The 57,061-nt window shown below is 60.4% G+C and carries 48 protein-coding genes and 1 tRNA gene; 30 read left to right on the forward strand and 19 right to left on the reverse strand.

Going from position 1 to position 57,061, the window contains the following annotated elements; genetic code table 11:
* The first annotated feature begins 472 nt into the window (after positions 1-472).
* Positions 473-862, forward strand: coding sequence for a metal-dependent transcriptional regulator (locus ABG996_RS07545; protein WP_099431920.1), 390 nt, complete (start codon positions 473-475; stop codon positions 860-862).
* A 283-nt stretch (positions 863-1,145) separates the two neighbouring features.
* Here the strand turns inward: ABG996_RS07545 and ABG996_RS07550 are convergent, their stop codons facing one another.
* The 5 genes from ABG996_RS07550 to ABG996_RS07570 all read right to left on the reverse strand — a co-directional run bounded on the left by ABG996_RS07550 (position 1,146) and on the right by ABG996_RS07570 (position 6,777).
* Positions 1,146-3,098 (reverse strand): heavy metal translocating P-type ATPase, encoded by a 1,953-nt coding sequence (locus ABG996_RS07550; protein WP_347483978.1) that lies wholly within the window; start codon positions 3,096-3,098, stop codon positions 1,146-1,148.
* Between the two features lie 100 nt (positions 3,099-3,198).
* Positions 3,199-3,417, reverse strand: a complete 219-nt coding sequence (locus ABG996_RS07555; protein ID WP_347479811.1) for a cation transporter — start codon at positions 3,415-3,417, stop codon at positions 3,199-3,201.
* Between the two features lie 63 nt (positions 3,418-3,480).
* Entirely contained in the window at positions 3,481-3,846 is a 366-nt protein-coding gene (locus ABG996_RS07560) for an ArsR/SmtB family transcription factor (protein ID WP_347479810.1), read from the reverse strand.
* 419 nt (positions 3,847-4,265) lie between these two features.
* Entirely contained in the window at positions 4,266-5,456 is a 1,191-nt protein-coding gene (locus tag ABG996_RS07565; RefSeq protein ID WP_347479809.1) for a hypothetical protein, read from the reverse strand.
* A 352-nt stretch (positions 5,457-5,808) separates the two neighbouring features.
* Positions 5,809-6,777 carry a 3'-5' exonuclease gene (locus tag ABG996_RS07570; protein ID WP_195919958.1) on the reverse strand — a complete coding sequence of 323 codons (969 nt, stop codon included), beginning with the start codon at positions 6,775-6,777 and terminating at the stop codon, positions 5,809-5,811.
* Between the two features lie 172 nt (positions 6,778-6,949).
* On the opposite strand from ABG996_RS07570, the gene ABG996_RS07575 reads away from it, so the two are divergent.
* On the forward strand, positions 6,950-8,038 hold the full coding sequence (locus ABG996_RS07575) for a putative manganese transporter (RefSeq protein WP_347479808.1): 1,089 nt from the start codon (positions 6,950-6,952) through the stop codon (positions 8,036-8,038).
* A gap of 133 nt (positions 8,039-8,171) precedes the next feature.
* Here the strand turns inward: ABG996_RS07575 and ABG996_RS07580 are convergent, their stop codons facing one another.
* Positions 8,172-8,654, reverse strand: coding sequence for a YaiI/YqxD family protein (locus ABG996_RS07580; protein ID WP_006235439.1), 483 nt, complete (start codon positions 8,652-8,654; stop codon positions 8,172-8,174).
* Entirely contained in the window at positions 8,655-9,257 is a 603-nt protein-coding gene (locus ABG996_RS07585; protein WP_117797862.1) for an HdeD family acid-resistance protein, read from the reverse strand.
* 235 nt (positions 9,258-9,492) lie between these two features.
* Between ABG996_RS07585 and ABG996_RS07590 the strand changes: the two genes are divergently transcribed.
* The 3 genes from ABG996_RS07590 to ABG996_RS07600 all read left to right on the forward strand — a co-directional run bounded on the left by ABG996_RS07590 (position 9,493) and on the right by ABG996_RS07600 (position 11,442).
* A complete protein-coding gene (locus ABG996_RS07590) occupies positions 9,493-10,164 on the forward strand; it encodes a nitroreductase family protein (protein WP_347479807.1) in 672 nt (223 codons plus the stop codon).
* 82 nt (positions 10,165-10,246) lie between these two features.
* Positions 10,247-10,789 (forward strand): histidine phosphatase family protein, encoded by a 543-nt coding sequence (locus ABG996_RS07595; RefSeq protein WP_035137274.1) that lies wholly within the window; start codon positions 10,247-10,249, stop codon positions 10,787-10,789.
* 17 nt (positions 10,790-10,806) lie between these two features.
* Positions 10,807-11,442, forward strand: a complete 636-nt coding sequence (locus ABG996_RS07600; RefSeq protein WP_138374914.1) for a histidine phosphatase family protein — start codon at positions 10,807-10,809, stop codon at positions 11,440-11,442.
* Positions 11,443-11,571: 129 nt separating this feature from the next.
* On the opposite strand, the gene ABG996_RS07605 is transcribed toward ABG996_RS07600, so the two are convergent.
* The 5 genes from ABG996_RS07605 to ABG996_RS07625 form a co-directional block, all read right to left on the reverse strand.
* Positions 11,572-12,252 (reverse strand): DUF1015 family protein, encoded by a 681-nt coding sequence (locus ABG996_RS07605; RefSeq protein ID WP_195235056.1) that lies wholly within the window; start codon positions 12,250-12,252, stop codon positions 11,572-11,574.
* A 39-nt stretch (positions 12,253-12,291) separates the two neighbouring features.
* On the reverse strand, positions 12,292-13,512 hold the full coding sequence (locus ABG996_RS07610; protein WP_347487198.1) for a M20 family metallopeptidase: 1,221 nt from the start codon (positions 13,510-13,512) through the stop codon (positions 12,292-12,294).
* A gap of 177 nt (positions 13,513-13,689) precedes the next feature.
* Positions 13,690-14,853 (reverse strand): phosphoglycerate dehydrogenase, encoded by a 1,164-nt coding sequence (locus tag ABG996_RS07615; protein ID WP_006235446.1) that lies wholly within the window; start codon positions 14,851-14,853, stop codon positions 13,690-13,692.
* Positions 14,854-14,922: 69 nt separating this feature from the next.
* Positions 14,923-16,047 (reverse strand): 3-phosphoserine/phosphohydroxythreonine transaminase, encoded by a 1,125-nt coding sequence (serC, locus tag ABG996_RS07620; protein ID WP_347479827.1) that lies wholly within the window; start codon positions 16,045-16,047, stop codon positions 14,923-14,925.
* Positions 16,048-16,211: 164 nt separating this feature from the next.
* On the reverse strand, positions 16,212-16,376 hold the full coding sequence (locus ABG996_RS07625; RefSeq protein WP_347479828.1) for a hypothetical protein: 165 nt from the start codon (positions 16,374-16,376) through the stop codon (positions 16,212-16,214).
* Positions 16,377-16,716: 340 nt separating this feature from the next.
* Here ABG996_RS07625 and ABG996_RS07630 point away from each other — a divergent pair, with 340 nt between their 5' ends.
* The 11 genes from ABG996_RS07630 (at position 16,717) to ABG996_RS07680 (ending at position 32,965) form a co-directional block, all read left to right on the forward strand.
* Entirely contained in the window at positions 16,717-17,367 is a 651-nt protein-coding gene (locus tag ABG996_RS07630) for a DUF1819 family protein (protein WP_347479829.1), read from the forward strand.
* A gap of 1 nt (position 17,368) precedes the next feature.
* Positions 17,369-18,061: a DUF1788 domain-containing protein gene (locus ABG996_RS07635; RefSeq protein ID WP_347479830.1), complete on the forward strand. Its 693-nt coding sequence runs from the start codon at positions 17,369-17,371 to the stop codon at positions 18,059-18,061.
* 78 nt (positions 18,062-18,139) lie between these two features.
* Entirely contained in the window at positions 18,140-20,014 is a 1,875-nt protein-coding gene (gene brxC, locus ABG996_RS07640; protein ID WP_347479831.1) for a BREX system P-loop protein BrxC, read from the forward strand.
* Entirely contained in the window at positions 19,987-21,801 is a 1,815-nt protein-coding gene (locus ABG996_RS07645) for a hypothetical protein (protein WP_347479832.1), read from the forward strand. Before brxC ends, ABG996_RS07645 begins: the two co-directional genes overlap by 28 nt.
* Before the next feature lie 66 nt (positions 21,802-21,867).
* Complete coding sequence (gene pglX / locus ABG996_RS07650; protein ID WP_347483982.1) at positions 21,868-24,363, forward strand: BREX-1 system adenine-specific DNA-methyltransferase PglX; 2,496 nt, start codon at positions 21,868-21,870, stop codon at positions 24,361-24,363.
* Positions 24,364-24,371: 8 nt separating this feature from the next.
* Positions 24,372-25,067 carry a hypothetical protein gene (locus tag ABG996_RS07655; protein WP_347479682.1) on the forward strand — a complete coding sequence of 232 codons (696 nt, stop codon included), beginning with the start codon at positions 24,372-24,374 and terminating at the stop codon, positions 25,065-25,067.
* A gap of 137 nt (positions 25,068-25,204) precedes the next feature.
* The gene (locus ABG996_RS07660; RefSeq protein WP_347479683.1) at positions 25,205-26,173 is read left to right on the forward strand and encodes a BREX-1 system adenine-specific DNA-methyltransferase PglX; all 969 of its coding nucleotides are present in this window, start codon (positions 25,205-25,207) and stop codon (positions 26,171-26,173) included.
* Between the two features lie 23 nt (positions 26,174-26,196).
* Entirely contained in the window at positions 26,197-28,905 is a 2,709-nt protein-coding gene (gene pglZ / locus ABG996_RS07665) for a BREX-1 system phosphatase PglZ type A (protein ID WP_347479684.1), read from the forward strand.
* Between the two features lie 11 nt (positions 28,906-28,916).
* On the forward strand, positions 28,917-31,286 hold the full coding sequence (gene brxL / locus ABG996_RS07670; protein ID WP_347479685.1) for a protease Lon-related BREX system protein BrxL: 2,370 nt from the start codon (positions 28,917-28,919) through the stop codon (positions 31,284-31,286).
* Positions 31,287-31,363: 77 nt separating this feature from the next.
* The gene (locus tag ABG996_RS07675; protein WP_347479686.1) at positions 31,364-32,713 is read left to right on the forward strand and encodes a hypothetical protein; all 1,350 of its coding nucleotides are present in this window, start codon (positions 31,364-31,366) and stop codon (positions 32,711-32,713) included.
* Between the two features lie 27 nt (positions 32,714-32,740).
* Positions 32,741-32,965 carry a hypothetical protein gene (locus tag ABG996_RS07680; protein ID WP_347479687.1) on the forward strand — a complete coding sequence of 75 codons (225 nt, stop codon included), beginning with the start codon at positions 32,741-32,743 and terminating at the stop codon, positions 32,963-32,965.
* Positions 32,966-33,079: 114 nt separating this feature from the next.
* Here the strand turns inward: ABG996_RS07680 and ABG996_RS07685 are convergent, their stop codons facing one another.
* A complete protein-coding gene (locus tag ABG996_RS07685; RefSeq protein ID WP_347479688.1) occupies positions 33,080-34,681 on the reverse strand; it encodes a potassium/proton antiporter in 1,602 nt (533 codons plus the stop codon).
* Here ABG996_RS07685 and ABG996_RS07690 point away from each other — a divergent pair.
* Both ABG996_RS07690 and ABG996_RS07695 read left to right on the forward strand, forming a co-directional pair.
* Positions 34,680-34,865 (forward strand): hypothetical protein, encoded by a 186-nt coding sequence (locus ABG996_RS07690; protein ID WP_347479689.1) that lies wholly within the window; start codon positions 34,680-34,682, stop codon positions 34,863-34,865. The genes ABG996_RS07685 and ABG996_RS07690 overlap by 2 nt on opposite strands.
* A gap of 69 nt (positions 34,866-34,934) precedes the next feature.
* Positions 34,935-35,774 (forward strand): metallophosphoesterase family protein, encoded by an 840-nt coding sequence (locus ABG996_RS07695; RefSeq protein ID WP_347479690.1) that lies wholly within the window; start codon positions 34,935-34,937, stop codon positions 35,772-35,774.
* Positions 35,775-36,161: 387 nt separating this feature from the next.
* On the opposite strand, the gene ABG996_RS07700 is transcribed toward ABG996_RS07695, so the two are convergent.
* The gene (locus tag ABG996_RS07700) at positions 36,162-37,742 is read right to left on the reverse strand and encodes a lipopolysaccharide biosynthesis protein (RefSeq protein WP_347479691.1); all 1,581 of its coding nucleotides are present in this window, start codon (positions 37,740-37,742) and stop codon (positions 36,162-36,164) included.
* Between the two features lie 379 nt (positions 37,743-38,121).
* Between ABG996_RS07700 and pckA the strand changes: the two genes are divergently transcribed.
* The 5 genes from pckA to ABG996_RS07725 all read left to right on the forward strand — a co-directional run bounded on the left by pckA (position 38,122) and on the right by ABG996_RS07725 (position 42,736).
* Positions 38,122-39,792: a phosphoenolpyruvate carboxykinase (ATP) gene (gene pckA, locus ABG996_RS07705; protein WP_347479692.1), complete on the forward strand. Its 1,671-nt coding sequence runs from the start codon at positions 38,122-38,124 to the stop codon at positions 39,790-39,792.
* A 227-nt stretch (positions 39,793-40,019) separates the two neighbouring features.
* Complete coding sequence (locus ABG996_RS07710) at positions 40,020-40,739, forward strand: B3/B4 domain-containing protein (RefSeq protein ID WP_347479693.1); 720 nt, start codon at positions 40,020-40,022, stop codon at positions 40,737-40,739.
* 173 nt (positions 40,740-40,912) lie between these two features.
* Positions 40,913-41,362, forward strand: a complete 450-nt coding sequence (locus ABG996_RS07715) for a MarR family winged helix-turn-helix transcriptional regulator (protein ID WP_035137250.1) — start codon at positions 40,913-40,915, stop codon at positions 41,360-41,362.
* A gap of 119 nt (positions 41,363-41,481) precedes the next feature.
* Positions 41,482-42,336: a DegV family protein gene (locus tag ABG996_RS07720; RefSeq protein WP_347479694.1), complete on the forward strand. Its 855-nt coding sequence runs from the start codon at positions 41,482-41,484 to the stop codon at positions 42,334-42,336.
* 79 nt (positions 42,337-42,415) lie between these two features.
* The gene (locus tag ABG996_RS07725) at positions 42,416-42,736 is read left to right on the forward strand and encodes an MGMT family protein (protein WP_217107928.1); all 321 of its coding nucleotides are present in this window, start codon (positions 42,416-42,418) and stop codon (positions 42,734-42,736) included.
* Between the two features lie 393 nt (positions 42,737-43,129).
* On the opposite strand, the gene trpS is transcribed toward ABG996_RS07725, so the two are convergent.
* Together trpS and ABG996_RS07735 are read right to left on the reverse strand one after the other, a co-directional pair.
* Entirely contained in the window at positions 43,130-44,179 is a 1,050-nt protein-coding gene (trpS, locus tag ABG996_RS07730; protein WP_347479695.1) for a tryptophan--tRNA ligase, read from the reverse strand.
* Positions 44,180-44,338: 159 nt separating this feature from the next.
* On the reverse strand, positions 44,339-45,538 hold the full coding sequence (locus ABG996_RS07735) for an MraY family glycosyltransferase (RefSeq protein ID WP_271748482.1): 1,200 nt from the start codon (positions 45,536-45,538) through the stop codon (positions 44,339-44,341).
* A gap of 525 nt (positions 45,539-46,063) precedes the next feature.
* Between ABG996_RS07735 and ABG996_RS07740 the strand changes: the two genes are divergently transcribed.
* From ABG996_RS07740 to proB, 5 genes are all read left to right on the forward strand, one after another.
* Positions 46,064-47,002: a radical SAM protein gene (locus ABG996_RS07740; RefSeq protein ID WP_006235472.1), complete on the forward strand. Its 939-nt coding sequence runs from the start codon at positions 46,064-46,066 to the stop codon at positions 47,000-47,002.
* Between the two features lie 150 nt (positions 47,003-47,152).
* Positions 47,153-47,225 (forward strand) — tRNA-Ala (locus ABG996_RS07745).
* A 64-nt stretch (positions 47,226-47,289) separates the two neighbouring features.
* Positions 47,290-47,748, forward strand: coding sequence for a hypothetical protein (locus ABG996_RS07750; RefSeq protein ID WP_195645291.1), 459 nt, complete (start codon positions 47,290-47,292; stop codon positions 47,746-47,748).
* Between the two features lie 84 nt (positions 47,749-47,832).
* Positions 47,833-49,338: a nicotinate phosphoribosyltransferase gene (locus tag ABG996_RS07755; RefSeq protein ID WP_148332245.1), complete on the forward strand. Its 1,506-nt coding sequence runs from the start codon at positions 47,833-47,835 to the stop codon at positions 49,336-49,338.
* Positions 49,339-49,417: 79 nt separating this feature from the next.
* Positions 49,418-50,545, forward strand: coding sequence for a glutamate 5-kinase (proB, locus tag ABG996_RS07760; protein WP_035137237.1), 1,128 nt, complete (start codon positions 49,418-49,420; stop codon positions 50,543-50,545).
* Positions 50,546-50,644: 99 nt separating this feature from the next.
* On the opposite strand, the gene ABG996_RS07765 is transcribed toward proB, so the two are convergent.
* Complete coding sequence (locus ABG996_RS07765) at positions 50,645-52,063, reverse strand: alpha/beta fold hydrolase (RefSeq protein WP_347479696.1); 1,419 nt, start codon at positions 52,061-52,063, stop codon at positions 50,645-50,647.
* A 112-nt stretch (positions 52,064-52,175) separates the two neighbouring features.
* Between ABG996_RS07765 and ABG996_RS07770 the strand changes: the two genes are divergently transcribed.
* Positions 52,176-53,462, forward strand: coding sequence for a glutamate-5-semialdehyde dehydrogenase (locus tag ABG996_RS07770; protein ID WP_196025425.1), 1,287 nt, complete (start codon positions 52,176-52,178; stop codon positions 53,460-53,462).
* 70 nt (positions 53,463-53,532) lie between these two features.
* Here the strand turns inward: ABG996_RS07770 and ABG996_RS07775 are convergent, their stop codons facing one another.
* The gene (locus ABG996_RS07775; protein WP_055286533.1) at positions 53,533-54,132 is read right to left on the reverse strand and encodes an HD domain-containing protein; all 600 of its coding nucleotides are present in this window, start codon (positions 54,130-54,132) and stop codon (positions 53,533-53,535) included.
* A 108-nt stretch (positions 54,133-54,240) separates the two neighbouring features.
* Positions 54,241-54,726 carry a CarD family transcriptional regulator gene (locus ABG996_RS07780; protein WP_022094807.1) on the reverse strand — a complete coding sequence of 162 codons (486 nt, stop codon included), beginning with the start codon at positions 54,724-54,726 and terminating at the stop codon, positions 54,241-54,243.
* Positions 54,727-55,068: 342 nt separating this feature from the next.
* On the opposite strand from ABG996_RS07780, the gene argS reads away from it, so the two are divergent.
* The gene (gene argS, locus ABG996_RS07785; RefSeq protein WP_347479697.1) at positions 55,069-56,922 is read left to right on the forward strand and encodes an arginine--tRNA ligase; all 1,854 of its coding nucleotides are present in this window, start codon (positions 55,069-55,071) and stop codon (positions 56,920-56,922) included.
* Positions 56,923-57,061: the final 139 nt, after the last annotated feature.

Genomic DNA, 57,061 nt, shown 5'->3' on the forward strand with positions numbered 1-57,061 from the left:
CGTACACGCACCTGGCCCTGGGGTCCACGGAACGGACCCACTCCGCGACGGCGCCGGCGTCGTAGCCGAAGGTCGCGGCACGTACCTCCCCGGTCATGACGTCGAGGGAGACGGCCTTTATCGAGCGGGCGTGGACGTCGAGGCCGATGAAGGTGGTAGTATCGAGCATGGGAGCCCCTTCCATGAATGCGGCGTGGCCGCCACGGCTGAATTAGACACTCACCATTGTCGGCCTAATCCGCGGTCTTTCATGCAGCAGGGGCTCTCAATGTTTTTATGTCCTGCTCATATCGTCTCTGCCGGCAGCTGGGGACACTCCTTGCGGGGCGTCCCCATTTTGTTTTCGTCCCGCACGTTTTGTGTAACACGGCTAACTTTTAGGCAAAGTAGTAAGACATGGGCAACTTCTGCGGTAAAGTTAGTCGTTGAAAGTATCCAAAGGCTAACTAGCAATCATCGCGAAAGGCAGCCCATGGCCCTACGTGAATCCGGAGAAGACTATCTCGAATCGATCTACGTTCTGTCGGAACGTCAGGGCATCGTGCGCTCGATCGACGTTGCGGAGTACCTCGGCGTAACCAAGGCGAGCGTTTCCAAGGCCATGGCGACGCTGGAAAGCAACGGCTATGTCGAAATGGGCAAACGAGATGTTCATCTGACAGAGCGCGGTCTGGAGGTCGCGCGCCAAATGTGGGAGCGCCACTGCTTTTTCGTGGGGCTTTTGGAGGATGCAGGCGTATCGGCCGAGGTGGCGTCGCAAGAGGGCTGCCACATGGAGCACTGCCTGAGCGAGGAAAGCTTTGAGAAGCTAAGATCGATGCTGGGGCGGGACGGTGCTTCGGCGCCAACAATGACCGACTAGCACTCCCGCAGCGGCGCACCTCCCGCGCCGGAACGGTGCGGGACAGCGACCGAGACGAGTGGTCCCACCAACTAAGTCCAACTCAGACAAGGAACCCCACCAGCAAGCGATGCCTAAGAACCGTCAGCTGTGTCAACGCGGGTCGGGGCCGGGCTTGGTTTTGAAAACACTCCGCAGCGCGAGGCCCGCCTTTCCGTTGCTCCGCAGGAGCAGGAAAGACGGGCCTCATGCGCGAGGACGTTTTCAAAACCAAGCCCGGCCCCGACCGGACAGCCCACGAACGCTACAGGTTCTTGACACCCATCGCGCGCATGGCGTTCAGGATGGCGATGATCGCCACGCCTACGTCGCCGAACACGGCAAGCCACATGTTGGCGATGCCCAGTGCCGCAAGCACCAGAATCAGCAACTTAATGCCCAGCGCAAAGATGATGTTCTGCCAAACAATCGACATGGTCTTGCGCGCCACGCGGATCGCGCGGGAGATGTTGGACGGCTTGTCATCCATGAGCACGACGTCCGCCGCCTCAATTGCGGCGTCCGAGCCCATAGCGCCCATGGCGATGCCCACATCGGCGCGCGTGAGTACGGGTGCGTCGTTGATACCGTCGCCGACAAAGGCGAGCTTGCCCTTGCCGCTTTCGGCTGCGAGCAACGCCTCAACACGCTCGACCTTATCGCCCGGCAGCAGCTGCGCGTGGAACTCGTCGAGACTGAGTTGCTTGGCCACAGACGCCGCAACCTCCTCGCGGTCGCCCGTGAGCATGACGGTGCGCTTGACGCCGGCGGCGTGCAGGTCGCGAATCGTTTGCTCGGCATCGGCCTTGACGGTGTCGGCAATTACAATGTGGCCGGCATAGATGCCATCGACCAGCACGTGGAGGATCGTACCGACGACCTCGCAATTGGGCGCTTCGACGCCGGTCGCTGCGAGCATCTTGGCGTTGCCGACGACGACGTGCCTGCCGTCGATGTTCGCCGTCACGCCATGGCCCGCGTCGTTGGTGGAGTCGCTTACGCGCTTGGGGTCGAGTTCGCCCTGGAAGGCGGCGCGCACCGACTGCGCGATGGGATGGTCGGAGAATGACTCGGCGAGGGCTGCGACTTCAAGCAGCGATTGCTCGGTATAGCCTGCCTCGGGGTGCACCGCAACCACCGAGAACGTGCCGTTGGTGAGGGTGCCCGTTTTGTCGAAGACGACGGTGTCCACGTAGGCGAGCGTTTCGAGGTAGTTAGAACCCTTGATGAGAACGCCCAGCTTGGATGCGCCGCCGATGCCGCCAAAGAAGCTGAGCGGCACGCTGATCACGAGCGCGCACGGGCAGCTGACGACCAGGAAGGTCAGGCCGCGCAGGATCCAGTCGGACCAGGCGCCGGTGACCAAGCCGCCGCCGAGCGCGAGTACCGCGGCAGCGCCGGTGACGGCGGGCGTGTAGACGCGGGCGAAGCGCGTGATGAAGTTCTCGGTGCGCGCCTTCTTTTCGCTGGCGTTTTCTACGAGCTCCAGGACGCGCGCGACGGTGGACTCGCCAAATGGCTTGGTGGTGCGCACGTGGATGAGACCCGTCATGTTGATGCAGCCGCTGATGATATCGTCTCCGGTTTTGGCCGGGCGGGGGACTGATTCGCCCGTGAGCGCGGCGGTATCGAGCTGTGTCTCGCCTTCGACGATGACGCCGTCGATAGGCACGCGCTCGCCGGGCTTGACGACGATGACGGTGCCCACGGCGATGTCATCGGGGAAGACCTGCTCGAGTGTGCCGTCGGGTTGCTCGACGTTGGCGTAGTCGGGCGCGATGTCCATCATGGCGCTGATCGACTTGCGGCTCTTGCCCACGGCGTATGCCTGGAACAGCTCGCCGACCTGGTAGAACAGCATGACGGCGGCGCCTTCGGCCATGTGCGGGTCGGTGTCGGGGAAGAGCACCATGGCAAACGCGCCGATGGTCGCGACGGCCATGAGGAAGCTCTCGTCGAACGCCTTGCCGCGGCGGATGTTGTTGTATGCCTTTTGGAGCACGTCGTAGCCGGCAATCAAAAAAGGCACGAGGAACAGTGCGAAGCTGGCGTAGATGTCGCCCGGGGTGCCGAATGCGGCAGTGAGGGTGCCGAGCTCATCGAGGGCGTACACCACGGCAAAAATGCCCAGCGCTACCAGGATGCGGTTGCGCTTATGCTCGAGTGGCTCTTTTTTCTTGCGCTTCTTCTTTTTCTTCTTGGGGTCGGCGGTGGCCATGACTCGTATCCTCCCATTTGAATGTATGAACACTCGCTCATATAATTTCGCGAGCAAAGGGCGCGGCAAGCGCGGCCTTGCGGGTTGGCGTAAACCTGGGCTAGAGAATTATCTCGCAGTCCGGCTCGGCGTCGGCCGTAAGCTCTACAACGCGGTTGAGCACCTCGTCGAACTCGGCGTCATCGGCCTCGAGCGTCAACTTCTGGGTCATAAAGTTGACGGACACGGATTTGACGCCCTCGAGCTTGGCCAGCTCGTCCTGAAGCTCGCGCGCACAGTTGGCGCAGTCGATCTCGTCGAGTTTAAACTGCTTTTTCATGGTGGGTTCCTTTCTCTGTATTTGCGGCTTGGGTGCAGGCCGCGCTGGTACCGTGGTTGGTCGCTATTCGCAGATGTGGCTCATGCCCTGGTTGAGCATGGTGTAGACGTGGTCGTCGGCGAGCGAGTAGAGGATATTGCGCCCGTCGCGCCGGAATTTAACCAGGTGCGACTGCTTGAGTGTGCGCAGCTGGTGCGACACCGCGGACTGCGAGGTTTCGGTCGCTTCGGCGATGTCTGCCACGCAGAGCTCGCGGCCCATGAGGGCATAGAGGATCTTGATGCGCGTGGTGTCGCTGAAGACCTTGAACAGGTCGGCGAGGTCGTAGAGAAGCTCCTCGTCGGGAAGGTCCTCGGGCGAGCAGGTGGTCGGGATCGCGGGTTCGGTGGCCTCGATGTCGAGTTTCGTTTCATCAACGCGGACGCTCATTGCAATATCCTTTCATATGAACATGCGCTCATATAATTTACTTTCGATTATATGAGCGCATGTTCATATGTCAATGACGTTCAGGTAATTCGTTGTACAAAATGATGGGGAATAGTGGACGAGATCCCGGACTGAGCGTTTTTTGATAGTCGATGCCAAGGTGGGCACCCTCGTGCCGTGCAAAAAATGGAGTATTCTGCAATTATAGGGGGTCCGCTAATTTATTGCAGGTCATATAATGCAGTTCAAGAGTTATCTTAGGGTGTTAATCCGATGAGTTCTTCCTCAAATGTTGCCTAACGCTCTCACGCAAGAGCGTTTCGCTTCACATTTGGATCCACTCGAGGGTGATAGACACCCGACCCTGCTGAATACTCGCAATTTTGCACGTCGCTAGGGTACCCACCTTGTTAGCCGGCCTAGTCTCCGGCCCCGAAGACCCTGCCCTCGGGCGCGAGGCTGCTTGTTTGGGCAAATGATGGGCTGTCGGATTCGACAGTCTGCATGTCATCGATTGCCGGAACTTCATTAATTGTCGGGTCATCCAGCGTGATGCCTTCGAGCGTTGCTTTTTCAAGGTCGATTCGTTGACGCTCTTCGGAATCCTGGCGAAGCTGCTTCTGAATTCGCTTTTTCTCTTCTATAAACCTTCTGAGCACAAACTGTCTCAGGTCCTCTTGCATGATTTGAAAGTCTTTTGGCAGACGCGAGGGGCGTACGCCCTCTTTCCGCTGGATTGCTTCCATGACCCTAACAAAAGAGCTGGCATGCATAAAGGAATAACGGCTGACGGTGATGATTCCGTACCCCATGGACGCAAGTGCATTCTTGCGCTCCTCATCGATGGCGCGGTCTTCTTCCGCGTCATGATAAAAACCGTTGTATTCAATGTCTGTGCGAGATTTCTTTAGATACGCATCCATAAAGAACTTTTTGCGTCTCGTGAGATTCTTTGCGGCAGTGGTGACCTGCACCTCGTAATCGGTCTCAATTCCCTTAATACCAAGCCCTCCTTCGCTTTTGGGCAGCGTTAGCATCATGACAAATGCCGTTTCCATGGGAGACCGGCATCCGTCGCGCACACATTGGATCGCCTTTCGGGCAAGGGCCAGACCGTCGCATCTGGTAATGGAATTAAAGAACTGCTTTAACCTCTCGGTCGAGGTGAGCGCGAAACGCTCGGTATAGGAGGTGGAAGAGTCGGTTCCAAGGGAATAAGCGCCGCACAGTTCAAAGTAGTACTCCACTAGTTCGCGAAAAGAAAGATAGGTGGCGGCCTGAAGTGCGCAAAGCTCAACGCCAACAATGAAGATGCCATCTTTGAGCTCTATAAAGCGTGAGTTCGAGAATCGTTTTGAAGAAACGTGGCATTGACAGTTCATTGCATGGCGCGCATTCCTGCGATCAAACACCATCACCTCGAGGGAATCATTCGCGTCGAGGGAAACATCATGTTTGGTGAGCCATTCTGCGGCTGCGTCAAGGAGCGTTCCGGTGGGACATGATCCGTAAATCGCGGCAGGGTTACAGGACTCGATGCCTTTCGCAGACACCGAATGCGCGGCCTGGTAGACCGCTTTTGCAGTGGTATGTGACAATACGATACTCATGGTATATATCGTGTCAGCTAATGCCGTGTTGATGGCGCTGAGTGAAAAAGTCGTTTTAGAGGTCTAACCAAATGCTGTCCAAAAGCTTGACGCAATTATGGGTTGGTATGCCCTAAATAAAAGTTTTCGCAGCTTGGCTATAGCATAGAAATACTCAATTGCTGCACATTTGATATCGATGCATCGCCATCCGACAACGAATTACGTGTCGGGAATTGGCCGAAATCGTTCAAAATGAGGGTTCAGAATTTGTGATGGCAGATCTATCTGTGGAACGTAGGGCGGCCCCGCTGCGGGGTTTTCCGCTGCGAGGCCGCTCGTGATCTACCCCCGGGGTTTGTCGTAGACGTTTCTACTTGGCAAACAGGTTCTTGAGGTTGAACTCGGCTTGGACGGTGCGGAGCATGAGGTCGGTGTCGTCGAGGCCCAGATGCTGCTCGTTGGCGTCGGCGGCGAGGGTTCCACGGCGGCGCGCCCAGTTCTCGAGCGCGGCGGGGGCGGATTCGCGGGGGAGCGAGCGGACGTCGGCATCCAGGCTGCGGCAGATCTGGCGCGAGTCGATGACGATGATCTTGCCGGCGCGGCGTGCCTCGGCGTAACCGTCCAGGTGGATCTTGAACCAACTGTCCTCAAAGGCGGCGTTGTGCGCCATGTACGGGTACTTCTTCATAAGCTTGAGCAGCTGCTTCTGCAGTTCCTTGTTCTCACGGAACGGCTTTTTGCCGTCGATGTCGTCCCAGGTGATGTGGTGGATATTCGACAACGGCACATCCTCGCCGCGGTAGATGTCGGGCAGACCGCAGTAGTGCGCCTCGGCGTCGTGCGGGACGGCGTCGCTGGTGAGCTCCATGATTTCCCAACCCACATTGATGATATAACCGCGCTCGGGTGCACGGCCGGTGGTCTCGATGTCGATACCGAGCACGGTGCCCTGGATGGGCTTGCGGGCGTAGGCCACGCCGAGCGCGTCGCGGTCGCCGCGGATTTCGCGCATAACGGACGCGGCGGTGCGCTTTTGCATCTTGCCGATGGCGGCGCAGGTGTCGGCATCGGACAGGCCGCGCGAAAGCGTCGCGGGCGTCACGTTGCGCAGGCGTGCCTCGCCAATCTGGTCGCACAGGTCGCGGTTGCGGTCGGCCAGGTCGCGCACGGTGGCAAAGTCGAAGCCGGGGTCGTCCTCGGCGGTAAAGTACTCGGTCTCAAGCACTTTGAGGGCCTCTTCGCCCTTCTGGCGCTCGGACTCCATGGCGCCGTGATCGCCATAGATAAACATGGGAATAAACGGCTGGCGCTCGTATTCGAGTGCTTGTGAAACGTTCATATAACTGCTCCTTGGATGGGCCGCGTCGTGCGGCTCAGGGTCATTAAGATGTGGCGAGATGATAGTTTACCATGGGCAACTATTGGCATCGCGCCTAGGACAACTACAATACCCTAGTTGACCGCTAGGACTTTTACAATGCTGCCGAAAGACACGAAAGGTTCCATCCGTCATGGATTTGCTGATTGATATTCTGCTCGACGCCGGCAAGGACACGCTCTCGCTGGTACCGTTCTTATTGGTGACATATCTGGCCCTCGAGACCCTGGAGCACGTCGCGGGCGACAGCGTTAACGGCGCCATCAAGCGCGCCGGTGCCGCGGGCCCCGTGGTTGGCTCGTTGCTGGGCATGGTGCCGCAGTGCGGCTTTTCGGCAATGGCGGCCACGCTGTACGCCGGTCGTGTCGTGACCTTGGGCACGTTGGTGGCGGTGTTCCTTTCGACCTCCGATGAGATGCTGCCGCTGTTGCTCGCCGAGCAGGTGCCCGTGCAGACCATGGCGATGCTTTTGGCTTCGAAGGCACTGATCGCGCTGGTCACGGGCTTTATCGTGGACGCCGCCATTCGCGGCCTGCGTCGTAACGCTCGCGCGCATGCGGCGATTCGCCGTACCGTGCTGGGGACCGCTGCTAATTCGGCTCATGTGAACTGCGCGCACGACGACCACAGCGGCGGTGACATCATCGACGAGGTGGCCGAGGCGGGCGTGAGCGCCGACCACATCCACGAGCTGTGCGAGCGCGACCATTGCGGTTGCGATGAAGACGAGGACGAGCACGACCACGGACATGGCCACGATCACGGTCATGAGGGCGAACATGAACACCATGATGGTCACGGTCACTCCCATTCCCACGAGGGCGCGCCCGTCCTGTCGATCATCCGCAGCGCGATCTCGCACACCGTGCAGGTCTCGGTATTCATTTTTCTGGTGACGCTGATTCTGGTCGCCGTGCTCGAGACCTTCGGCGAGTCCGCAATTGAGCAGTTCCTGCGCGGCAACGAGACGCTTGCGGTCCTGGGCTCGGCACTCGTCGGCCTGATCCCCAACTGCTCGGCTAGTGTCGTTATCACGCAGCTGTACCTGGAGGGCGCGCTACAGCTGGCGCCGATGCTCGCCGGCACGCTCATTTCCGCCGGCGTGGGCTACCTGGTGCTGTTCCGCACCAACCGCAGCGCCCGCGAAAACGTCCTGTTCCTGATCATGATGTACGTCATCGGTGCGGGCTGGGGTCTTATCCTTTCTGCCTTTGGCCTCTAAGTAGATGCTTGGGGCATGCCGTAAAAACTGGGGCATGCCGTAAAATCTACCGCCATGACCTGGGCGTTGGATGCGTGTCAATCGCCAAAGCAAAAAAGCAGATTTCCGGACATGTCCCAAAAATCTACCTTGGTTAGCGCAGCAGCTCGGTGAGGTTGCGCTTAAAGCGAGCGCGGTCTTCGCTGGTAAATGCCGCCGGTCCGCGAGTGCGTCCGCCGGCGCGGCGCACCTTCTTTTCCTCGTGGCGAATAAACAGTTGCATGTCGATGGTCGCCTTGTCGTAGACGCGCCCGCGCACACCGATTGCGGCGGCATCGCGGCCGAGCACCATGCTCGCCAAGCCAATGTCCTGCGTCACGACTACGTCGCCCGCCTGCAGGCGTTCGACAATGGCAAAGTCGGCGCTGTCGGCGCCCACGCTCACATCGAGCGTCGTGACCCAAAAGCCGCGTCGCGCGTGCTCGGCATCGCGCGGGTCGTCGCGGCGAATGTGCCGTTCCAAGTTTTGCGTGCTGTTGCCGGCGATAACAACGGCGACGCCCGCCCGCCGCGCGCAGTCAATCGACTCGCGCGTGACCGGGCAGGCGTCGGCATCAATAAAGAGCGTTCGCGGCATCTAGTGCACCAGTTTGCCAAATTGAATAGCGCGAACAATCAGCGTTACGCCAAACACCAGCAGCGCGGCGCCGCTAAAGATGACGAGCATTTTGGCCGACCACAGCGGATAAATAAACACGAACATGCCGGCGATGATGGAGAGTGCGCCGCTCAGGATGGCGAGGGCACGGTTGGACGAAAGCTCGGACTCCAGAATGGACATGACACCTTCGACAATCCAGCCAAAGCCGGCCACGATAACCACCATCGTGGTGAGCGTCGCGGTCGAGAAGGCCTGGTTGCGCAGGATTATGACGCCGCCCAGAATAATGAGTAGGTTGGAGATGATGCTCGTCACGCGCCAGCCGGTGGGCAGCAGCGGCTCAAAAATGGCAGTGAACAGCCTGATGGCAGCAGTGATTACAAAGTAAAAACCCAGGACGGTCGTCAAAAAGACGAGGGACTTGGCGGGTGCAAAAAGCAGCGCGATACCAGCAATGAGTGCTAAGACGCCCGTGATGGCGTAGATCCAGCGTACGGCCTTGACGGCTTTGCCCGCCATGCTTTTCTCGTCAAATCCAAACTGGCTCGATTTTTGGTCATCGTTCTTAAAGATGCCCATAATGTCTCCTTTCCGTGCGGCGTAAGCCTTGATCGTTACAACCAGTATCGCTTAAAGGCGCTGGCGTATGGGTCGGGGAGGGCGAAACGTAACCCAAAGGTCCCGAATTGTTTCCGTTGTTCCCCACGTCGCGATTTTCTATTCAACAGGTGTAGAACATTGCAGCCCTGTTCGTTATTGCCTACGTTTTAGGTTAGATTTTCCTAAGGACAATTGGCTTGTATTGGGGGTCCCTATGAACGAAGCAGTTCCCGCGGCGCCGGTAAGCGCTGAGTCGATGGCAAAGCAAGGTTGCGAAAAGCTCGGCTTGGACGCGTTTGATGCGTTGGTTCGCCGCGCCCGCACGTGCCGTCGCTTTGACGAGTCCATGCGCGTGCCGCGTGAGCTTTTGCTTGAGCTGGCGGAGCTGGCGCACCTGACTCCCTGTGGTGCCAATGCTCAGCGTCTTCGTTTTCATGTGGTGAGCGGTGCCGAGGATTGCGCGCGCGTATTTGATGAGCTCGCGTGGGCCGGTGCGCTTAAGGATTGGCCGGGTCCTGCCGAGGGTGAGCGCCCGACCGGCTACATCGCGATTTTGGCTGAGCGCGCCGTTCCGGGCAAGCCAGCCGCTCCCATTACCGAGGTCGACACGGGCATTGCCGCGCAGACGATGATGCTCGCCGCCCGCAGCGCCACGCCCGAGGTGGCTGCCTGCATGTTCAAGGCCTTTACGCCCCACGCGATCGATGCCATGGGGCTCGATAGCGACAAGTATGAGCTCAAGCTGATCATGGCGTTTGGCGTTCCGGCCGAGACGCAGGTGATCGATGCGATCGATTCCAACCCCGACGGCTCAATTAATTACTGGCGCGACGAGGCGCAGGTGCACCACGTACCCAAGCGCCCGCTTGCCGACGTACTGGTGTAGCTGAGCGTCACCGCGGTGTGATCCGGCGGTAAACCACCACAAAGGTACCTGTCCCCTTTGCGGTGGTGCGAGGGGAGGACGTGTGGCAGATTTGTATTTGGTGCGGCATGGGCAGACTGAGCTCAATGTGCAGAACATTTTGCAGGGTGGGCACGATTCGCCGCTTACGGCGCGCGGGCGCGAGCAGGCGCTGGCGACGCGCGCGGCGTTTGAGGCGCGTGGCGTGACCTTTGACCGTGTGTATTCCTCCCCGTTGGGCCGGGCGCGGCGTACGGCTGAGCTAATTGCTGGTGAGGGCCGCTCGATAGAGCTGGTCGATGACCTGCGCGAGTGGCATTTGGGCTCGCTGGAGGGTACATCAAATCGCGAGATGCCGCCGCAGCCCTGGGGTGATTATCCGGTGGCCTTTGGTGGCGAGTCTGAAGGCGAGCTCCAGTCGCGCATGGTCGCGGCGCTGTCCCACATCATGGCCAGGCCGCAGCACGACTGTGTGCTGGCAGTCTCCCACGGCTCTTCCTGCCAGGAGTTTCTTGAGTATGTGACTGGCAGGGGAGAGCTACCCGACAACGGTGCCGTGCTTCATTTTGGCTATTGCGACGGTGCGTTTTCGCTCCTTGATTGGTAACGAACGAAAGGACCCCTATGAATAAAGACCTGTATCTGGTTCGTCATGGGCAGACAATATTCAACCTTAAGCGCATTATTCAGGGTTGGAGTGACTCGCCGCTCACGCAGCTGGGATGCGACCAGGCGGCGCGTGCCGGCATGTTCTTGCGTGCGCGCGGCATTGAACCCGATCATGCCTACACCTCCACACTTCATCGCACCGAGCAGACTATCGCCAACCTGTGGCCGGGCTTGGCGTACGAGCGCCTGGACGGTCTGCGTGAGTGGTTCTTTGGCGACTTTGAGGCCGAGCGCGTGATGCTTATGCCCGAGCGCCCGTGGCGAGATTTCTATCGTCAGTTTGGCGGCGAGGGCCAGATGCAGGTGCGCGAGCGCATGGCGGCGACGATAACCGATCTTATGCGACGTCCGGACCACGAGTGCGTGCTCGCGGTGAGCCACGGCTCGGCTATCAAGGAGTTTTTGGACCACGTGCGGGGCGCGGCGGCCGACGAGCGCGAACGCGTGCCGGGCAACTGCTCAGTGCTGCATTTTGCGTTTGACGATGCGGCCGATACGTTTGAACTGGTCGAAGTCTTTACGCAGGAAGACTACGCGCGCGAGCTGGGGCTTGAACCGCTCGTGGCTACTGCGGGTCCGCAGCGCGGATAACGCGAGCGCGGCGGCACGGGTCGTCGGCATAACTTCTCGACGCAAAAGGGGCGGAGATGCATGTACCTGCTGCATCTCCGCCCCCTGTTTGTTGGGCTGCCGATTTTTGTGCTGGACGGTCTGGTCTTGCTAGAACCGCGCGACCTGGTGCGTGAGCAGACCCGTCGGAACCTGCGCCGCGCCGCCGCTGACCTGCGCGGCGGGGAAGAGCGCAGCTACGGCAAAGTTGAACGGCTCTTTGCCCGTGTAGGTGCCGGCGGCACGTGCATCGTCGGCCAGGAGCTGTGATGCCTCGACTAGTGCGACAGCGTAGGCAGGGTCGTCGGCCAGTGCCGGCTCCGGCGCCTGGTCGAGCATGGCGCGGATGGCCCCGACGGCGTCCTCGCGCTTGACCTCCCACACGCGGTGCGTAATGCCGGCGGGGTCGGTGACGGCATAGAGTGAAGCGCCCTCTTTTGCGGCGCCGAGGATGATATCCATGACGGGAGAGGCTTCGTAGACAAGCGTTACGGGACGGGGCTGTACCTTGAGGTCGGCGATTGCGCGCGCAGCGGCGGTCGTATCGGCGGCAACCGCGTCGCCGCCCGCCAGCGCACCAACCGGGCAGATCGCCACAACGCCCGTCACGCGCCCCGGCTCCCCTGAGCATTCGTACACGTAATACGCTGCGCCCGGGTCCTTGAGCATCAGGCCATCGGCAAGGGCTCCGCGCAGAGCATCGTTGCCGCTCAGGATGCTGCCCATTGCAGGCAGCGCCTCGAGCACGCGGTCCTGAGCTGGGCGGATGCAGGGAAACGGAAGTGCTTTCATGGGCGGTCCTAACGCACGAGTCGGTTTGTTCGCGGCTTATTATGCCCCAACTTGGCTATCCGCGCCCCAGAGCATGTTGTCGGCGAGCGCGATGAGCACGCTCTGGCAGCGAACGATGTCGGCGTGGGGCACATATTCGTTGGGCTTGTGGGCGAGCGCGAGCGAGCCTGGGCCATAGCTCATGCAGTTACGGTTACCCGTCTTGCCGGCAATGACGGCAGTGTCGGTGTAGCCGGTAAAGAAGCCGACGGTCGTGTCCGCGTCCGTCACGTCATCGGCGGCACGCTTGAGCGCTGCTAGAAGGGGAGAGTTCGGGTCGCGCTCGATGGCGGGGCGGTCGCCCGTCACGGTGTAGCTGCCATGGCAACCGGGAACGGCGGCTTCGGCGACGGCGATGGCCTGCTCTACCATGCGCGTCGCGGCGGCCGTATCGGTCGGCGGGGTCAGACGCATATCGACCCAGACCTTGGCGTGGTCGGGCACGACATAGGGACGATAGCCACCCTCGATCTGTCCAAACGTGATGGTCGATGGCCCCAGCTCATCATGCACGGGCAGTGCCGCGAACGCACGGCGAAGCGAGCACACGGCCTCGGCCATGGCGGCGACGGCATCCGCGCCCTTCCAGGGCTGGCTCGCATGCGCCGTCACGCCAGCCATTTCAATCTCGAACCACGTACGCCCCTTGTGCGCCACCTGGATCTGTCCGTCGGTGGGCTCGGTGTCCAGCACCCATTCGCGCGAGCCGACCCAGCCAGCATCGATCGCGGCCTCTGAGCCGCGCATAAAATCTTCCTCGTCGACCGAGCAGATGAGCGAAAAGCCGCGGCGGGGCAGCGCGCCATCCGCCGCCACGCGCTCGAGCGTGTGAACAAGCGCGGCAATGGCGCAGGCCAGTCCGCCCTTCATGTCGCAGGCGCCACGGCCGTAGAGTTTATCGTCACGCACGATTGCTCCGAGCGGCGTAATGTCCGCGTCCCAGCCGTCGCCCAAGGTGACGGTATCTATGTGGCAGATATAGACCAGCCGTGGCTCGTCGCTCAAACCGGGCACGGTGACCATAAGGTTGCGACGCCCGGGGAGTACTTCGAGCTCTGCAATCTGCACGGCATCGAGTACCGGATGGCTCAGCTGCGCTAACCGTTCCTCAACCAACGCTTTGATATAGCGTTCAATCTCGCCCTCATACGCACCTGGGTCGGAACTGTCGATCCGCACGAGTCCTTGCGTAAGCCGCCAAGCAAAATCTGTATCAACCATAGGCACCTCACAGATAGTTAGGTCAACATACAGATTGTATGCCAAGAAGCGGCTCGGTGCATTTAATGGAGTGCTCACAGAAACGGGGGCGCCTCTCATGCGAAAGGCGCCCCCGCGGGCATTCAATGTCAGTGACGAGCAGGCCACATGGGGAACTGCCCGTCAGATCAGCCGGCGCTATTTGATCACGCGCACGCGATACATCGACGGAATCTGCTTGAGCGCCTCGATGGTGCTGCTGTCCAGGTGCTCGTCGGTGTCGAACATGGTGTAGGCGTTCTCGCCGGCAGACTCGTTGGTCATACGCTGCACGTTGGCGTTGTCCTTGGCGAGAATGGCCGTGATCTGGCCGATCATGTTGGGCACGTTGGCGTGCAGGCAGGCGATGCGGCTTGCGGCGCGCGCCTTGCCCATGCTGCAGGCGGGATAGTTGACGCTGTGTGCGATGTTGCCGTTCTCCAGGTAATCCTTGAGCTCGCTGATGGCCATGTCTGCGCAGTTGGCCTCGGCCTCGCCAGTGCCGGCGCCCGAGTGCGTGGTGATAAACGTGTTGGGCATCTTGACGGTCTTGGGCGTGGCAAAGTCGCAGCTAAACCAGCTGAGCTTGCCCTCGCGCAGGGCAGCGTCGACGGCGTCTTCGTCAATGATGGTTTCGCGTGCGTAGTTGATGAGCACGGCGTCGGGTGCCAGCAGGTTAATCTGCTCGGTGCTGATCATGCCGATGGTGTCGGCCTTGCTGGGCACGTGTACGGTGAGGTAGTCGCAGCCGCGGCACAGGTCCTCGAGCGTGCCCACGCGCTGCACCTCGCGGCTCAGCACCCACGCGTGCTCGACGGAAATGAACGGGTCGTAGCCGTAAACGTCCATGCCCAGGTCGACGCAGGCGTTGGCGACCTTGGAGCCCACGTTGCCCAGGCCGATGACGCCGATGCGCTTGCCCTTGAGCTCGCGGCCCACAAAGGCCTTCTTGGCTTTCTCGGCATCGACCTGGATCTCGGGGTCGTCGGCGTTGTCGCGCACCCAGTTCATCGATTGCACCACGCCGCGGCTCGAAAGCACCAGCATGCCCAGGACGAGCTCCTTGACGGCGTTGCTGTTGGCGCCGGGGGAGTTAAAGACGACGACGCCCTTTTTGGCGTACTCCTCGACGGGGATGTTGTTGACGCCGGCGCCGCAGCGGGCGATGGCACGGATGCCCTCGGGCAGCTCGTATCCGTGCAGGTCGGTCGAGCGCATCAGGATCGCGTCGGCCTCCTCGGCGGTGCTTACAAACTCGTAGCCCTCGCCAAATTCGACTTTGCCATCCTTGGTGATGTCGTCGATGGTCTTAATCTTGCGCATGAAAAACTCCTTAGCAGGTTTGGTTTAAACAGGTGGTTTGAAGTGGCTGGTCGGCCCGCGCGTTGCGGGCTAGTTAGATCGCGGGCTCAAACTACGCTGCGTTTCGAAGTCCTTCATGTACGAGGCCAGTGCCTGCACGTCTTCCATGGTTACGGCGTTGTAGACGCTGGCGCGCATGCCGCCTACCAGACGATGGCCCTTGACGTTTTGAATCTGGTGCTCGGCCGCGCCTGCGACAAAGGCCGCGTCGAGTTCGGCGTCGCCGGTGCGGAAGGTGACATTGGCGATGGAGCGGCTGTCGGCCTGCGTGGTGCCATGGAACAGCTCGCTGTGCTCGAGCAGGTCGTAGAGCAGGTTGGCCTTGGCCCAGTTGCGCTCGGCCATGGCGGCGAGTCCGCTGGTCTCTTCGACCCAATGGAACACCTTGCCGCACACGTAGATGCCAAAGGTGTTGGGCGTGTTGAGCATGGAGCCCTTGGCGGCCTGGGTCTTAAGGTCCATGTACTGCGGCGTCTGCGCAAAGGCGGGGCCGTCGGCGATCAGGTCGTCGCGCACGATGATCACGGTCACGCCCGCAGCGCCGGCGTTTTTCTGCGCGCCGGCGTAAATGAGCCCGTAGCGCTCGACGTCGAGCGGCTGCGACAGAAAGCAGCTCGAGACATCGGCGACCAGCGGCACATCGCCGCAGCTGGGCAGCTTGTGGTACATGGTGCCAAAGATGGTGTTGTTCTGGCAGATGTAGACGTAGTCGAGCCCATCGCCCTCGGCCTCGGCGGCAATGCGCGCGTTGATATTGGCCATGGTGGGAATGCGGTCGAAATTGGTGTCCTCCGAGCTCGCGAGCAGCACGGCCTCGCCGTACTTGGCAGCCTCTTTGTACGCCTTGTTGGCAAAGTTGCCGGTCACGACGTAGCCGGCGCGGCCGCGGCGCATGAGGTTCATGGGGATACCCGCAAACTGCAGCGTGGCGCCGCCCTGCAAAAACAGGACGCGGTAGTTGTCGGGGATGCTCAGCAGGCGGCGCAGGGTTGCCTCGGCGTCGTCGATGATCTGCTGGTACATGCTAGATCGATGGCTCATCTCGAGCACGGACATGCCGCAACCGCGGTAGTCCATCATCTCGTCGGCGATCTCGGCGAGCACGCTTGTAGGCAGTGCGGCCGGGCCAGCTGAGAAGTTGTGCACACGTGCCATCTTCTAGTTCCCCCTCGTAGTCGTTTGAACGTTCGGGATACTTTAGCACAGTGGAGCGCCAGGCGCGACCGCATCACGGTAAAACTCGACTGCGCCGCTATGATTTACAGGATGGTTACATGGGGGAGGGGTGACCTTATCTGATGGCTCGCATCCGATCTGCCTCAGCTTTTGCGATCTGCCTCAGCTTTTGTTTGTTTCCAGGGGCGCACACGACCGTTGGTGAGGTCGTCGTAACCATGAGCGATGGTACGTTGAATGTGATCTTCGCGTTCCTGAATGGTAGTTAGTGCGCGCGTCTGATCAGAAATAGGCTTTACGACAGGCATACGAAACTCCTTACATAGAGGCATATGTATAACTCTATGTTGAATATAGCGGAGGGTGGCGTTGGGCGTGTGCGTGCCTGCATTCGTAAGCGCGGTTGTCTGGCAAGTGTGATTTGGGGCGACCTCGTTAAAGTTTCTAAGCTGCGAAAATGACCGTTAACCGGATTAAATTTTGTTGCTCAACATTTGACACTCTGGGCGTGGTAACTTTTTTACCAACAGGTATGATTATTGTCATGTGCGCCGCGCCTGCCCGCCGGGTTGCGGCGCACTTGTGACAGCCTTTGACACCCTTGGAGCGTGTACTGTGGATGTAACTACAAAAAGCGTTCGGGGGGGGGTGCTCACCCGCGAGCAATTCCTCCCGCATGAGATGCGCATCGTCGCTGCCCTTCGTATGCAGGGCGCAAGCGACGAGCAGGTCATTGTACGCGTAAAGAGCGAGAACCTCTTTCAATATCCCACGGAGCGCATGGTCGCCAACCGCGCAACCGTGTGCCTTCGCCGCCTTGACGCCATGGTGCCCACGGACGCCGTATGCGCCGCGCGCGGCATCGACCCCAAAACCGCCGTCGAGGCTGCGTCATCCCTAACCGGGCTCATGGCATCCGGCGCTCCCACGCAGGCGGACCAGGCCATCTTCTACAGCATGATCTGCCGCTACGATATCGTGCGCGAGCTCGTGCTCGTCGAGGTAGGGGAGCGCCTACAAAACTTCGATTATGCCTTTACGGCGGTTGACCTCAACGCCTTTATGACACGCTTTACCACGGAGTATCCGGACGCGGCCCGCTGGACTGAGGCCACGGTCAAGCGCATTAAGGGCTCGCTCCGCCAGACACTCCGCCATGCCGGCCTTATCGGCGAGGGCCAGGGCCCGGAGTCCGAGCGCCTGTCACCACTCTTCCTCGATTCCGATGTCGAGCGAGCCTTGGTTCAGCTGGGCGAGCAGTCGCTTATCGCGGCCCTTACCGGCAGGGCAGTGATGTAGCGTGGCTCCCGTCAAAAGCGCCGTCGGCCCTGTTATCACCCCGGCGACCGATCTCACCACCAATATCGGCATCCATTCCCGCAAGAGCGTCGTGGCGGCGCATGCCCGCTCCGAGCGCGCCTGTCAGGAATTTGAGCGCCGTGCGCAGCTTCTGCGCGAGTGCCTGTGCAGCGAGGACTTTTTGGCCAACAAGGGCATAGGCAATGAGATCGGCTTCCACACTTTTTGCTATGACCCCGCGCTGGAGTTTGAGGCGCGTGCATTATTTGACACCCTTTCACGCGATGCCGAGGCCGACAAGCTTCCGTGCACGCTCAAGGTCGTGAACCTTTACGACGCCGTGCTGGCAATTCTCGAAAAGCGCCGTGTCCTCAAGGCTATCCCGCACCAAGAGGAGCGCCGCGGTACCCAGCGCGTGCTCGAGGACGTGGCCAAGTTCGCCTCGCCCGAGAAAGTCGCCGCGTACATCCTTGAGCAGACCGAGCCGCACGCGCCTGGAGACGTCGTTCTCCTCACCGGCGCGGGCGAGGTTTTCCCGTTCTTTCGCATACACACGCTTCTCCACTGCATGCTTGCGGATTTTGATGAGGTGCCTGTGGTCGCCGCCTATCCGGGCAGTTTCAACGGCTCTTCTTTCCAGCTCTTTAACCGTCTGCCGGCCGACAACTACTACCGCGCCATCGATATCTCGTAAGCACGGCTCCTCGCAGGCAAGTCCCTGCCGCCGGTAACAACCCTTTGCCATAACGTTCCCAAACCCAAAGGAGCACCCATGGACAACACGATCATTCGCGACCTCTTTGCTAAAGACATCAACCGCTCCATCAACGGCGTGGTCAAGGTCCAGGATTCAAAAGATGGGTCCATCCGCCAGGAGCTTGACGAGTACGTGGTGACGCGCGAGTTGCAGAGGCACTTTGCCACGTTCTTCAAGGCCTACGGCGATGCCATCGATGTGCCCACCGACAAGATCGGTGTGTGGATCAGTGGTTTCTTCGGTTCCGGTAAATCGCACTTCCTCAAGATGCTTAGCTACCTGCTCGAGAATCGCCAGATCGGCGGCAAGAGCGCCATCCGCTACTTTGACGGCAAGATCGTCGACCCCATGGTCGAGGCTGCCATGGAGCGCGCCTGCTCGGTGTCCACGCAGGCCATCCTCTTTAACATCGATAGCAAGGCGGGCCAGTGGAAGCAGGGCGATACGGCTCCCACGGCGCTGCTTCGCGGCTTTGAGCGCATGTTCTACGAGGCGCGCGGCTTCTACGGCGAGGACCTAAAGCTTGCAAAGCTCGAGGAACACATCGATTCCCTGGGCAAGACCCAGGAGTTCCGCGAGGCCTTTGAGCGCGTCAACGGCGAGTCCTGGCTCCAGACCCGCGACACCTACAGCTACTTTGAGGACGACGTCGTCGAGGTGCTGCAGAGCGTGCTCGGCATGAGCGAAAAGGCCGCATGGAACTGGCTTGAGGGTTCTGAGGACGAGGTTTTGGCCCCCGATGTCTTTGCCAAAAAGGTCAAGGACTACGTAGACGCTCAGGCAGCGGCCCACGGCGGCAACTACCGTTTGCTCTTTATGGTCGACGAGGTGGGTCAGTTTATTACAAACGACCGGGATCCAAGCCTTATGTTGAGTCTTCAGACCATCGTCGAGGAGCTGGGTGCCGCCTGCGGTGGCCGCGTGTGGGTGATGGTCACGAGCCAGGAGGCCATCGACAACCTGAGCCTGCCCGTGGGCAACGACTTTTCAAAGATCCAAGGCCGCTTCAATACCCGCCTTTCGCTCTCCAGCTCCAGCGTGGACGAGGTTATCCAGCGCCGTGTGCTCGAGAAGACCGCGCCGGCGGCCGATATGCTTGCACAGGTCTACGAGCAAGACGCCGCCGTCCTCAAAAACAACTTTACCTTCGAGGGTGGCTCGCGCTCCGACCTTGCCGGCTTCGCCAACTCCAAGGATTTTGTGGCCAGCTACCCGTTTGTGGGCTACCAGTTTAAGCTTCTGCCCGACGTGATGACCGAGGTACGCAAGCACGGTGTTAAGGCCAAGCACATGTCCACGGGCGAGCGCTCCATGCTGAGCGCGTTTCAGGAGAGCGCTCAGGCCATCCAGCATGACCAGACTGGTGCACTCGTGCCGTTCTGGCGCTTCTTCGACACAATCTCCAAGGATTTGGAGCACGGCATCATTCAGGTCGTCGTCTGTGCGGAGCGCGCGGCTGAAAACGCAGAGGGTCTTGAGAGCTACGATGTCCGGGTGCTTAAGCTCCTGTACTTGATCCGCTACATCGGCTACGTCAAGGCCACGGTCGAGAACATCTCCATCCTTATGATCGATAGCCTGGACGTGGACAAGCGCGCCCTTAAGGACCGCGTCAAGGAATCTCTCGCCCGCTTGGAGCGCGAGAGCTACGTGGCACGTCAGGGCGATACCTATAGCTTCCTCACCGACGAGGAGCAGGAGATAGCGCAGGAGATCGCACGCACCCCGATCGACAACGCGAAGGTGATTGAGTACATCAAGAAGCGCCTGTTCGAAAGCATCTACACGCGCGCAAACTCAACCGCGGGGCCAACGACTTTCCGTTTGACCGCTATGTGGACGGCTCAATCCACGGTACCAGCATGGGCGGCATGGAACTTTCCGTGGTGACCATGGCCAGCGATCTGGGTCGTTCGGACGATGCCGAGCTGGCATTGAAATCCGTGGATAAGGCCATCGTGGCCTTGAGCGACGAGGTGGATTATTGGGCCCCACTCGTCAACGCCGCTAAGATTCGCATGTACGCCCAGACGCGCAATCTGCAGGAGCTACCGCCGAGTACCCGCCAGATTGTCGAGGCCAAAATGCGCGAGAAGGACTTTAACGAGAAAGAGGCTGACGCCCTTTTGGCTGAGGCGGTGCTCCATGCACGATGCGCCGTCAACGGGCGCATGATTGAGATCCGTGCTGCCAAACCCGCTCAGGTCTTTGAGCAGGTGCTGGCGCAGCTGTGCGATGTGGTCTTTGAAAAGGCCGACTATATCGGCGCGCCGGCCACGAGCGATTCCGATATTCGCTCCACGCTGGCGGGCAACGTTCAAGTGGGGCTCGCTGGCATGGATGCAGGTAACACGCGTGCGCTCAAAGAGGTCGAGGACTACCTCAAAGTGCAGCACCAGCGCCACCTGGATACCGCTATGGGCGATATCCAGCGCCAGTACCAGCAAAGGCCCTTTGGCTGGCGCGAGGTCGACATCGCAAATGTGGTGGCGCAGCTTGTGGTGGAGCAGCGCGCGCAGGTGCTGTTTGGCGGTCAGACGGTTCAAGCTAACGACAGCCGCATGGTGGCGCTCCTGCGAAAGGATGCCGATAAGGCCCAGGTGCGCTTGCGCATGCGCATGAGCGACCGGTTGCTGCGCACCACGGGCGAACTCATGTGTGACCTGTTTGATCTCAAGACCGTGCCCTCCAACGAGGATAGGCTCGTGGTCGAGCTCAAGGAGCGCCTTGAGGACTTGCGCGAGTCGTGCCTCGCCATAGCACGCGACTACTATACGGGCATCAAACCGCTCTATCCGTATCCTGGCGAGGGCGAGTGCGAGAAGATGCGCTCTGAGGTCGTCGACGTTCTTAAGGACCAGAGCGAGTCCGAGGCGTTCTTGACCACGTTCACCAAGCATGAGGAGCGTTTGCTCGATGCCAAGGAAGACTTTGACAAGGTGGTTGAGTTCTTCGAGTCCAATCAACGAACAGCGTTTGACCACGCCAGGGATTTCTTGAACCGCACCGAGGGTATCGAGTATGCCTCCGATGACATTCCCGGTGCGGTGGAGAACGTGGCAACGGTTCGTGAGATCCTCAAAGATCCCAAGCCCTACGGCCGTATTAAAGACCTGCAGCCGCTTATGGATCCCGTCGAGGATGACATGAAAAAGCTGTTGGGCATCCGCCGCAATGAGTTTTTGTGTCGCATCGAGAGCGATCTGCAAGACCTGCGGGCGCAGGCCGAGAGTCAAAAGGGCTTTGTCAATCAGGCCAAGGATGCCATAGCAGACGCCGGCACTAAATACGAGTCGTTCAAAAACCGTGCTCACAGCGCTCAAAGTCTCAACGAACTGAGCGTTGTTGCAACTAACTGGGGCGACTGGCTCAGTGCGGCGGCCAACGCGATGTACGACGCTGTGGATGAGGCCCGCGTGCGTATGGACAACGAGCGCCGCACCACCGAGGTCATGAGTACGGGCGAGGTGGTCAAGAAGGTCTCCAACAAGGGTGCCGCACCGTCTGCTCCCGTGCCCGCGCCCAAGCCCCAGCGCAAGATCAAGACTGTGCGCCGCGCCGATCTGGCCAAGCCGAGTCGTCTCTTGTCCGCAGAGGACGTGGAGCGCTACGTGGACGAACTGCGCTCCCGCCTTATGCAGGCGCTCGCTGCAAACGACGAGATCCGTATCAACTAACCCGCGGAGCCACCGGTGCCAAAGCGCGCACCGGTGGCTTATGGCGTTTAGAAAGGCTCATCAACCATGAACGATTCTGCTCTTAAGAGCTTCTGCACCTGGGCCCGTACGGAGCTCATCAAAGGCGTGGAGGCGCAGATGGTGCGCTACGGCATCACCGAACCTGCACCCGCGCCCGTTGGGTCCGAGACCGTCAACGGCCTGCCCCTAAGTCCGGCTGAGATTGAGCAACGCGACGAACTGCTGCGCATGCAGGCGGAGGTGGGTCACGAGGCGCTGCGCGACCGTGCGGCCTACACCTGGTTCAACCGCATCGTGGCCATTCGCTTCATGGATGCATGCGGATGGCTTCCCAGCCGTATGCGCATGCTAAGTTGTGCGGACGGCAGCCATGGCAGCGAGGCCGTGGAGAACGCATTGGACGTGGAAATAACGACGGCCGATACCGATCGCATAGCCGAGCTCAAGATGGCGGGCTTGGATGAACCGTTGTGGCGCTACCTGTTTGTTGCTCAGTGCGAGGAGCTTGCCGATTGCCTGCCGGGCGTCTTTGAACGCGTGGGCGGAGCCATGGAGCTGCTGTTGCCCCAGGGCCTCATGATGGCTGACAGTGTGGTGGGCAAACTTAATGCCGTTCTCACTGACGAGGACTGGCGCGAGGGCGTGACCGTTCTGGGTTGGATGTATCAGTACTACAACGCTGACGTTAAAGACGAGTTCTTCAAGTCCAAGCGCAAGGCAGCGGCGGCGGACATCGCGCCCGCCACGCAGCTCTTCACCCCTGAGTGGATTGTGCGCTATATGGTCGAGAACTCGCTCGGCCGTCTGTGGATGCTCAACAATCCGGGGAGTTCGCTACGCGAGCGCATGGAGTATTACATCGAGCCCGATACTGAGCACGAGGACTTCATCCGCATTTCGAGTCCCGAGGAGATAACCCTCTGCGACCCCGCATGCGGCTCGGGCCATATCTTGGTCTATGCGTTTGAGCTGCTCTTCCATATGTACGAGGAGCGCGGCTATCGTGAGCGCGAGATTCCCGAGCTCATTCTTACTAAAAACCTTGCAGGTATGGAAATCGATTCCCGCGCGGCACAGATCGCGGAGCTGACGCTTGCCATGTGCGCCCGCGAGCACGACCGTCGCTTCTTTAGGCGTGGCGTTCGCGCCGACGTTACCGTGCTCTCGAGCATCCCGCTAGGGGAGGACGAGCTGCCGGGTAACAAGAAGCTCGCCGAGGAGCTGAGTCATTTGGGCGAGATCGGTTCGCTGCTCAATCCCTCAGAGGACGAGATCGACGAGCTCAAGGCTGCCGCCGCGAGTTGTTCCGATGACCTTTTTGCCGCTACGGCCAAAACTAAGCTCGAAAGCGCTGCCGCCATCTGCGAGAAGCTGTCCCGTCGTTTTACCTGCACCGTTGCGAATCCTCCGTATATGGGCAGCAGCAGCTTTAATCCATTCATGAGCAAGTGGGTCAAGAAGAACTACCCCGACGTGAAGAGCGACCTGTGCACGTGCTTCATCGAGCGCGGGTTCAGCCTTGCCAAGGACCGCGGTTACGCGGCCATGGTCACCATGCAGAGCTGGATGTTCCTGGGCAGCTTCGAGAAGATGCGCTCCTTGCTCATCGACGGCAAGACGATCGTCTCGATGGCGCACCTCGGCCCCCGCGCATTCGACGCCATCGGCGGCGAGGTCGTCAATGTGACCGCCGACGTCATCTACAACGGCCGCGCGGCATGCGGTGGCGCCTACGTTCGCCTCGTCGACATCAACGGCAGCGAGGCGAAGCGCCTCAAGCTGCTCGAGGCGATCGAAAACCTCGACTGCGGCTGGTTCTACCGCCGCGACGCCGACACCTTCAAGCAGATTCCCGGCACCCCCATAGCCTACTGGGCCAGCGACGGACTACTCTCTGCGATGGCTGATGGCGTTAAACTATCTTCGTTCGGAAGAACGTCTAAAGGAATTATCACTGGTAAAAATGATAAGTTCATTAGACTTTGGTGGGAGTGCGCCGTTGGGACTATCGGTTTTTCGTCATCATCTGTATCCGATTTATTTAGTGGCAGAAAATGGCACCCCTGCACAAAGGGAGGCTCTTATCGTAAATGGTTCGGTAATCTTGACTCTGTAATTGATTGGTCAAATAACGGTCACAGTGTGTTTGAGTCGGCCTCGCGTGAAGGAAACCATGCGCAAGATTATTCGGATGAACTGAAATTCAAGCCCGCCATTTCATGGTCGGCGATTACTTCGTCCATCCCTTCGTTTAGGTATGCGTCCAATTGTCTTTCAGAGCATGCCGGCATGTGCCTTTTTGTTCCTGAGGATAAAATCGGTTATATGTTGTCGCTGCTTAACTCCAGCGTTTCTAAAGAGTATTTTTCGTTAATCGCTCCAACTCTGAACGTTAACGCTGGTGATGTGGATAAATTTCCCGTCCTACTGAGTTGCTTCAATCTCGTAGACGGGTTATTTAAGGAAAGCAGAGGATTATCAAAAACCGACTGGGACTCGTTTGAAACCTCCTGGGATTTCAAACGTCATCCTCTCGTTTAGGAGTCCACATGTCGCAGAAGAAAAAGGCTAACAATAATAAATGTGCACATCCACCTCTTAAGAATGATGTGTCGTGGATAAAACAGGTTCATGAATCGTATAAGGACGATGTCTCTAAGAAAAAACTACGCATATATTTGCAAAGATTTGTATCCGAATCAGAAGCTATTGATGCTACGAGGCAGACCAATGGGTTTATTACTGATTTGAATATTTATACTACTGTTCAGGCAAATGCGTTTCTTGAACAGATGTGTTTCGACAGTGCCGTTAAAACAAGATGGGCATATACCCCTAATGACCTTGCAAAAGCGGCCCACGAAGCAGGTAACGATTCATCTGATTTTATTAAACGAGATTACGAGTTTGCCCTCATTTGCTTATCAACAGCGGCTTGTCTTAATAAAAGGATTGCTGGGCTATCAGAATTCAAGCCGGGCGCGAAGACCAAAACCGGCAGGAAAAGACAGAATAAAAGTTCATTTAGAAGACTTGACGCCGTTTTTAGGCATCTGAGGAATGCTCTCGCTCATGGTCAATATTTGCGAGTTGTTAAGCCCGATGGATCAGTGTGGTGGGCTTTACAGGACGCAAACGGTAAAGGAAACGTCACGGCAAGAATGCTGCTGAAAGAGGATACGCTTGATGCATGGGTGAATCTGCTCTCGCTAAGGGACAAGAGATATAGAGATAAAAGCCAGTAGTTAGAATAGGTGCGAAATTGCATCGCCTTAGTTCCTCAAGCTTCCTGTACAGCGGGGAGAGCGTTTTAGCGGTTTTTTGGATACTGCAATCCGTTTCTTCGCAGTGGTTTCCAACAGCAACGAAAGGATGGCCTACCATGGCCACTTTACTTCAAGAAAAATACGAGGCCCGCAAGGCCGAAGTCAACGAGCGGTTCGAGCAGCTCCGCGCTAACGAGGAGGAGCTCAACCGAATCTTTGCCAAGATCTACAACATGGAGGGTGAGGTGCCCATCGAGGTCGAGGATAAGTACGTTTCGGTGGCGCGCATCTTCGATACCGCCGACGAAATCCCCGAGAGCTATAAGGGCAACAAATACGTGCGCACTAAGCGCGACGAGATCACCTCGCTCATAAGCTATGCCGTGGGCTGCATGTTTGGCCGCTATTCGCTGGATGTGGACGGGCTGGTCCTGGCCGATCAGGGCGCCACAGTCGATGACTATCTGGCCAAGATGCCCAACTCTGATCATGTGACCTTTATGCCCGATAGCGATAACGTGCTGCCCATTACCGATGACGAGTACTTTGACGACGACATCGTGCGCTACTTTATCGACTTTGTGCGCACCGTGTATGGCGAGGAGACGCTTGAGCAGAACCTGGCCTTTATTGCCGAGGCACTCGGCGGCAAGGGTACCTCGCGCGAGGTAATCCGCACCTACTTTTTGAAGGACTTCTTTAAGGACCACTGCCAGACCTATAAGAAGCGCCCCATCTACTGGCTGTTCGACAGCGGCAAGAAGAACGGCTTCAAGTGCCTTGTTTACATGCATCGCTACCAGCCTGACCTGTTGGCTCGCATCCGCACCGACTATGTGCATGAGCAGCAGGAGCGCTACCGTGCCCAGATCGGGTATGCCAACGATGCCCTTGTCAGTGCCGAGCGCGGCGAGCGCGTGCGCTTGGATAAGCGCATCAAAAAGCTCAACGACCAGCTCAAAGAGACCATTGCCTACGAGGAGAAACTGCACCACTTGGCAGACCAGATGATTAAGATCGACCCGGATGACGGCGTCAAGGTCAACTACGCCAAGTTTCAGGATGTGCTGGCGAAGATTAAGTAACTGCAGATACGGTAAGGATATTCATGCCCAAGATCGATGTAGAAGAACAGCTCAAGCTGCGATTTTTGCAGCCGTTGTCCTCATGCGCGCCGCGCCGTGTGGTGGTTTGGCACGATGCGGACGGCGAGTTTGCTCCTGAGTTTGAGCGATTGGCTGCCGAGGGTTTCGACGGCGTAGGGGCCGATGCCGGCGTAATGCCTGCTCACGGTGACTTTGAGCGCCCGGTGCGCTTTGTTGAGGCCTGCGAGGGCCGTATGTTTGCCGTCAAGAAGCTCATCAACCGCGATGACCTTGCGAGCGATATCTTGCTGTATCGCCGTTGCCCGCGCGGCAGGCTTGAGGGTGATTGGCTTGCCGATGTTGAGCTGTATGCCGATCAGTTCCAGGCTGACTGTCTTTCGCTTTTGGCCGATCAGCTGGGCATCGAGAATATCGACGCCGTGCGCGAGAGCCTGCGCGAGCATAAGACGTTCTTTGATGCCAAGACCCGCTGCGCTAAGTTTGCCGCGTGTGTTCCGCATGCCTCGGGCTCATCCGATATCGAACTCGGCATCCTTACGGTGATTTTTGGCGGTAAAGAGCTTGGTGACGCGCGCCCCGCGTTTGTGCTGCGTGGCTGTATGACCATGCTGCTGCACGAGGGTCCCGAGGCGCTGGCCGAGTTGATGGACAAGTACTGCGTGCGCGATGTGCTCTCTGCCTTTATGCTTCGCTGCTATGGGTTTGAGGGACCGCTGCACGAGCGTGATTCACTGCTTATGCTTGCATCCCATGTGCTTCTTACGGCGGCATCCACCGCACTTCCCGAGGGAGCGCTCAAGGGGCTCGAAAACTATATGGCTCCCGCCTACGGCCCCTATTGCCTTGAGGCGGTGCGTACGTGGGACCAGGCCGCCGATGCCCGGGCATCGAGCGAGGACCTATTTGAGATTTGTCGTTTAGTTGAGGATGCCCGCGGGCTCTTTGCACGGTTCGAGACCCTGCCGATCGATGCGCTGGCTTCGCTTGATGTGTTCCCGTGCGTCAACGAGGTTGTGCTCTCGCAGCTGTTCTGCTCGTTTGCGCAAGGTGCAGACCGTGTTGAGGATGCGCGCGCCTTTGCTGCGCGCCGTTGCGACCTAAGCTGGTACCGTCGTGTCGAGAGCTACTTTGACCTGCTTGTCGCTGTGGCCGATATGTGCGCGTTTAGACAGACGCACGCGGGTGGGTTCCATCTGGCGCAACCCCAGCAGGTGTGGGATGCCTACACGTCCGATTGGTATGCCATGGACGTTGCCTATCGCCATATGTGCACCGCGTATCTGCGGGCGCGCTCCGTCGAGTGCGATGCACTCGAGGAACCTGCCCGCGCCGTGGCGGACTGGGCGGAGAATCTCTACAGCAACTGGTTCTTGGCGGATGCCAATGCCTGCTGGGCGGCTGCTGCGCAAGGGGAGTGGGCCGATTGCGGCTACATCGATGGTCCCGCACGGCAGGATGAGTTTTACTGGCATGTGCTACCCGCCTTTGTGGGTTCTGCCAAAACAACGGTCGTCATCGTGAGCGATGCGCTGCGCTATGAGGTTGCCCGCGACGTTGCGGCGCTGCTCGAGCGCGAACGCGGCGGCAACGTCAAGGTCTCTAGCATGCAGGCGGTCTTTCCCTCCATTACCGAGGTGGGCATGCCTGCACTGCTGCCGCACCAGGTGCTTGAGCTTGCAGAGGATGGCGCGTTTGTGTTGGCTGACGACATGCCCACTGCGACGACTCCGCAGCGCGAGGCCGTGCTTGCCCACGTTGAACCTACAGCCCGCGCTTTGCGCTCGAGCGCATACCTCAACATGGCGGGAACCGAGCGCAAGGCGATGCTCAAGGACTCAAGACTTGTCTACCTCTATCACAACAAGATTGATGCCACGGGCGAGAAGGCCGCTACGCAGGATGACGTCTTCGATGCCTGTACGGACACCGTAGAGGAGCTTGCCACGTTGGCGCGCCGCGTGTGCACCGACGCCCCGGGCGCGCGTGTTGTTATAACGGCGGATCACGGCTTTATCTACACGCGCCGGGAGCTCAGCGAGTGTCAGATGCTCGGCAAGCCAGATCTTCCCTTCCTTGACGCTCCCGTCATGCACGGCAAGCGTCATCTGGTGGTGCCCAACGAGGCCGTGGCCAAGCTTTCGGACGAGGCACGCGGGGTGTTTGTTAATGTTGACATGGGACGTTTGGGTGCCGGCTTTGAGGGGTTTGCCCCGCGCGAGAACGTGCACTTCAAGCGTCCCGGTGGTACTAACAACTACGTCCACGGCGGCATGAGCCTGCAGGAGCTTTGCGTGCCCGTTATCGGTTTTTGGCGTGCGCGCTCGGGTTCCAAGGACTTTGTCGACACGCGCGCGGCGACGTTGCGCGTGCTAAGTGAGGGGCGCCGGGTGACCAACTCGCTCTTCTCGCTCAACTTGATCCAGGAAGAACCAGCCCAAGGCAAGGTCTTGCCGTGCGAATACGAGCTGGTGTTTACCGATGCAAGCGGCAACGAGGTGAGCGATACGGTCAAGGCGCATGCTAACAAGACTTCTGTTAATTCGCAGGAGCGCGTAGTGCATGCCAAGTTTGCGCTGCGCGCGGCGGATGGATTCTCGGCAAAGGGTCCGTACTATCTGGTCTGCCGCGAGCGTGAGACGGGCAAGATCGTTTGGCGCGAGACGTATACCATTGCCGTTTCGTTTGCCCCTGTTGCTGACTTTGGTTTTTAGGAGTGTGCCCTATGTTTGATAGCCATGACGACGATCTGTGGGAAGTTCCCTCGATTGGTGTGAGCGTGCCAGTGGATGCTGCGGCGGTTGTGGAGGCTGCGGCGCCTGTGGAGGCCCCGGCGGCTGAGGCTGCTGCGCCTGCCCCGGAGCCGGTGATTGCTGCCGCGCCCGTGGGGGCTGCGGTGCCCGCCGAGGACGAATCCTCGACCGATGGCTATGACCGGGCTGCGGCCGAGGCCCCCGAGGACGACGGCTACGACATGGATGGCCTGGACGGCAAGCTGCTCGAGCACTTTGCTGGCAAGATTGTGCGCAAGGACCTGACGGCCCTTATGAAGCGCGGCGCCAACGTGCCCACCTTTGTGCTGGAGTACCTGCTGGGCATGTACTGCTCAACCGACGACGAGGATGCCGTGGCAGAGGGTTTGGACCGCATTCGCAGAATCCTCACCGATAACTACGTGCGTCCCGACGAGTCCGAGCGCATTAAGTCCAAGATTCGCGAGTTGGGCCGCTTTACCATCATCGATAAGGTGACGGCCAAGCTTGACGAGTACAAAGACATCTACGTGGCGTCGTTTGCCAACCTGACCATCGAGCCGTTTGTTATGCCTGCCGAGTACGTGCGCGACTATTCCAAGATTCTGCAGGGTGGCATTTGGTGCATTATGAGCATCGAGTATCGTCACCCCTTGGATGAGGAAGACGAGTTTGGCATGGAGGTCTTTGGCGACGATGCGCCGCGCCGCTCCAAGGCCAAGCGCAAAAAGCGCGGACCCGAGGACTCTCCGTTTAGCGTGGCGTCGCTCACGCCCATCCAGATGCCCAATCTGGACCTGGATGCCATGATCGACGAGCGCCAGTACTTTACGCGCGACGAGTGGCTCAATATGCTGCTGCGCTCGGCTGGCTACGAACCCAGTGAGCTTTCCGAGAAAGAGCGCCTGCACTTTATCGAGCGCATGGTGCCGCTCATCGAGCGCAACTACAACCTGTGCGAGCTGGGTCCCCGCGGCACCGGCAAGAGCCATATCTACAAAGAGGTCTCGCCCTACGCCATCTTGCTTTCGGGCGGCCAGACCACCACGGCCAACCTGTTCGGCCGCATGAACTCCATGCGCGCCGACCGCGTGGGCCTGGTGGGCCACTGGGACTGCGTGACGTTCGACGAGGTCGCCGGCATGCGCTTTAAGGACACCAATGCCGTGCAGATTATGAAGGACTACATGGCGAGTGGCAGCTACGCGCGCGGTCGCGACCAGATTAACGCCGATGCCTCTATGGTCTTTGAGGGCAACATCAACGACGCCGTGCAAAACGTCCTTAAGACCACGCACTTGTTTGATCCGTTCCCGCCGGAGTTTAACAACGATTCGGCCTTCTTCGACCGTATCCACTATTACCTGCCGGGCTGGGAGATTCCCAAGATGCGCTCGAGCCTGCTGACCGGGCATTATGGCCTGATCACCGACTGCCTGTCGGAGTTTTGCAAGGAGATGCGCCGCAAGGACTTTACGCACCATATCGACCGTTACTTCCGCTTTAACAGCGACTTTAACAAGCGTGACGAAATCGCCGTGCGCAAGACCTTTAGCGGCCTTGCCAAGCTGCTGTTCCCCGACGAGGCCATGGACAAGGACGACGTGCGCTGGCTGCTGGACTACGCCATCGAGGGCCGTCGCCGCGTAAAGGAACAGCTCAAGATTATGGCGGGCGTTGAGTTTATCGACGTCAACCTGGGCTATATGGATGCCGACAACCCGCAGGACGTGCACGTGGTGCGCGTGCCCGAGCAGAGCGAGGACACGCTGATTCCCGACGGGCCGCTGCTGTCCGGCCACGTGTTTGGCGTGGGCAGGTCGCAGGGCGGTGAGGTTGCCGTGTATAAGCTGGAGAACAAGGCCGTTGCCGGCGAGTGCAAGTTTAAGCACGAGGGCGTGGCCTTTAACAAGCCGGTGCGCGATACGCTGGAGGCCGCGTTCGACAACTTTGTGAACCTGGCGAACCGCGTGGCGCCGGGCATGCACATTGGCTCCAAGGATTATCTGCTGTTCTACAACGACCTGCAGAGCAAGGGCCTGTCCGAGGAAGTTTCGCTCGCCGAGTTTGTGGGCCTGTGCTCCGCGGCGTGCAACCGCCCGGTGATGCCCGCGTTGGCGATTCCGGGAATCTTGCGCATGTCGGGTTCCATGGACGAGATACGCGGGCTCGAGGACATTATGCGTGTGGCCAAAAACGCCGGTGCCAAGCGCGTGATTTTGCCGCTGAGCGCCATCGCGGGCCTACAGAGTGTTTCGTCCGAGATTATCTCGGGACTGAGCCCGGTGTTCTACATGGATGGCGACCCGGTCGACGCCGCGAAGAAGGCTCTGGATCTGTAGGGGTGCGGGCGTGCGGGGCGTCCGGTGTTCGGGCGCCCCGCGAGCATGTTGGTGCGTAGTGCGTGAGGAGGCCTGCCGTGGCAGACGAGCGTTCTGTTGGTGAGCTGCTCGACGAGCTGTTTGGCTTTGAGTCGGTGGCCAAGCGTCAGACGGCGCTTGAGCAGTACGATCGCGGGGAGTTGGTGCGCAAGGCGCGCTCCCGCGAGCTGCTGGGCGTGCTTAGGGGCGTCGAGGCTGCCGAGCACGCTGCGCGCAAGTCTGCCGTGCGGGCTGTTGACGGGTATGTTCGCCGTGTTGAGGGCGCTGCGCTTTCGCGCGCTCGCAAGCAGGCGGGCATTGTTGGCCCGCTGCGGATGGAGCGTCGCTATGCTGCCTTTTTGCGCATGGAGGACAAGGCCGAGCTGTTGGCCCGTTTGGAGCAGACGCTTGCGTTTATCGAGGTAAAGCTGCGTGCTAATACGGCGGACAGGGTTCGCGTAGCGTACGATGCCGCGGGGGCTATGGTGCTGCAGGGCGTGGCGCGCCTGAGTGACGTGCGCGTTGTGGATGCCGTGCCTTTGGACGCCGACCTGCTGTGTACGCAGCTGGAACAGTTGCGTTGTGCCGCCGATGCGACGGGCCTTGCGGGCATGATCACAGCGGCGTTTGAGTCCGAGCTGAGTGCGACGGGGTCGCAGGGTGCCGGCGGGTCTGCGAGCGATGCTGGTGACGTGGCGTTGGAGCGTGAACTTACCAACGTGCACGGCGCTGCGCAGCGAGCGCGCTTGGCGGCGCAGGCGTATCGGGCCGAGCGCGCCGCCCGCGTCGCGGGGAGCACGGTGGAGCCGGTATCGTTGCCCGAGTCTGCGTGCGTTGCGTGCGAGACGGCGTGCAATGCCGGGGAGCTTTCCGAGTTGCTCGCTCAGGTTAAGAAGTCGTTTGAGACCTACCGTCGTGTTGTTGCCGACGGCGGACTATTCTGCGCGTTTGGCTCTGGCTCGCCGCATGGGATTTGCCAGGGCAGTAGTTATTTCGACTATGATTCTAGGCTTGACGAAGATGTGTTGGTGGGCGAGTACGACGGCGCTACCAGGCATGATGTTCGGCGCGAGGTTCCGATTCCCGAGCTTGTTGATGAGGCTTCGGCCGAGGGCGGCGACTCGCTCGAGGTTGCCGTGACACGCATGCGTGAGTTTAACGGGCGTCGCTACGATGGTGTGCTGGATGAGGACCCCTCGCGCCATGTGAATGCGTTTTGGTATGGACTCAAAAAGCTCAGCCAGTATTGCGAGGCCGCCGTGCGTGTGGACGAGCGTGCCTGGGATTGCTTTATCGATAAGGTACAGTTCGCTTACGATGAGCCCGTGGGGCGCCTGGCCACGCGGATGGACGATAAGCAGGTGGCAGCTTTTGTTGCTGCCGTGGAATTGCTTGGCACTGATGAATAAGGGCTTGGTTTGGCGGGAGGTTTCACCATGAAAATCGAAGTCGATGTAGACCAGCTGCGCGAGAGCCTGCTCGGCCGCGCGGGGAGTGCAGCCGGCGTGGGCTTTCCGGCCGCCATGCTCGACGTAGTGGATATCGAGGACGAGTCGCCCCAAGAGCTCCTAGCCCGAGCCGAACGCGAAGGCCTCGACCTCCGAGACTTTGCCGTCGACGATGGCGCGGACGATGACTACGGCGCAGACGAGGACTGGTAGCCATAGCCATCCCTCAACCTTATCCCCTCAATAACTTGCGGTGAAATAGGGACTGTTTAGGCTGCCAGAAGGCCTATTCAGTCCCTATTTCACCGCAACTTATGGGTGGGGCCGCTACGACGCGAGCGTGGCAATGACGGCTTCGTCGCCGGCGTATATGAGGGTGCTGCCGTCGGGGATGATCGTCTGGCCGTCGCGTTTGAGCATCACGACGATAAAGGGATGCTTGCCTTGCGGCACGTCGCGCAGGCGCTGGCCGGCCAGGCGACCGTGGGGCGTCACGGTGACCTCGCGCAGCGTAACCTCGGCACGCTCTTCAAACGTCGGGGCAGCCATCACCAATAGGTCGCCTTCCTCAATCACGGTATCGCCATTGGGCAGCACCGGGTGCGCGCCATCGCGCAGCACCAGGACGACGAGCATGTCCGTGGCGCTGCCAATATCGGCGAGCGAGCGTCCGGAAAACGGATGGCCCGCGCCCACCTTGAACTTGACAAACGACATGCCGTCCTCGTCGCGGTAATCGTTAAACGTACGGCGCACGTCGCCTTCCGCGTCGATCATATTGAGCTTTTTCGCCACCGCCGGTAGCAGCGAGCCCTGCACCACAATGCTCGACACGGCAATCACAAATACCAGGTCAAACAGGTCGTGACCGCCAGGAACACCGGCCACCACGGTAAAGAGGCTAAACACGACCGAAGCCGCGCCGCGCAGACCCGCCCAGCTTACGAGCGCAACCTGGCGAGGGTTCGTCTTAAAGGGCGCTAGGAGCACGCCGACGGCGATGGGGCGGCTCACAAAGAGCATAAACGCCATGAGCGCCAGGCCCGGCAGCAGCATCTGCGGCAGGCGTGCGGGCGTTACGAGCAGGCCGAGCAAGAAGAAGATCGTCATCTCGGCCATCTCGGTGAGGGTATCGAAGAAGTGCGCCATCTCGACCTTGCCGGTGATGTCGCTCGCACCCAGCACAATGCCGGCCAGGTACACGGCCAAAAATCCGTTGCCGCCCAGGTAGCTCGGCAGCGCGTAGGCGACGATGGCCACGGCGAACAAAAAGATGGTCTGCGCACCTTCGGCCGTTGCATGTGCGCGTTCAATCAGGCGGCCCGCCGCCCAGCCGAGGGCAAGGCCCAGGCCCGCGCCCAGGATAATCTGCTTGGCCAGCAGTGCGGGAATGTTGATGTCGCCGCCGGTCGCGAGTGTGGCGAGCACGGCGGTGAGCATGTAGGCGACGGGGTCGTTGGAGCCCGATTCGACCTCGAGCAGCGAGTCGGTGCCACCTCTCAGCGACAGGCTGTGCTCACGCAGTACGCTAAAGACGCTCGCCGCGTCGGTGGATGCCACGACCGATCCCAGCAGCAGGCCACCGATCCAGTCGAACCCCAGCGCGAAGTGGGCGAACATGCCGGTGATGCCGGCAGTGATGACGACGCCGAGCGTGCTCAGCAGCACCGCCGGCGCAGCGACGGGCTTGGCGCGGTCGATATTGGTGTTAAAGCCGCCGTAGAACATGATGAACAGCAGCGCCGTGCTGCAGACGGTTTCGGTGAGTGCGTAGTCGCTAAAGTCGATATGCGTCGGGCCGTTGACGCCCAACAGCATGCCCAGCGCGATAAAGATGAGCAGGGTGGGGAAGGGGAGTTTTTTGCCAACGGGTTTGATGGTCAGGCACAAAATGATGACGAGGCCGATAAAGAGAAGGATCTGGTTCATGGATGGTGTCCGCTCCTGGGTGGTTGGCGTGGCACGGTCATTTGTCTGCGGTTATTTGTACCCAAAGATGGTGGGTTTATGGGGTTGGATTGCGGGCGTGCGCGATATCGTCATAGACGGCTGCCGTCTTTGCCTCTGCTCGGAAACCCTTTCCAGCTTTATTGCAACGGAGTACAATGAGTAACATTTAAGTTCAACTTGAAGTTTTAGTTGCGGCGTCGGGCTTCGGCCGCAATGCAAGGAGAGGCGTACCATGGCGATCTATGTGACATCTGATGCTCACGGGCACGTGCGTGCGCTTGACGAGGCTCTGTCTAAGATCTCGTTGACGTCCGACGACACGCTGTACGTGCTGGGCGACATGATCGATCGTGGGCCCGATCCGGTCGGCGTTATTAAGCTCGTACGCTCGCTGCCCAACGCCCGCGTGCTCAAGGGTAATCACGAGCAGATCATGCTCGATGCCATCATTGGTCAGGATCCGCTCGATGCCGAGACCTGGGATATCAACGGTGGCTGGACGACGCGCGAGCAGCTCAACGACATGGAATTTGAGGCATACGAGGAGCTCGTGCGATGGATGGCCGCGCTGCCGCTCTACGCGGTGGTCGAGACCGAGGAGCGCCCGTATCTGCTGGTACATGCTGGAATCGAGATGAAGGCGGCGCGCGCGTTTTTGCTTGAGCATGGTGTCGATTGTGCCGATGGCGTCGGAGCGGTGGGTGCTGATCGCGAGCTGCTGCAGCAGATGCTCGCAGTGCAGTCGTCCGATGACCTGCTGTGGATTCGTCACGGCTATTGGGATGTGCCGACCGGGCTGCTTTCTGCCGAGGGCAAGGGTCCGGTCGTGGTGAGCGGTCACACGCCAACGGTGTCGCTCGGGCGTTATTGCGAGGTCGGTGGTCTTGCGGGGCTCGACGAGGAGTCGGGCCGCGGGCAGATCGTGCGCCTGGGCGGCGAGGATGCCGCCGGTGTGCCCGATCGCATCGACATCGACTGCGCTGCCGCCACCGGCTCCGAGTTCGGTCGTGTGGGCATCCTGCGGCTCGATGATGGGGCGGAGTTCTACGCGAACATCAACCCGGGCGAATAATCGGTGCAAGGGGTAGCTAATTTGGGACGGGGCTTTTTTGACTACTTTCGGAGAGTAGCGCCTTCTTGCTCGGTAAGCGCTAGAAATGAGGAGCGTCTGCGTCCTCGACAGCGCGAAAATGCTCGAAAAACCGTCGCAACGGAGTCAAACGACGTCGCGGCGGTTCTTTTTTGGCTGCCCGCTGGCTAAGTGAGTAGGCTTTTTTGGAAATGCCGAGCACCCAACATATTTGCCTCAATAAAACCGCAGGTCACAGACTTGTGCTCTGTTGGTGTGGTCGGGGATTCGGTAAAAGTCTACTCACTTAGTTTTGCGTGATGAATATTGTCCGCAACGAGACCCCAGACGGGGTGATTCCATCGCAAATTCCGGTGACCGGGCAGCTAATTAGGCGCCGTACGGATTCCGGTCCCTCTCTATGCGTTGGCGGATGCGGCGGTACTCGATTATCAGCAGCACCAGGAGTAGGGCCATGATGGCTAGGTAGCTCGCCACAGCGCCCATCAGACCCAGCAGCTTAATCAGGATCACCGGCAGCACCACGCTTACGGCGAAGCAGATCAGGTAGATCTTGGTGACGTCTCCAGCGTGGCGTAGCACCGTGATGATGGCGTAGATAAAGTCGATGGCCGCGGTGACGCCGCCGGCGACGACCATCAGCAACGCCAGCGTACGGTAGCGCTCAAAGCTGAGGCCGTACATCAAGCTCATGAGGGGAATACCGGGACCTGCCATAAATGCGGCGCACACGCCGGTGATGACCACGATCAGCGCCATAACGGCAACAATAATCAGGTCAAAGCGATGACGCTTGCGAGGATTAGCCCAAATGCTCGACAAGCGCAGAAGCTGCGGTTTATAGATAAATCCAATGCTCAGCAAAATAGCCTGCGCCGGAAAGAACAGGGCATTAAAGTACAGCTGATATTTGTATGCCAGCGTGCCTTCCATCACAAACTTGGGCATGCTCTCAATTAGGTTGAACAGGAACAGTGCACCAAAGAGCGGGGCGCACTGGACAAACAGGTGGCCGACCTCGCGCAGGCTCACGCGGCGCGATTTTTCGGTCTCGAGCAGGGCGAGCGGCGCGGTGACCAGCACGAGCGAGGCGATCGCGGTGACACCCATGGCCATGGCCGCGATGGGCATGCTGCGCGTGAGGAACAGCGCCACGCTGAAGACCGCGATGACGCCGACGGAGCGTAGCGTTTGGCTCATTCCAGCCAAGTAGAGTTTGTCGGCCTGCTGCAGGCGGCCTTCGTACACGTCGGCGACGCCATCGATGACCTTATACAGGTAGACGCCCAGGCCGATCGTCGCCATCTGCGCATCATAGCCGCGGGCGCTGCTGTACATGAGGCCGCAGCCTAGGGCGAGCGCTCCACAAAGCCAGCGGTTGAGCTGGTAGGAGGCAAAGGACGTCTTTTCGTCGATGTCTGAGACCTGGAAATTGCGCACGCCGTAGTTGCACGCGATCATGATGAGCGTGCCGGTGACAAAGGCGATGGAGAATTTGCCTGCTTCTTCGGCGCCCACGAGCTGCGTAGACACGATGGTGAGCAACGGAAACGCCAGGCCCCACACGGCGGTGCCGAGGGTGTTCCAAAGATAGTCGCGGCTGGTGGCGTGCTCCTCGTATTCCGCTTCCTGCATGGAGAAGCCGCCGCCGTAGACGGCGCCGAGCAGACGGTTCCACCAAGCGTTGACCATGCGGCGGACGGGGCCGGGCTCCCGATCGCGTTCGCGCCGGCGACGTGTGGCTTGGCTGCTATCGGGTCCGCCGGCGTTGCGCTGGCTCAGCTCCTGGATGCGCGCGAGCTCTTCGGCCGTGTGGGAGGCGGGGAACAGGCCGTTCTCGATGCGGCCGCCCTGGGCCTTCGCGGCGCCGTCTTTCGATGCAGCGGGGTTGGAGATGCCGTTACGGCGGGCGATGGCGCGGCGAATGCTATCGAGGGGCGTGATGCTCAAAGCGGGGTCCTTTCTATTGCTGCGCTCTAGTATAGACACCTCGGTGTCCGCTCGTATTTTTGAACAGGTTGTTCGATAATTTCGGCGGCGCCATTCGGTAGTCGGCACTTAGGGACGTTCCTTATGTGCAGGCACTTTGGGAACGTCCCTAAGTGCCGGCATCCGGGGACACTCCTTGAATGTTGCCTGTTCAAGAGTGTCCCCAATGACTAGTCGTTTAAGAACGTCCCCAATGACTGGGCCGCTTGCCTGCGATTTTTGACCGTTGGGCGGGCTTGCCGCCCTTGCCGCAAAAACGTTTTTGCATATCGGGTACAACGGGCTTTACGTGAGTAAAGTGCGCGCCGCGTCCACGTGCCGCGTTTTTAAAGGAGGCCCCATGCCTGGTGTTACCCCTGCAGAAGTTCTGTCCAATTTTGGTATTACGCTGGTCGAAGATCCCGCCGAGAATCAACCCCGTCTGCTGGTCGATCTGCCCGCCGCGGAGCTCGTCGAGCACGCTATCCGCCGCGAAGAAGGCCGCATGGCATCCAACGGCGCGCTGGTGATCGAGACGGGGGAGCGTACCGGCCGTTCCCCCAATGACCGCTTTATCGTTGACACCCCCGATGTTCACGACAAGATTGCCTGGGGCGCGGTCAACCGCCCGCTGTCCGTCGAGAGCTATGAGGCCATCAAGGCCGGCATCGTCGACTATCTCAACGAGCGCGACGTGTTCGTCACCCGCGGCATGGCAGGTGCCGACCGCAACCACACGCGTCGACTGCTCGTTGCCTGCGAGCGTGCCAGCCAGGCACTTTTTATTAAGCAGATGCTCGCCCGCCCGCTCGCTCGCGAAATCGCGCGCACCGGCGAGCCCGACTTCTGCGTGCTCGCAGCGCCCGGTTACCAGTGCGACCCCGCCATCAAGGGCCTCAACTCCAGCGCCGCGGTGGTCATCAACTTCCAGGAACGCGTGATTCTGGTCGCCGGCACCGGCTACTCCGGCGAGATTAAAAAGTCGATCTTTAGCGTCATGAACTATCTGCTGCCCGTCGAGGACGACGTGCTGCCCATGCACTGCTCGGCCAGCATGGATCCCGTCACGCACGAGACCGCCGTGTTCTTTGGCCTGTCCGGCACCGGCAAGACCACGCTTTCGGCCAATCCCACGCGCCTGCTGATCGGCGACGACGAGCACGGTTGGTCCGACATGGGTATCTTCAACATCGAGGGTGGCTGCTACGCAAAATGCGAGGGCCTGGACGCCTTCCACGAGCCCGAGATCTTCAACGCCGTCCGTTTTGGCGCCATTTGCGAAAACGTGGTGCTCGACGAGAACCGCAAGCCCAACTACGACGACATCTCGATCACGCACAACACGCGCGTGGCCTATCCCGTGGAGCACATTCCTAACGCGTGGACTAAGGGCATGGGCACCACTCCGAGTGTCGTGCTGTTCCTGACTTGCGACGCTTTTGGCGTGCTGCCACCCATCTCACGTCTGACGGCCGATGCCGCCATGTACCACTTTGTGACGGGCTTTACGGCTAAGATTCCCGGCACCGAGGTCGGCGTCACCGAGCCCACGTCCACGTTCTCCTCGCTGTTTGGCGAGCCGTTTATGCCGCTCGACCCCATGGTCTATGCCAAGATGCTCGGCGAGCGTATCGCCGACGGTCGTACGCGCGTGTACCTGGTCAACACCGGCTGGATTGGCGGCGGTTATGGTGTGGGCCATCGCATCGAGCTTGCCTACACGCGCGCCCTGGTGGCCCGCGCCCTCGACGGTACCATCGAGGACAGCGAGTTCTTGCACGACGACATCTTTAACGTCGACATTCCCACGACGTGCCACGGCGTGCCCGATGGCATCCTGGTGCCGCGCCAATACTGGCAGAGCACCGCGCGCTATGACGAGGCCGCGCACAACCTGGCGGTGATGTTCGAGGAGAACTTCGAGAAGAAGTACTCGCACCTGCCCGAGTCCGTCAAAGCCGCCGGCCCGCACGCCCAAGTACACGCCGACGCTCGTCATCGCGGCCGCGGGCTGCTGGGACTTCGCCACTAGCTTCGCCGTGAGTCCATATCCACCACAAAGGGGACAGGCGCCTTTATGGTGGTTTTGCTCGCGTGGATGACTCGGGTTACAATACGCTTGACATATCGTCCCCTTCTCCGGATGGGGACAGCGTAAGCGCTCTTGTGGCGGCACCGTAGGACTTTGAAGGTGGCCGCTGTGAGGGCGCTTTTTGTTTAGGCGCCCTCGCTCGGGCGTACGCTATGAAGGGAGAGCATATGAAGAGTTTCGTTGCCGAGGATTCGTTTTGGGAGCTGTTTCCGCAGGCGGCGGTCGGCGTCGTAGTCGTAAAGGGCATGAAGCCCGCGGCCCAGATTCCCCAGGAGGACGTGGATGCGATCGCCACGTTGCTCAATCGCGCCAATATCGATGCGGAGCGTCACCTGACAAGCGATACCATCAGCGAGAACGCGCCGGTTAAGGCATGGCGCGAGGCGTATCGCCTGTTCAAGACCAAGAAGGGCGCGCGTTGCTCAGTTGAGAACCTGCTCAAGCGCGTGCTCAAAGGCAAGCCGGTCGGCCACATCACACCGGCGGTGGATATCTACAACACGATTTCGTTGACTTATGCGCTGCCCGTTGGCGGCGAGGACCTGTATGCGATTGAGGGAGATCTTCGCTTGAAGGTGACCGATGGTGGCGATGCGTTCTTGCCGCTTGGCGAGGAGGCGGACGATCCGACGCTGCCCGGCGAGCTCGCCTACATCGACGATGCGGGCGCTGTGTGCCGCTGCTGGAACTGGCGCGACGGCGTTCGCACGGCGCTGTCCGATGATTCGGCCGATGCGTTCCTGGCGATTGAGTGCGTGGAGCCCGAGCGGATGGGGGATTGCCAGGCCGCGATCGATCGCTTAGCCGAGCTGCTCGAGCGCTATCTGGGAGCGACGGTTGTCGTTAAGACGCTTGTGACCCGCGACAATCCCTGCGTGGAGCTGTAGCGACGCCTGCGGATCATGTTCGCCGGTCAAAACCACCACAAAGGTGCCTGTCCCCTTTGTGGTGGTTTTTATGTTGATGGGTTAACAAATGGGGTATTTGGGTACGGGTGTCGCCTTATGCGACTAAGATGTTTACCCGTAAGCATTATGCAAGCGAAAGGCGGTCGTCTCCCATGCAGCAGAACGACGAGACACGTTTCGAGGACTTTGTCGGACTGATCAGCGGGCTCTACAAGGAGATTCAGCGCATTAAGACATCCGAGGGCGCAAGGCTGGGCCTCAAGGGCTCCGACGTTATGTGCCTTTACTATCTTGAGCGCAGCAAGGACGGCCTGACTGGCGCTGACCTGGCTCGCATGGCAGGCGTGACCCGCGCCGCCGTCTCGCGTACGCTCGCGCATCTGGAGGAGGGCGGCTACGTCGAGGTCGACGATTCGGGCGATGCCGCCGTTAAGTATCGTGCTCCGGTGCGCCTGACCGCTCTGGGCGGCGAGAGCATGAGCGAAGCGGACCGCATCATTCGCGAGGTGCTCGATACCACCGGTAAGGCTATGGGTGTGGAGCAGCGCGAGCAGATGTATGCGTCGCTGCGCACGATTCTCAACACCCTGCGCGAGCTGTAGGGCCGCCAAGGCTTTTGCTTCCAATTAACAACTGCATAGTCCTGTTTGAGCGCGTATACCGTGCCGGGGCCTTGCTGTCAAAATTCCCTGCGCGGGACCTGCGCAAGAAAGGATTCGCTATGTCCGTCCGCATTATTACCGATTCCGCAAGCGATATGTCGCCGGCCGAGCACCCAGCACTGGCCGTTTTGCCGCTGTCCGTCACCTTTGGCACCGATGTGTACATGGATGGCATCGACATCGATCACCAGCGCTTTTACGAGATGCTCGTGGAGCGCGATGAGCTGCCCAAGACCGGCCAGGTCAACCCGTACGCGTTTTCGCAGGCGATTGCCAAGGTTCGTGAAGCCGGCGATGAGGCTGTGATTATTACCGTGGGCGCTAAGCTATCAGGCACCAATCAGAGTGCCCGTACCGCACTTGCCGAGGCGCCGGGCGGCGACGTGTTCGTGGTAGACAGCAACAACGTCACCCTGGGCGAGCGTGTCCTGGTCGAGTATGCCCTGCGCCTGGTGGATGAGGGCCGTAGTGCGGCCCAGATCGCGGCGGCCGTCGAGGCCGTCCGTGACCGCGTGGTCGTCATCGGCCTGCTCGAGACGCTGGAGTACCTGGTGCGCGGCGGTCGTCTGTCTGCTGCGGCCGGCGCCGTGGGCACGCTGCTCAACGTAAAGCCTGTGGTGGCTGTCGAGGACGGTCTGATCGTGCAGCTGGGCAAGGCGCGCGGTTCCAAGAACGGCCGCAACCTGCTGAACCAAAAGGTCGAAAAGGCGGGCGGCATCGACTTTTCCATGCCGCTGGCGCTCGGCTATACGGGTCTTTCGGATGCGGTGCTCAAGAAGTATATCGAGGACAGTGCCGCGTTGTGGGCCGGCCATGCCGAGGGTGAGCTGCCCATCCACACTATCGGCGCCACCATCGGCACCCACGTGGGCCCCGGCGCTGTAGCCGTAGCCTTCTTCCGCCCCGCCAACTAGCTTTCCGGTCAAAACCACCACAAAGGGGACAGGTACCTTTGTGGTGGTTTATGCTGGGTTCGGTTGAAAGGAGCACGCGATGGCGTCTGAGGGCTTTTTTGAACGGGTGTACGAGGTGGTCGAGCAGATCCCCGAGGGGATGGTCGCCACGTATGGTCAGGTGGCGCTGCTTGCCGGTCGACCACGAAGTGCGCGGTATGTGGGGTATGCCCTGCATAGCAATCCGCGCCCCGGCGAGATTCCCTGTCACCGCGTGGTGTTTGCCGACGGGCGCATATGCGAGGGTTTTGCTTTTGGCGGTCCCGATGCTCAACGTGAGCTTTTGCTAGGGGAGGGTGTGGCGTTTAAGGACGACATGCACGTCGACCTGGCCGTCTGTCGTTGGCCTGCCGGACTCTAACAGCTCTGCCGTGGCCAGAACTACCACAAAGGTGCCTGTCCCCTTTGTGGTGGTTTTCTGTTGCAGGTTTACCGGGGCTAACTTATGGAGAAGCTATGGCGGCGAATATTGATGCTGCAAAGTAAACCACGGTGAACTATATTGTATTCAGCAACGGAGCAGGCAATAGGCGATGAAAAAGCCTGCCCTGTTGAGTTTGATTCGCATTCCTCCCCTCTGTGCGATTCAACGGTGTACTTCGGGAACGGGCCCGCCGGCAACTGACTGCCGGCGGGCCCGTTCCTGTTTATCGGGGGAGTGCAATGGGCGGAGCCGAAGCAGTCCGGCTCCGAAAAAGGCGGACGCCGTAGCGCCCGCCCTAAAGCAATCGAAAGCTCAAGCCAGCAAATCGGTCTAGTACACCATGCCCATGGCGTCCTGAACCTCTGCCAGGGTCTGATCGGCGATCTCGTTGGCGCGACGGTTGCCCTCGTGAAGGACGTCCTTCACATAGTCCAGATCGTTCTCGTAGCGCTGGCGACGCTCGCGGATCGGTGCGAAGTACTCGTTGACGGCCTCGGTCACGTACTTCTTGAGCTGGCCGGAGCCGCCCATGCCAACCTCCTCGGCAATCTCGACCTCGGAACGGCCGGTGCAGATGGCGGCCGTCGAAAGCAGGCCGGACACGCCGGGGCGGTTCTCGGGATCGAACGTGATCATGCGCTCGGAGTCGGTCTGGCTCTTCTTGATGCGCTTGGCCGTCTCCTCGGCGGTCATCGAGATGTTGATGGCGTTGCCGTAGCTCTTGCTCATCTTGCGACCGTCCAGGCCGGGCAGCAGCGGGGTCTCGGACAGCAGCGCGTCGACCTCGGGGAACACCTTGCCGTAGCGGTTGTTAAAGCGGCGGGCGATGGTGCGGGTGAGCTCGATGTGCGGCAGCTGGTCGCGGCCGACGGGCACCACATTGCCCTTGCAGAACAGGATGTCGCAGGCCTGGTGCACCGGGTAGGTGAGCAGAAGGCCGGTGAGCTCGTGCCCCGAGGCCTCCATCTCGGCCTTGACCGTGGGGTTGCGCGCCAGCTCGGCCTCGGACACCAGCGACAGGAACGGCAGCATGAGCTGGTTGGCGGCGGGCACGGCGGAGTGCGCGTAGATCATGGTCTTGTCGGGGTCGATGCCGCAGGCAAGGTAGTCCATGACCATGTTGTACACGTTGTCCTGGATGTGCTCGGTGGTGTCGCGGTCGGTGATGACCTGGTAGTCGGCGATGAGTACGTTGGTCCTGGCGCCCATGTTCTGCAGCTCCACGCGGCCCTTGAGGGTGCCAAAGTAGTGACCCAGGTGCAGACGGCCGGTGGGGCGGTCGCCGGTAAGCATGGTGAACTTCTCGGGCGTCTTGGCCAGGCCCTCGCGAATGGCGTTGCTCTTTTGCAGCGCGACTTCGTAGCTGTTCTCGTTTGGCATGATTGCTCCTAACGTTCGTTCGCAGGTTTTGATGATAGCGTGTTTATTGAGAGGGGTGGGCGTGAGTGGGTGAGGGACTGCCAGGGGCCGGCTTTCAAGTCCGCCGCGGCGTTCGCGCGAACGGCTGCCAACGCCTTGGTACATCCTCGGCAGCTTGCCCTAGAGCTTGTGGTGGCGCTCTTCTTTGCGCTCCTCGGCTGCCTGCTCCTCCTGCTTAAAAGCGGGGTCGTCGGGGGTGACCAGCTCGTCCTCGTGCGTGCGCTTGTTGTAATGGTGGCGCAGCACGGGTTCAAACAGGTGCAGGTGCTTGGCGAAGGCAGCCGAGCCAATGGCGAGCACGGTAAAGATGAGCACACGCATGGGCACCTCGACCTGGTTAATCGCGGCGGCGCCGGCCGAAAGCATGATGCACCAGGCATAGATGAGCAGCACGGCCTGTTTTTGGTTGTAGCCTTCTTGGATCAGGCGGTGGTGGATGTGGCCCTTGTCGGCCTGCCCGATGCTAATGTGGGCGCGCTTGCGGCGCACAATGGCGCTAAACGTGTCGATGATGGGCACGCCGGCAACGATGAGCGGGATGATAAGCGAGGTGAGTGCGGCGGTGCGGCTCACGTTGAGCAGCGAGATGGAGCCCAGCGCAAAGCCCAGAAGCAGCGACCCCGAGTCGCCCAAGAAGATGCTTGCGGGGTTGAAGTTGTAGCGCAAAAAGGCCAGACAGGCGCCAAAGAGCGCAATGGAGAGCGCGGCGGCGTCGATGCGGCCCGAGAGAACGGCCATCGAAAACATGGTGAACGACGCGATGCCGCAGATGCCCGTGGCCAAGCCGTCGAGGCCGTCGATGAGGTTAATGATGTTGGTGAATGCCACCAGATAGATCACGGTAATGGGGTAGGCGAGCCATCCGAGCATGATCTCGCCGGGAGCAAACGGGTTGACGATGACGCCGATCCGCAGGCCGCCCATGCAGGCGATAAGCGCGGCGAGGACCTGTCCGGCCAGCTTTTGCTTGGGCGTGAGCTGGAAGACGTCGTCGATAGCGCCGGTCGCAAAGATAACGGTAAAAGAAAGCGCAAGTATGGGGTAGCTGATGTGCAGACGGGGGTGGGGCACCAAAACGGGCGGCCAACCCAGGTACCAGGTGCCTAGGATTTGCACAGTGCAGGCGACGACCAGGCCCAAAAACACCGCCGTTCCGCCCAAACGCGGGATGGGCTTGGTGTTGATGCGGCGCTTAGAAGGATAGTCGACGGCATCGAGCTTAATTGCCAAGCGCTTGACCAGGGGCACCGCGAGGAAGGTCGTGATAAAGGCCGCCGCTGCCACGCATAGGTACGGTATGTAGCTCGGGGATGAAGCCATGAATCTAAAAACCGCCAAGCGTCGAAGGAAAAGGTCAGAAGAACGCCATGCGCAAAGGGCATAGCCGAACCATAATACTCGACCAAGGGGGGTGCATGGAATTGCACGCAGCGATAATCACGCGCTTACCAGATATTGGGATGTTGTCGATGGCTTGTCGGGATGCCGGCGTGGATCCATATGGACTGTAATGGCAATTTTCGGCAAAAGAAAACCACCCCCCACGTTACGAAAATGAACCCACCTAAAACAGGTGGGTGCCCTCATCGACTGTTCCAGCGTCCTTAACAACGAAGGATACCTGTACTAGGTACGACTGTGTGGGCTCCCTAAATAAACGCGACGGTTCACCCAGTTGCTCCGCGGGGGGCGGAATACCTACATCATAAAGCGGCACTTTATCGATTCCAGTCTTGACATTACAAAAATCGTGTCGGACGATTACGGCGCCTTGGGCTCGAGCCGTCTGTGGGGTTGATCCCTTTACGTTTGAGCTGCTGAATCGTTGTTTTGGAGCATGGTTTTATGCCGACGTCGTTGACCGAACTTTTTTCGCCCGCCTGCCATTTGTGTCCGCGCCGTTGCGGTGCGGCGCGCGATGAGGGCGCGCACGGCGTCTGCGGTGCTAACGACACGCTCAAGGTGGCCCGCGCCGCGCTTCATATGTGGGAGGAGCCGCCTATCTCGGGCGAGGCCGGTTCGGGCACGATCTTCTTTAGCGGCTGCTCGCTCAAATGTATCTACTGCCAGAACCACGAGATCTCGACCGGCAATTTTGGCCTTGAGATTTCGCCTGAGCGCCTGGTCGAGATTATGCTGGAACTGCAGGACCAGGGTGCCAACAACATCAATTTGGTGACGGCGACGCACTATGCGCACCTGTTGCCTGCCGCGATTGCCGCGGCACGGGCGCGCGGACTGGTTATCCCAATCGTCTACAACACGAGTGGTTACGAGCGCGCGAGTGCCGTGGCGGCGCTGGGCGACCTGGTCGATGTGTGGCTCACCGACTTTAAATATGCCGATGCCGGGCTTGCGCAGTCGCTCTCCCATATAAAGGATTACCCGCGTGTGGCCGTGTCGGGTCTGGCCCAGATGGCGCGCGAGATCGAGCGCCGCGGGGGAGAGTTGGTGGACGAGGACGGGCTTATGAAGCGTGGCATGATCGTGCGTCACCTGGTGCTTCCGGGGCATGCAGACGATTCGTGTCGCGTGCTGGACCTGGTGTGGCAGACGGTGGGCGACGTGCCGATCTCGGTTATGAACCAGTACACGCCCAATGCGCTCATGCGCGAGCAGGGCGGCGACCTGGCACGCGCCGTGACGCGTGAGGAGTACGAGCAGGTGCTCGACCATGCCGACGACCTGGGTTTTACGACGATGTTCTGGCAAGAGGGCGGCGCGGTAGACGAGAGCTTCACCCCGGCCTTCGACACCACCGGTGTTCTTACCAGCGCAAAGTAGTGCGTTCGTCGATGATTTTTCTGGGACGGGGATAAAAAATCATCGAGAGGATCGCCTGTTCGAAAAGTTGCCAAAATAGCCGCGCCCCAAAAAGACTGGTTATTGGGCGTTGACAGTTGGCGAGCCGTAGGTAAAATATCGACTTGTCCTGGGGACGTAGCTCAGTTGGGAGAGCGCTGCCGTCGCATGGCAGAGGCCGAGGGTTCGACTCCCTTCGTCTCCACCCTTGGATTTGATAAGCCGCTGACATTGTGTCGGCGGCTTTTTTTAAAAGAAAGGGCTATACCATGGCCGAGCTTGAGTCCCAACCATTGTCCGACGAGGAGCGCGCTGAGTTGGAAGAGCTCCGCGCTGAGAAGGCCCGCCGCGAGGCTCGGGAAGAGGCCCGTCGCGAGCGCGAGGAGCTGGCTGCCCTGCGTGCCGAGCGCGCGAAGGCCGAGGAGGTCGCCTCGAACGCCGCATCCGAGCGCAAGCCCGCGCCCGCACCCAAGCCCGCTGCAGCGAAGCCTGCACCTGCCGCGCCCAAACCTCAGCCTAAAAAGGCCGCTCGTCCCAAGTCCGTCGAGCCCAAGCCGAGCCGTGACGAGATGACCTTTGCCCAGCGCATGGTTACCTCCAAGGAACCTACGGGCGAGAACGAGATCCCTGGCATGGCGCCGGCTCAAAAAATCATCATTGTCCTTGCCCTCATCGCGTTTGTCATCTTTATGGGCTACACGATCCTGACCAGCATGGGACTGCTCTAACCGATTTGCATCGGGTGTCATGTCCTCATCCTCTGCTCTCGTCTAACCCTCAAATTCTGTACCACACATCCGAAAGGTCGCCCCATGGCTTTGACCGACATCTCGCATCCCACCGACATTGCAATGCTCACCGATCTGTACGAGCTCACTATGGCCCAGGGCCTGTGGGAGAGCGGCAAGGCCAATGAGCAGGGTTGTTTTACCGCGTTTTACCGCGACCATCCCTTTGGCAGCGCCTATGCCGTCATGTGCGGCACCGCCGAGCTGCCCGAGCTGGTCGAGAATCTGCGCTTTACGCCCGAGGATATCGACTACCTCGCCTCGCTTGAGGCCCCGGCCGGCGGCGCGATGTTTAAGTCCGCATTCCTCGACTATCTGCGCGATTTTCGTGCGCATGTAAACATCGACGCCGTGCCCGAGGGCGAGCTCGTCTTTCCGCGCGAGCCCATGGTGCGCGTCACCGGCCCCGCGCTGGAGTGCCAGCTGCTCGAGACGGCGCTGCTCAACATCGTCGGCTTCCAGACGCTTGTCGCCACCAAGACGGCGCGCGTGGTGCTGGCGGCGGACGGCCGTCCCGTGGCCGAGTTTGGCCTGCGCCGTGCCCAGGGCCCCGATGGCGGCCTGGCCGTCGCGCGCGCGAGCTACGTTGCCGGCTGTTCCTCTACGTCCAATGTGCTCGCCGGGCGCCGCTACGGTATTCCCGTCTTTGGCACGCATGCGCACAGCTGGGTGATGAGCTTCGATTCCGAGCTCGAGGCCTTCCGTGCCTTTGCCAAGTCGAGCCCCAAGAATTGTACGCTGCTCATCGACACCTACGATGTGCGCGAGGGCTGCGAGCATGCCATTACGGTTGCCAAGGAGATGGAGGCGGCGGGCGAGCGCCTGTCGGCTATTCGCATTGACTCCGGCGACCTCGCCAAGCTCTCCAAGTATGTTCGCGGCCGTTTTGATGCCGAGGGCCTGCCCTATGTGGGGATCTCGGTTTCTAACGATCTGGATGAGTACACGATTCAGTCGCTGCTCGACCAGGGCGCGCCCATCGATAGCTTTGGCGTGGGCACCAAGCTCGCGACCTGCTACGACCAGCCGGCGCTGGGCGGCGTGTACAAGCTTTCCGCCCGCCGTGCGAGCGAGGCCGACCCGTGGACGCCGGTGGTCAAGCTCTCCGAGCAGCCCTACAAGCGCACAATCCCGGGCGTGCAGCGCGTGCGCCGTTATTACGACGGCTTTGGCGGCCCGGTCTGCGACATGATCTACGACGAGGACCATCTGGTGGGGGAGGGCGCCGCGCGCGGCAATACCCTCGTGGCCGTGAATGATGCCGCCCTGGTGACCGACGTGTCGGAGCTTGAGTATCGCGAGCTGCTGGTGCCGATCGTGCGCGATGGCAGCGCAGTGGCTCCGCGTGAGAGCATCCAGGACGCGCGCGAGCGCTGTGTTTGGGCGCTCGATCATCTGGACGCAGCTTTCAAGCGCTTCCTGTACCCGCAGACCTATGTGGTGGGCATGGAGCAGGGCCTGGCTCAGGTGCGCGACGAGCTCGTGCGCAAGAACATGGCCGCGGCCTCGGCTTTCCCCTGGGCAAAATGATTCCTTGGGCGGTAGGGGCGAGTCACGCTCCCTTGGCCGCCAGCTCGGCCGTTCGCTGAACATTCGATTGGTTTGACGTATGACGACTTCTTATAAAACGATGGTGGTAAAGATCGGTTCGTCCACGGTGGTGGGCGCCGATGGCAAGGTCAACCGCGCCTTTATCGGCGGACTTGCCGATCAGGCCGCAGCGCTGCGCAAGCTCGGCTGGCGTCTGGTCGTGGTGAGCTCGGGCGCTATTGCCTGTGGCTATCCCGTGTTGGGCTTCGACCGCAAGCCGGTCGGCGACCTTCCGAGCCTGCAGGCCTGCGCCTCGGCTGGTCAGTGCATCATCTCGTCGGCCTACGACGAGGAGTTCCATGCGCGCGACCTGCTCACCTCGCTCGTGCTGCTCACGCGTCACGACACGGCGCGTCGCACGTCCTACCTGCACGCGCGCGACGCCCTGCTGCGTCTGGTGGAGCTGGGCGTGGTACCGGTCGTCAACGAGAACGACACCGTTACCGTCGACGAGATCAAGTTTGGCGACAACGACACGCTGGCGGCGCTCGTGAGCTGCCTGGTTTCCGCCGACCTGTGCGTGACGCTCTCGGACATCGATGGTCTCTATACTGCCAATCCGCATGAGGACCCCACGGCCGAGTTTGTTCCTGTCGTGCATAAGATCGATGCCAAGATTATTGCCTCGGCGGGCGATTCTTCCACATCGGTGGGCACGGGCGGCATGATTACCAAGATCCGCGCGAGCCGCATCCTGATGACGGCGGGCATTCAGAGCGTGATTTGCTCGGGCGAGGAGCCCGATGCCCTCGTGCGTCTCGCCCGCGGCGAGAGCGTGGGAACCCTGTTCGATCCGCCGGCGGAGCGCCTGGACATCGCACCCCGCAAACTGTGGATCGCGCTGGGCGACAAGGCCCACGGCTCGGTGACGGTTGATGACGGTGCTGCGAAGGCGCTGGTCAGCCGTGGCTCTTCCCTGCTTGCGGTGGGTATTCGCGAGGTCGATGGCCAGTTTGCCGAGGGCGATGTGCTCGATGTGTGCGATCCGAGCGGTATGGTCGTCGCCCGCGGTATCGCCGAGGCCGATTCGGACGTGCTGGAGCTTGCAGCCGGCCGCCGCCAGGACCAGATCGCCAGCAACCGCCTGCTCGCTAACCTGGCCGAGAAGCCGGCGATACACAGGGATAACTTGATCGTATTTGCATAAAGAAAGACAGCGCTGCGGATCGTTTCCCGCAGCGCTGTCTTTCTCGTGCCGGCACTTGGGGACGTTCCTTATGTGCCGGCACTTTGGGACACTCCTTAGCTAGAAGATCCGGCGCAGGTCTCCGCGGTTGAGGGCTTCGTCGAAGAGGTGCTTGAACACCACGCTGCCGTGCAGGCCATCGTGTTCAAACTCGTTCGTCACCCAGGCATGCGAGTTGCCCACGCGACTGAGCGTGTCGAGCTGCAGACCCGAATCCACGTACATGTCATCGAAGTACACGGCGGCCTGGAGTGGCACTTCGTTGCAGGCCAGGCGCTGCGAGTCGTAGATCTTGTCCCAGCTGGTGTCTTCCATCAGCAGGTCCATGGCGGGCTTGAAGGGCTTGAGCTCGGGCATCTGCTCAAACATCCACGGGAACATGGCCTCGCCGGTAAACATGAGCGGGCGCGCGAGCGTGTCGAACTCGGCGCGGTGTGCCTTTTCCTCTGCCGCGGCCCAGCGAATGGGCATGGTGTCGCCGTCGGCGTAGATGAACTCCTGCAGCGTCCAGTACAGCGGATTCGTGCGTGTGTTGGTGCGCTCGAATGCGCGCATCAAAAAGCCGTCGGATACCGAGGAGCCGCAGCTCAGCGTGCCATCGCCATCAACAAACGCGTGGTCGATAATCCAGTGCATGCGCTCAAAGCTCGGCTTCATACCAAAGTCGCTGCCCATGAGCTGTAGGCGCTCGACCGTCATCGGCGAGCCGTCGGGCAGCACGGGCTTCTGGGCCTCGAGCGCATCGGCAAGGGCTGCCACGCGGTCGACGTCAGCGGGGTAGCGGTCGTAATACTGCTGCGTCTTGGCGGCCATGCGCGGGAAGGTGTGCGCGTAGACCTCGCTTGCGCTCGCCGGCACGTGGGGGATGCCGCCGCAGGTAAAGCTTGCCGCTATGCCCTCGGGGAAGAGCGACAGATAGCTCAACGTCAAAAAGCCGCCGTAGCTCTGCCCGAGTGTGACCCAGGGCTTGCCGCCAAAGCCCATCAGGCGCAGGTACTCAAAATCGCGCACGATGGAGCTGGCGAGGTGGCGCTTGAGGAAATCCGCCTGCGAGCGTGCGGCATCGGAGCCGGCCGCCGTCGCGCGCTCACCCAGTGCTTTGATCGTGCGTCCGTCCACGCAGCTACTGCGTCCGGTGCCGCGCTGGTCGGGAAGGACCACGCGGAAGTGCTTGACGGCCTCCTCGATCCAGCCGTCGCTTGTGGGCGACAGCGGACGTGGGCTCTCGCCGCCGGGGCCGCCCTGCAAAAACAGGAGCAGCGGCAGATCGTCGTTGATGCGGTCGGGCGCGCAAACCACGCGGTAGAAGAGCTTGATGCTCTCGGGCGCGCCGGCGATGGGTGCCGGCATAGCGCCGCGGCGCATGGTACTGCCGACGGCCAGGAGCATCGGCTCCAGGCCGCGCCAGTCAAGGGGGACGTCGATGCTGTGGTCCTCGACGTAAAGGCCGGGGACGTGGTACGAAGTGATGAGGGCCATGTGAGTCTTCCGTTCGTTGCGGTGTTTCGGGTTGACCAATTCTACCGCCGCGGGCGAGGCCATGCGCAAATCGGCTACCATGGTTGCAAACTTCTAGGAGAAAGGGCCGCCCATGTCGGTCGATATAGCCACGTATGTCCACGATCTTGCCGTTGCCGCCAAGGCAGCGTCGGCCTCGCTTGCCACGGCGAGCGATGAGCAGCGCCAGGAGGCCGTGCGCGCCATGGCCGCAGCACTGCGCAACGGTGTCGACTCCATCGTCGCCGCCAACGAGCTCGATATGTCCGCCGCGCGCGATGCGGGCACTTCGGCCGGTCTGCTCGACCGTCTGCTGCTGACGCCTGAGCGCGTCGAGGGCATGGCCGCCGGTTTGGAGAAGCTCGCCGAGCTGCCCGATCCCGTCGGCCGCGTGCTCGACCACCGCGTGCTTGCGAGCGGTGTGGACCTGACCCGCGTGAGCGTGCCGTTGGGCCTGGTCGCCATGGTCTACGAGGCGCGCCCCAACGTGACGGCCGACGCCGCAGGCATCTGCATCCGTACCGGCAACGCCTGCATTCTACGCGGCGGCTCGCTGGCCTATCACTCGTGTGCCATGATCGCCGAGCTGCTGGCCGATGCGCTCGAGGCCAAGGGCTTCCCGCGCGAGGCCGTGTCGATGATCGAGTCCACCGACCGCGAGGCCACCGGCGAGCTCATGAAGCTCCGCGGTATTGTCGACGTACTCATTCCGCGCGGAGGTGCAGGCCTGATCCAGCGCTGCGTGCGCGAGTCGCTTGTGCCGGTGATCGAGACGGGCACGGGCAACTGCCACATCTACGTGCATGAATCCGCCGACTTTGATAAGGCGCTCAACATTATCGTTAATGCCAAGACCCAGCGCGTAGGCGTGTGCAATGCCGCCGAGTCGCTGCTGGTCGACCGTGCTGTGGCCGATGCGTTTTTGCCCGCGGTCGTGACCGTGCTGCATGACCACGGCGTGCTCATTCACGGCGACGAGGCAACCTGCGCCGCATGCGCCGATGCCGGGCTTGTGGAGGGCGATGACTACGTCGCCGCGACTGAGGAGGACTGGGGTCGCGAGTACCTGGCGCTCGAGATGAGCGTGAAGGTCGTGGCAAACGAGGACGAGGCCATCGCACACATCAACCGCTACGGCACGATGCACTCCGAGGCCATCGTTGCCGAGGATACGGATGCTTGCGAGCGCTTCCTCGATGCTGTCGATGCCTCGGCCGTGTACTCCAACGCCAGCACTCGCTTCACTGACGGCGGCGAGTTTGGCCTGGGTGCCGAGATCGGCATCTCGACCCAAAAACTCCACGCCCGTGGCCCCTTTGCCGCCGAGGCCCTCACCACCTACAAATACAAGCTCCGCGGCACCGGCCAGGTCCGTCCCTAACGCCCGCGCAAACAAAAACCACCACAAAGGTGCCTGTCCCCTTTGTGGTGGTTTTAGGTGGCGTTGACGGTTAGGCCTGGAAGGTATCTCGGTCGGGGGCGAAGGACTGCATGGCCGCGATGGTGCGGTCAAAGAGCTCGGGGAGCTCCCAGCCCAACATCTCGGCGCCCTGCGAAATCACGTCGCGCGAGCAGCCGGCGGCAAAGCGTTTGTCCTTGAACTTCTTCTTGAGCGACTTGGTCGTAAAGTCCATAACGCTCTTGCTCGGGCGCATGATGACTGCAGCGCCGATCAGGCCGGTGAGCTCATCGCAGGCAAACAGGATCTTTTCCATCTGCAGCTCGGGTTTGGGCAGCGAGGTGTTGAAGTCCGACGTGTGCGTCTGGATGGCGTGAATGAGCTCGGGAGACGCACCTTCGCCCTCAAGAATCTCGGCAGCATAGATGGTGTGGTTCATGGGGTCGTCCTCATGCTCCTCCCAATCCAGGTCGTGCAGCAGACCGACGATGCCCCAAAACTCCTCGTTCTCTGGGTCGAACTCGCGCGCAAAGTAGCGCATGGTGCCCTCGACCGTCTCGCCGTGGGTGATGTGGAACGGATCTTTGTTGTGCTCGTTGAGCAGTTCGAACGCACGGTCGCGGGTGATTCCGGCGGTAAGCGGCTCTGCCATAAGAGACTCCTTGTGCTCGTGGGTATCGATAAGAATGAATACTACTAGAACAAGAAAACCACCACAAAGGTGCCTGTCCCCTTTGTGGTGGTTTTTGGCGCGGATGGGTTAGTTGAGGGCGGCTTGGGCTAGGCGAGCTTCGGCGTCCTCCTCGGTGACGCCCAAGGCCACGGCGAACTCCTCGATGGAGCGGCGCTTGGCCTCCTTGAGTACGCGCATGTAGTAGGAGCTGGGTTTTTTATCAGCTTCCTCGGCCTGGCGAATGCGGTGCATCATGGTCTTTGCCACGCGAACCGTCTCAGGCGCGCCCAGCTTGAGCTGCTGCTTAAAGTGTGTCTCCTCAAGCGAGCTGTTGCGCTCGGTAAAGGTGTCGCACTCCAGCTCGTCATAGTGGCTCAGCAGGTGCTCGGCATCTTGCTGCGAGATGGCGGCGTGCAGACGGTCGGCCTGCGCCACGGGGTACATGAGGATCGTCTGCGCATGTCCCTGCTTGGTCTCGAGCAGCAGCATGGGCTGCGGTGTGTCGTCCCTAAAACCGACGACGGTGCAGACTCCCTGGCCCGGATGAATGACGTGTTGACCGATTGAGAACATGCTACCTCCAACTTATACGAATTTACGTATGTCTAGAATAACACGCTGACGTGCGCAAACCCTTACTTTATGCAGGAAAAGCACACAACTCTGATAGGTAAGAGTATTCGATAACAGACGCAGCTCATTCACACCTTTATGCATTTTCAACGCCTGCATAATCTGCAGGCAGACCGGCATCTTTGAGTGACTCCATACAAGCTGTAGTCATTTTTGTGCATATGCAATATCTATTAGCTTTACCCTGCGACAGTGCCCGTCGCTTGTGATAGAGTGCTACAAACTCTGGCTTTTGCCCTACGAGTGACCAAGAGCTCGGGGGCTTTAACACAAGGAGGATCTATGCCCGAGAAGATTGAAGAGCTGGTACGCGCTGCGCTTGCTGCGGCCCAGGAGGCCGGCGACCTTTCCGCATTTGAACTTGACGATTGCGCTATCGAGCGACCGGCTGACACTTCTCATGGCGAGTGGACCTCTACCATGGCCCTGAAGTCCGCCAAGCTGGGCCACTGCGCCCCGCGCAAGATCGCCGAGGCCATCGTTGCCCATATGCCCGAGGACCCCGCGATCGAGAAGGTCGAGATCGCAGGCCCCGGCTTCATCAACTTCTACCTCTCCGTTGCCGTCAAGAATGCCATCTTTGGCGAGGCTCGCGAGAAGGGTATGGACTTCGCTAAGTCCAACGTCGGTGGTGGCCTGAAGACCCAGGTCGAGTTCGTTTCCGCCAACCCCGTCGGCCCCATGCACATCGGCCACGGCCGCTGGGCCGCGCTGGGCGACTCGCTCTGCCGCGTTATGGATCACGCCGGTTACGACATCCAGCGTGAGTTCTACATCAACGACCACGGCTCTCAGATGAATACCTTCGGCAACTCCATCAGCACGCGCTATATGCAGCTTGCCGACATCATCGCCAAGCAGGGCGTGGATATCGACGAGGCTCACAAGCTGCTGATCGCCGACCGCGACGCCTTTGTTGCCGACGAGAACGACGAGCATCCCGAGACCCATCCGTATCAGGACAACTTTGCCGAGACCCTGGGCAAGGACTCCTACGGCGGCGACTACATCATCGACGAGGCCGCCGAGTTCTGGCGCACCGACGGCGATAAGTGGGTCAACGCCGATCCGCAGGAGCGCATGGAGAGCTTCCGCGAGCGCGGCTATGTAAAGATGGTCGACAACATGCGCGACCTTTGCCATGCCGTTAACTGCGACTTCGATCGTTGGTTCTCCGAGCGCTCGCTGTATGTGAAGGACACCGAGGGCGAGACCTCCGGCACCTCCGCCGTCGACCGCGCTTTTGAGAAGCTCGACAAGATGGGCTATCTCTACACCAAGGACGGCGCCCTGTGGTTCCGCTCCACCGACCTGGGCGATGACAAGGACCGCGTTCTGATCAAGTCCGATGGCGAGTACACCTACTTCGCCTCCGACGTTGCCTATCACTGGGATAAGTTCCAGCGCGTCGACCACGTCATCGACATCTGGGGCGCCGACCACCACGGCTACATCGAGCGCGTCCGCTGCGTCTGCGATGCCTTGGGTTACCCCGGCAAGTTTGAGGTTCTGCTGGGCCAGCTCGTCAACCTGCTGCGCAACGGCAAGCCCGTCCGTATGTCCAAGCGTAAGGGCACCATGGTGACCCTGCAGGAGCTCGTCGACGAGGTCGGCTCCGACGCTGCCCGTTACACCCTCATCTCCAAGAGCTCCAACCAGATGGTCGACTTCGATATTGAGGCCGTCAAGAAGCGCGACAACTCCAACCCGGTGTACTACGTGCAGTACGCTCACGCCCGCGTGTGCTCCATCCTGCGCCGTGCCGCTGACGTTACGCCCGAGCAGGCTGACGAGATGGGCATGAAGGCCGTCGCCGCCAAGGCCATCGGTGAGAACGTCGATTACTCGCTGCTGACCGACCCGACCGAGCTCGCCCTTTCGCGCAAGCTCAACGAGCTCACCGACCTCATCGCCAGCTGCGCTCGCGACCGCGCCCCGTTCCGTCTGACGCACTTTGCTGAGGAACTCGCCGGCGACTTCCACAGCTTCTACGCTGTCTGTCAGGTGCTGCCGAGCGAGGGCCGTCCCGTCGACCCCGAGCTTTCGCGTGCCCGTCTGGCCGCTTGCGATGCCGTTCGTGTGACGCTCGCCCTGGTGCTCACCCTCGTTGGCGTTTCCGCGCCCGAGCAGATGTAAGCTACGGGTCATTTGACCGTACAGACTTGGTTTAACTAAGCCTTGAAAGCCCGATCTCCCACTGAACTGCCTCCCATTTCTTGGACATGAGAAATGGGAGGCTTTCTTTATGCGCGTTGATTTGAGAGTGAAGCATGAT

This window comes from Collinsella aerofaciens (assembly GCF_039836695.1).
In the GTDB taxonomy this organism is placed as follows: Bacteria; Actinomycetota; Coriobacteriia; order Coriobacteriales; family Coriobacteriaceae; genus Collinsella; species Collinsella aerofaciens_BD.

Coding starts and splice junctions, on each gene's coding strand:
- ABG996_RS07545 (WP_099431920.1), top strand. CDS start 473: ATGGCCCTACGTGAATCCGGAGAAGACTATCTCGAATCGATCTACGTT.
- ABG996_RS07550 (WP_347483978.1), bottom strand. CDS start 3,098: ATGGCCACCGCCGACCCCAAGAAGAAAAAGAAGAAGCGCAAGAAAAAA.
- ABG996_RS07555 (WP_347479811.1), bottom strand. CDS start 3,417: ATGAAAAAGCAGTTTAAACTCGACGAGATCGACTGCGCCAACTGTGCG.
- ABG996_RS07560 (WP_347479810.1), bottom strand. CDS start 3,846: ATGAGCGTCCGCGTTGATGAAACGAAACTCGACATCGAGGCCACCGAA.
- ABG996_RS07565 (WP_347479809.1), bottom strand. CDS start 5,456: ATGAGTATCGTATTGTCACATACCACTGCAAAAGCGGTCTACCAGGCC.
- ABG996_RS07570 (WP_195919958.1), bottom strand. CDS start 6,777: ATGAACGTTTCACAAGCACTCGAATACGAGCGCCAGCCGTTTATTCCC.
- ABG996_RS07575 (WP_347479808.1), top strand. CDS start 6,950: ATGGATTTGCTGATTGATATTCTGCTCGACGCCGGCAAGGACACGCTC.
- ABG996_RS07580 (WP_006235439.1), bottom strand. CDS start 8,654: ATGCCGCGAACGCTCTTTATTGATGCCGACGCCTGCCCGGTCACGCGC.
- ABG996_RS07585 (WP_117797862.1), bottom strand. CDS start 9,257: ATGGGCATCTTTAAGAACGATGACCAAAAATCGAGCCAGTTTGGATTT.
- ABG996_RS07590 (WP_347479807.1), top strand. CDS start 9,493: ATGAACGAAGCAGTTCCCGCGGCGCCGGTAAGCGCTGAGTCGATGGCA.
- ABG996_RS07600 (WP_138374914.1), top strand. CDS start 10,807: ATGAATAAAGACCTGTATCTGGTTCGTCATGGGCAGACAATATTCAAC.
- ABG996_RS07605 (WP_195235056.1), bottom strand. CDS start 12,252: ATGAAAGCACTTCCGTTTCCCTGCATCCGCCCAGCTCAGGACCGCGTG.
- ABG996_RS07610 (WP_347487198.1), bottom strand. CDS start 13,512: ATGGTTGATACAGATTTTGCTTGGCGGCTTACGCAAGGACTCGTGCGG.
- ABG996_RS07615 (WP_006235446.1), bottom strand. CDS start 14,853: ATGCGCAAGATTAAGACCATCGACGACATCACCAAGGATGGCAAAGTC.
- serC (WP_347479827.1), bottom strand. CDS start 16,047: ATGGCACGTGTGCACAACTTCTCAGCTGGCCCGGCCGCACTGCCTACA.
- ABG996_RS07625 (WP_347479828.1), bottom strand. CDS start 16,376: ATGCCTGTCGTAAAGCCTATTTCTGATCAGACGCGCGCACTAACTACC.
- brxC (WP_347479831.1), top strand. CDS start 18,140: ATGGACAACACGATCATTCGCGACCTCTTTGCTAAAGACATCAACCGC.
- ABG996_RS07645 (WP_347479832.1), top strand. CDS start 19,987: ATGGGCGGCATGGAACTTTCCGTGGTGACCATGGCCAGCGATCTGGGT.
- pglX (WP_347483982.1), top strand. CDS start 21,868: ATGAACGATTCTGCTCTTAAGAGCTTCTGCACCTGGGCCCGTACGGAG.
- ABG996_RS07655 (WP_347479682.1), top strand. CDS start 24,372: ATGTCGCAGAAGAAAAAGGCTAACAATAATAAATGTGCACATCCACCT.
- ABG996_RS07660 (WP_347479683.1), top strand. CDS start 25,205: ATGGCCACTTTACTTCAAGAAAAATACGAGGCCCGCAAGGCCGAAGTC.
- pglZ (WP_347479684.1), top strand. CDS start 26,197: ATGCCCAAGATCGATGTAGAAGAACAGCTCAAGCTGCGATTTTTGCAG.
- brxL (WP_347479685.1), top strand. CDS start 28,917: ATGTTTGATAGCCATGACGACGATCTGTGGGAAGTTCCCTCGATTGGT.
- ABG996_RS07680 (WP_347479687.1), top strand. CDS start 32,741: ATGAAAATCGAAGTCGATGTAGACCAGCTGCGCGAGAGCCTGCTCGGC.
- ABG996_RS07690 (WP_347479689.1), top strand. CDS start 34,680: ATGGATGGTGTCCGCTCCTGGGTGGTTGGCGTGGCACGGTCATTTGTC.
- ABG996_RS07685 (WP_347479688.1), bottom strand. CDS start 34,681: ATGAACCAGATCCTTCTCTTTATCGGCCTCGTCATCATTTTGTGCCTG.
- ABG996_RS07695 (WP_347479690.1), top strand. CDS start 34,935: ATGGCGATCTATGTGACATCTGATGCTCACGGGCACGTGCGTGCGCTT.
- pckA (WP_347479692.1), top strand. CDS start 38,122: ATGCCTGGTGTTACCCCTGCAGAAGTTCTGTCCAATTTTGGTATTACG.
- ABG996_RS07710 (WP_347479693.1), top strand. CDS start 40,020: ATGAAGAGTTTCGTTGCCGAGGATTCGTTTTGGGAGCTGTTTCCGCAG.
- ABG996_RS07715 (WP_035137250.1), top strand. CDS start 40,913: ATGCAGCAGAACGACGAGACACGTTTCGAGGACTTTGTCGGACTGATC.
- ABG996_RS07720 (WP_347479694.1), top strand. CDS start 41,482: ATGTCCGTCCGCATTATTACCGATTCCGCAAGCGATATGTCGCCGGCC.
- ABG996_RS07725 (WP_217107928.1), top strand. CDS start 42,416: ATGGCGTCTGAGGGCTTTTTTGAACGGGTGTACGAGGTGGTCGAGCAG.
- trpS (WP_347479695.1), bottom strand. CDS start 44,179: ATGCCAAACGAGAACAGCTACGAAGTCGCGCTGCAAAAGAGCAACGCC.
- ABG996_RS07735 (WP_271748482.1), bottom strand. CDS start 45,538: ATGGCTTCATCCCCGAGCTACATACCGTACCTATGCGTGGCAGCGGCG.
- ABG996_RS07740 (WP_006235472.1), top strand. CDS start 46,064: ATGCCGACGTCGTTGACCGAACTTTTTTCGCCCGCCTGCCATTTGTGT.
- ABG996_RS07750 (WP_195645291.1), top strand. CDS start 47,290: ATGGCCGAGCTTGAGTCCCAACCATTGTCCGACGAGGAGCGCGCTGAG.
- ABG996_RS07755 (WP_148332245.1), top strand. CDS start 47,833: ATGGCTTTGACCGACATCTCGCATCCCACCGACATTGCAATGCTCACC.
- proB (WP_035137237.1), top strand. CDS start 49,418: ATGACGACTTCTTATAAAACGATGGTGGTAAAGATCGGTTCGTCCACG.
- ABG996_RS07765 (WP_347479696.1), bottom strand. CDS start 52,063: ATGGCCCTCATCACTTCGTACCACGTCCCCGGCCTTTACGTCGAGGAC.
- ABG996_RS07770 (WP_196025425.1), top strand. CDS start 52,176: ATGTCGGTCGATATAGCCACGTATGTCCACGATCTTGCCGTTGCCGCC.
- ABG996_RS07775 (WP_055286533.1), bottom strand. CDS start 54,132: ATGGCAGAGCCGCTTACCGCCGGAATCACCCGCGACCGTGCGTTCGAA.
- ABG996_RS07780 (WP_022094807.1), bottom strand. CDS start 54,726: ATGTTCTCAATCGGTCAACACGTCATTCATCCGGGCCAGGGAGTCTGC.
- argS (WP_347479697.1), top strand. CDS start 55,069: ATGCCCGAGAAGATTGAAGAGCTGGTACGCGCTGCGCTTGCTGCGGCC.